The organism is Klebsiella sp. MPUS7 (genome assembly GCF_009905335.1).
GTDB lineage: Bacteria > Pseudomonadota > Gammaproteobacteria > Enterobacterales > Enterobacteriaceae > Klebsiella > Klebsiella grimontii.
On record NZ_CP047604.1, the window covers coordinates 4,590,903 to 4,648,573 of the forward strand.

At 53.7% G+C, this 57,671-nt stretch carries 51 protein-coding genes, 1 tRNA gene and 2 pseudogenes (2 of these 54 cut by a window edge); 31 read left to right on the forward strand and 23 right to left on the reverse strand.

Going from position 1 to position 57,671, the window contains the following annotated elements; translation table 11 throughout:
* From proB to GUC22_RS21450, 3 genes are all read left to right on the forward strand, one after another.
* A protein-coding gene (proB, locus tag GUC22_RS21440; protein ID WP_004099297.1) for a glutamate 5-kinase crosses the window boundary here: on the forward strand, positions 1-355 show its 3' portion. Its footprint begins 749 nt before the window's first position; only the last 355 of its 1,104 coding nucleotides appear in the window; the start codon falls outside the window, past its left edge; the stop codon is at positions 353-355.
* Between the two features lie 10 nt (positions 356-365).
* On the forward strand, positions 366-1,619 hold the full coding sequence (gene proA, locus GUC22_RS21445; RefSeq protein ID WP_160183759.1) for a glutamate-5-semialdehyde dehydrogenase: 1,254 nt from the start codon (positions 366-368) through the stop codon (positions 1,617-1,619).
* A 112-nt stretch (positions 1,620-1,731) separates the two neighbouring features.
* Positions 1,732-1,807: transfer RNA gene (locus GUC22_RS21450), tRNA-Thr, on the forward strand.
* Positions 1,808-2,266: 459 nt separating this feature from the next.
* Here the strand turns inward: GUC22_RS21450 and GUC22_RS21455 are convergent.
* Genes GUC22_RS21455 through GUC22_RS21465 form a run of 4 tightly spaced genes read right to left on the reverse strand, consistent with a single transcriptional unit; the run spans position 2,267 to position 3,492 of the window.
* Positions 2,267-2,470 (reverse strand): hypothetical protein, encoded by a 204-nt coding sequence (locus tag GUC22_RS21455; RefSeq protein WP_023322120.1) that lies wholly within the window; start codon positions 2,468-2,470, stop codon positions 2,267-2,269.
* Complete coding sequence (locus GUC22_RS27325) at positions 2,467-2,643, reverse strand: hypothetical protein (protein ID WP_012967825.1); 177 nt, start codon at positions 2,641-2,643, stop codon at positions 2,467-2,469. Before GUC22_RS27325 ends, GUC22_RS21455 begins: the two co-directional genes overlap by 4 nt.
* Positions 2,640-2,978: a hypothetical protein gene (locus GUC22_RS21460; RefSeq protein ID WP_160183760.1), complete on the reverse strand. Its 339-nt coding sequence runs from the start codon at positions 2,976-2,978 to the stop codon at positions 2,640-2,642. Before GUC22_RS21460 ends, GUC22_RS27325 begins: the two co-directional genes overlap by 4 nt.
* Positions 2,971-3,492 (reverse strand): hypothetical protein, encoded by a 522-nt coding sequence (locus GUC22_RS21465; RefSeq protein WP_160183761.1) that lies wholly within the window; start codon positions 3,490-3,492, stop codon positions 2,971-2,973. Before GUC22_RS21465 ends, GUC22_RS21460 begins: the two co-directional genes overlap by 8 nt.
* 1,289 nt (positions 3,493-4,781) lie before the next feature.
* On the opposite strand from GUC22_RS21465, the gene GUC22_RS21470 reads away from it, so the two are divergent.
* Entirely contained in the window at positions 4,782-5,099 is a 318-nt protein-coding gene (locus GUC22_RS21470) for a hypothetical protein (RefSeq protein ID WP_012542749.1), read from the forward strand.
* A 46-nt stretch (positions 5,100-5,145) separates the two neighbouring features.
* Here the strand turns inward: GUC22_RS21470 and GUC22_RS21475 are convergent, their stop codons facing one another.
* The 4 genes from GUC22_RS21475 to GUC22_RS21490 all read right to left on the reverse strand — a co-directional run bounded on the left by GUC22_RS21475 (position 5,146) and on the right by GUC22_RS21490 (position 9,217).
* Positions 5,146-5,508 (reverse strand): protease inhibitor I42 family protein, encoded by a 363-nt coding sequence (locus GUC22_RS21475; RefSeq protein ID WP_012967828.1) that lies wholly within the window; start codon positions 5,506-5,508, stop codon positions 5,146-5,148.
* 331 nt (positions 5,509-5,839) lie between these two features.
* Positions 5,840-6,463, reverse strand: a complete 624-nt coding sequence (locus tag GUC22_RS21480) for a recombinase family protein (RefSeq protein ID WP_042947327.1) — start codon at positions 6,461-6,463, stop codon at positions 5,840-5,842.
* Between the two features lie 371 nt (positions 6,464-6,834).
* Positions 6,835-7,869: a hypothetical protein gene (locus GUC22_RS21485; RefSeq protein ID WP_117115355.1), complete on the reverse strand. Its 1,035-nt coding sequence runs from the start codon at positions 7,867-7,869 to the stop codon at positions 6,835-6,837.
* Positions 7,870-8,014: 145 nt separating this feature from the next.
* A complete protein-coding gene (locus GUC22_RS21490; protein WP_160183762.1) occupies positions 8,015-9,217 on the reverse strand; it encodes a tyrosine-type recombinase/integrase in 1,203 nt (400 codons plus the stop codon).
* Between the two features lie 800 nt (positions 9,218-10,017).
* On the opposite strand from GUC22_RS21490, the gene GUC22_RS21495 reads away from it, so the two are divergent.
* From GUC22_RS21495 to GUC22_RS21510, 4 genes are all read left to right on the forward strand, one after another.
* Positions 10,018-10,200, forward strand: a complete 183-nt coding sequence (locus tag GUC22_RS21495; protein WP_224375446.1) for a hypothetical protein — start codon at positions 10,018-10,020, stop codon at positions 10,198-10,200.
* A gap of 1,017 nt (positions 10,201-11,217) precedes the next feature.
* Positions 11,218-11,775: a winged helix-turn-helix transcriptional regulator gene (locus GUC22_RS21500; protein ID WP_024359106.1), complete on the forward strand. Its 558-nt coding sequence runs from the start codon at positions 11,218-11,220 to the stop codon at positions 11,773-11,775.
* 97 nt (positions 11,776-11,872) lie between these two features.
* Entirely contained in the window at positions 11,873-13,144 is a 1,272-nt protein-coding gene (fabF, locus tag GUC22_RS21505; RefSeq protein ID WP_049085663.1) for a beta-ketoacyl-ACP synthase II, read from the forward strand.
* Positions 13,145-13,414: 270 nt separating this feature from the next.
* On the forward strand, positions 13,415-14,110 hold the full coding sequence (locus GUC22_RS21510; RefSeq protein WP_049085678.1) for a DJ-1/PfpI family protein: 696 nt from the start codon (positions 13,415-13,417) through the stop codon (positions 14,108-14,110).
* Positions 14,111-14,289: 179 nt separating this feature from the next.
* Here the strand turns inward: GUC22_RS21510 and GUC22_RS21515 are convergent, their stop codons facing one another.
* The gene (locus tag GUC22_RS21515) at positions 14,290-14,658 is read right to left on the reverse strand and encodes a winged helix-turn-helix transcriptional regulator (protein ID WP_004132581.1); all 369 of its coding nucleotides are present in this window, start codon (positions 14,656-14,658) and stop codon (positions 14,290-14,292) included.
* Between the two features lie 99 nt (positions 14,659-14,757).
* Between GUC22_RS21515 and GUC22_RS21520 the strand changes: the two genes are divergently transcribed.
* Positions 14,758-15,504 (forward strand): NADPH-dependent F420 reductase, encoded by a 747-nt coding sequence (locus tag GUC22_RS21520; RefSeq protein WP_024359109.1) that lies wholly within the window; start codon positions 14,758-14,760, stop codon positions 15,502-15,504.
* Positions 15,505-15,957: 453 nt separating this feature from the next.
* Here GUC22_RS21520 and fabF (GUC22_RS21525) read toward each other — a convergent pair whose 3' ends face one another.
* From fabF (GUC22_RS21525) to GUC22_RS21540, 4 genes are all read right to left on the reverse strand, one after another.
* Positions 15,958-17,244: a beta-ketoacyl-ACP synthase II gene (gene fabF / locus GUC22_RS21525; RefSeq protein WP_049099851.1), complete on the reverse strand. Its 1,287-nt coding sequence runs from the start codon at positions 17,242-17,244 to the stop codon at positions 15,958-15,960.
* Between the two features lie 81 nt (positions 17,245-17,325).
* Entirely contained in the window at positions 17,326-20,415 is a 3,090-nt protein-coding gene (locus tag GUC22_RS21530; RefSeq protein WP_160183763.1) for an efflux RND transporter permease subunit, read from the reverse strand.
* A complete protein-coding gene (locus tag GUC22_RS21535; RefSeq protein WP_049085660.1) occupies positions 20,412-21,521 on the reverse strand; it encodes an efflux RND transporter periplasmic adaptor subunit in 1,110 nt (369 codons plus the stop codon). Before GUC22_RS21535 ends, GUC22_RS21530 begins: the two co-directional genes overlap by 4 nt.
* Positions 21,522-21,589: 68 nt before the next feature.
* Positions 21,590-22,210 (reverse strand): TetR/AcrR family transcriptional regulator, encoded by a 621-nt coding sequence (locus GUC22_RS21540; RefSeq protein WP_064411241.1) that lies wholly within the window; start codon positions 22,208-22,210, stop codon positions 21,590-21,592.
* Positions 22,211-22,298: 88 nt separating this feature from the next.
* Here GUC22_RS21540 and GUC22_RS27465 point away from each other — a divergent pair.
* Both GUC22_RS27465 and GUC22_RS21550 read left to right on the forward strand, forming a co-directional pair.
* A pseudogene (locus GUC22_RS27465) lies at positions 22,299-22,571 on the forward strand (TolC family protein); the annotation flags it as partial.
* Between the two features lie 104 nt (positions 22,572-22,675).
* The gene (locus GUC22_RS21550; protein ID WP_148854837.1) at positions 22,676-23,161 is read left to right on the forward strand and encodes an NAD(P)-binding domain-containing protein; all 486 of its coding nucleotides are present in this window, start codon (positions 22,676-22,678) and stop codon (positions 23,159-23,161) included.
* 165 nt (positions 23,162-23,326) lie between these two features.
* On the opposite strand, the gene GUC22_RS21555 is transcribed toward GUC22_RS21550, so the two are convergent.
* The 4 genes from GUC22_RS21555 to GUC22_RS21570 all read right to left on the reverse strand — a co-directional run bounded on the left by GUC22_RS21555 (position 23,327) and on the right by GUC22_RS21570 (position 27,933).
* Positions 23,327-24,616, reverse strand: coding sequence for an anaerobic C4-dicarboxylate transporter family protein (locus GUC22_RS21555; protein ID WP_160183764.1), 1,290 nt, complete (start codon positions 24,614-24,616; stop codon positions 23,327-23,329).
* A gap of 112 nt (positions 24,617-24,728) precedes the next feature.
* Positions 24,729-25,577 carry a fumarylacetoacetate hydrolase family protein gene (locus tag GUC22_RS21560; RefSeq protein WP_160183765.1) on the reverse strand — a complete coding sequence of 283 codons (849 nt, stop codon included), beginning with the start codon at positions 25,575-25,577 and terminating at the stop codon, positions 24,729-24,731.
* A gap of 143 nt (positions 25,578-25,720) precedes the next feature.
* Positions 25,721-26,650, reverse strand: coding sequence for a dihydrodipicolinate synthase family protein (locus GUC22_RS21565; protein ID WP_004129307.1), 930 nt, complete (start codon positions 26,648-26,650; stop codon positions 25,721-25,723).
* Positions 26,651-26,901: 251 nt separating this feature from the next.
* On the reverse strand, positions 26,902-27,933 hold the full coding sequence (locus GUC22_RS21570) for a LacI family DNA-binding transcriptional regulator (RefSeq protein WP_004129304.1): 1,032 nt from the start codon (positions 27,931-27,933) through the stop codon (positions 26,902-26,904).
* Positions 27,934-28,371: 438 nt separating this feature from the next.
* Between GUC22_RS21570 and GUC22_RS21575 the strand changes: the two genes are divergently transcribed.
* Both GUC22_RS21575 and GUC22_RS21580 read left to right on the forward strand, forming a co-directional pair.
* Positions 28,372-29,769, forward strand: coding sequence for an MFS transporter (locus tag GUC22_RS21575; RefSeq protein ID WP_024359118.1), 1,398 nt, complete (start codon positions 28,372-28,374; stop codon positions 29,767-29,769).
* Between the two features lie 123 nt (positions 29,770-29,892).
* Entirely contained in the window at positions 29,893-31,233 is a 1,341-nt protein-coding gene (locus tag GUC22_RS21580) for a carbohydrate porin (RefSeq protein ID WP_024359119.1), read from the forward strand.
* Between the two features lie 101 nt (positions 31,234-31,334).
* Here GUC22_RS21580 and GUC22_RS27470 read toward each other — a convergent pair whose 3' ends face one another.
* The 4 genes and pseudogenes from GUC22_RS27470 to GUC22_RS21595 all read right to left on the reverse strand — a co-directional run bounded on the left by GUC22_RS27470 (position 31,335) and on the right by GUC22_RS21595 (position 33,800).
* Entirely contained in the window at positions 31,335-32,081 is a 747-nt protein-coding gene (locus tag GUC22_RS27470; protein WP_227673677.1) for an SAM-dependent methyltransferase, read from the reverse strand.
* Positions 32,082-32,489: 408 nt separating this feature from the next.
* A pseudogene (locus GUC22_RS27475) lies at positions 32,490-32,969 on the reverse strand (class I SAM-dependent methyltransferase); the annotation flags it as partial.
* Between the two features lie 11 nt (positions 32,970-32,980).
* The gene (locus GUC22_RS21590) at positions 32,981-33,532 is read right to left on the reverse strand and encodes a GNAT family N-acetyltransferase (protein ID WP_004132606.1); all 552 of its coding nucleotides are present in this window, start codon (positions 33,530-33,532) and stop codon (positions 32,981-32,983) included.
* A 10-nt stretch (positions 33,533-33,542) separates the two neighbouring features.
* The gene (locus tag GUC22_RS21595; protein ID WP_004132607.1) at positions 33,543-33,800 is read right to left on the reverse strand and encodes a YjhX family toxin; all 258 of its coding nucleotides are present in this window, start codon (positions 33,798-33,800) and stop codon (positions 33,543-33,545) included.
* A gap of 583 nt (positions 33,801-34,383) precedes the next feature.
* Here GUC22_RS21595 and uxuA point away from each other — a divergent pair.
* From uxuA to foxA, 5 genes are all read left to right on the forward strand, one after another.
* On the forward strand, positions 34,384-35,568 hold the full coding sequence (gene uxuA, locus GUC22_RS21600) for a mannonate dehydratase (protein ID WP_049085652.1): 1,185 nt from the start codon (positions 34,384-34,386) through the stop codon (positions 35,566-35,568).
* Between the two features lie 76 nt (positions 35,569-35,644).
* Complete coding sequence (locus GUC22_RS21605; RefSeq protein WP_160183766.1) at positions 35,645-37,120, forward strand: fructuronate reductase; 1,476 nt, start codon at positions 35,645-35,647, stop codon at positions 37,118-37,120.
* Between the two features lie 136 nt (positions 37,121-37,256).
* A complete protein-coding gene (uxuR, locus tag GUC22_RS21610; RefSeq protein WP_116944170.1) occupies positions 37,257-38,033 on the forward strand; it encodes a Uxu operon transcriptional regulator in 777 nt (258 codons plus the stop codon).
* Between the two features lie 154 nt (positions 38,034-38,187).
* Positions 38,188-39,180 (forward strand): helix-turn-helix transcriptional regulator, encoded by a 993-nt coding sequence (locus GUC22_RS21615; RefSeq protein ID WP_004132613.1) that lies wholly within the window; start codon positions 38,188-38,190, stop codon positions 39,178-39,180.
* Positions 39,181-39,301: 121 nt separating this feature from the next.
* Positions 39,302-41,410 (forward strand): ferrioxamine B receptor FoxA, encoded by a 2,109-nt coding sequence (foxA, locus tag GUC22_RS21620; protein WP_098067474.1) that lies wholly within the window; start codon positions 39,302-39,304, stop codon positions 41,408-41,410.
* 40 nt (positions 41,411-41,450) lie between these two features.
* On the opposite strand, the gene GUC22_RS21625 is transcribed toward foxA, so the two are convergent.
* Complete coding sequence (locus tag GUC22_RS21625) at positions 41,451-41,702, reverse strand: zinc ribbon domain-containing protein (RefSeq protein ID WP_004133790.1); 252 nt, start codon at positions 41,700-41,702, stop codon at positions 41,451-41,453.
* Between the two features lie 252 nt (positions 41,703-41,954).
* Here GUC22_RS21625 and gabD point away from each other — a divergent pair, with 252 nt between their 5' ends.
* The 13 genes from gabD to GUC22_RS21690 all read left to right on the forward strand — a co-directional run bounded on the left by gabD (position 41,955) and on the right by GUC22_RS21690 (position 57,301).
* Complete coding sequence (gene gabD / locus GUC22_RS21630) at positions 41,955-43,403, forward strand: NADP-dependent succinate-semialdehyde dehydrogenase (protein WP_049088527.1); 1,449 nt, start codon at positions 41,955-41,957, stop codon at positions 43,401-43,403.
* 320 nt (positions 43,404-43,723) lie between these two features.
* Positions 43,724-45,127, forward strand: coding sequence for an undecaprenyl-phosphate glucose phosphotransferase (locus GUC22_RS21635; protein WP_004133794.1), 1,404 nt, complete (start codon positions 43,724-43,726; stop codon positions 45,125-45,127).
* Positions 45,117-46,403: an outer membrane beta-barrel protein gene (locus GUC22_RS21640; RefSeq protein WP_004133795.1), complete on the forward strand. Its 1,287-nt coding sequence runs from the start codon at positions 45,117-45,119 to the stop codon at positions 46,401-46,403. The genes GUC22_RS21635 and GUC22_RS21640 overlap by 11 nt, the downstream gene beginning before the upstream one ends.
* The gene (locus GUC22_RS21645) at positions 46,400-46,954 is read left to right on the forward strand and encodes a polysaccharide biosynthesis/export family protein (protein WP_024359125.1); all 555 of its coding nucleotides are present in this window, start codon (positions 46,400-46,402) and stop codon (positions 46,952-46,954) included. The genes GUC22_RS21640 and GUC22_RS21645 overlap by 4 nt, the downstream gene beginning before the upstream one ends.
* 1 nt (position 46,955) lies before the next feature.
* Entirely contained in the window at positions 46,956-49,043 is a 2,088-nt protein-coding gene (locus GUC22_RS21650; protein ID WP_160183767.1) for a GumC family protein, read from the forward strand.
* A gap of 5 nt (positions 49,044-49,048) precedes the next feature.
* Positions 49,049-50,266, forward strand: a complete 1,218-nt coding sequence (locus GUC22_RS21655) for a capsular biosynthesis protein (protein WP_024359126.1) — start codon at positions 49,049-49,051, stop codon at positions 50,264-50,266.
* On the forward strand, positions 50,257-51,639 hold the full coding sequence (locus tag GUC22_RS21660; protein WP_004133807.1) for a hypothetical protein: 1,383 nt from the start codon (positions 50,257-50,259) through the stop codon (positions 51,637-51,639). Before GUC22_RS21655 ends, GUC22_RS21660 begins: the two co-directional genes overlap by 10 nt.
* Complete coding sequence (locus tag GUC22_RS21665; RefSeq protein WP_004133808.1) at positions 51,632-52,657, forward strand: glycosyltransferase family 2 protein; 1,026 nt, start codon at positions 51,632-51,634, stop codon at positions 52,655-52,657. Before GUC22_RS21660 ends, GUC22_RS21665 begins: the two co-directional genes overlap by 8 nt.
* Entirely contained in the window at positions 52,638-53,852 is a 1,215-nt protein-coding gene (locus GUC22_RS21670) for a glycosyltransferase family 4 protein (RefSeq protein ID WP_024359127.1), read from the forward strand. Before GUC22_RS21665 ends, GUC22_RS21670 begins: the two co-directional genes overlap by 20 nt.
* A complete protein-coding gene (locus tag GUC22_RS21675) occupies positions 53,849-54,964 on the forward strand; it encodes a glycosyltransferase family 4 protein (RefSeq protein WP_024359128.1) in 1,116 nt (371 codons plus the stop codon). Before GUC22_RS21670 ends, GUC22_RS21675 begins: the two co-directional genes overlap by 4 nt.
* Entirely contained in the window at positions 54,961-55,371 is a 411-nt protein-coding gene (locus GUC22_RS21680; RefSeq protein ID WP_004133811.1) for a hypothetical protein, read from the forward strand. Before GUC22_RS21675 ends, GUC22_RS21680 begins: the two co-directional genes overlap by 4 nt.
* A gap of 2 nt (positions 55,372-55,373) precedes the next feature.
* Positions 55,374-56,792 carry a DUF4832 domain-containing protein gene (locus GUC22_RS21685; RefSeq protein WP_024359129.1) on the forward strand — a complete coding sequence of 473 codons (1,419 nt, stop codon included), beginning with the start codon at positions 55,374-55,376 and terminating at the stop codon, positions 56,790-56,792.
* Between the two features lie 2 nt (positions 56,793-56,794).
* A complete protein-coding gene (locus GUC22_RS21690) occupies positions 56,795-57,301 on the forward strand; it encodes a serine acetyltransferase (RefSeq protein ID WP_004133814.1) in 507 nt (168 codons plus the stop codon).
* Positions 57,302-57,377: 76 nt separating this feature from the next.
* Here GUC22_RS21690 and crl read toward each other — a convergent pair whose 3' ends face one another.
* Positions 57,378-57,671, reverse strand: partial view of a sigma factor-binding protein Crl gene (gene crl, locus GUC22_RS21695; protein WP_004133815.1) — the 3' portion only. The gene runs 105 nt beyond the window's last position; 294 of the gene's 399 nt are visible here — the last part of the coding sequence; its start codon lies off the right edge, out of view; the stop codon is at positions 57,378-57,380.

Here is a 57,671-nt window from a genome sequence, read left to right on the forward strand (position 1 = left end):
CGTTGGCACCCGCTTCCACGCCCAGGAGTCGCCGTTGGAAAACCGTAAGCGCTGGATTTTCGGCGCGCCGCCGGCGGGCGAAATTACCGTGGACGCCGGCGCGACCCAGGCGATTCTCGAACGCGGCAGCTCCCTGCTGCCGAAAGGGATTAAAACCATCACCGGCAACTTCTCGCGCGGCGAAGTGATCCGCATTCGCAGCCTTGAAGGCCGCGATATCGCCCACGGCGTCAGCCGCTATAACAGCGATGCGCTGCGCCGCATCGCCGGGCAGCACTCGCAGCAGATCGATGCCATTCTGGGCTATGAATACGGCCCGGTCGCCGTCCACCGTGACGACATGATTATCCGTTAAGGAGCTGAAAATGCTGGAACAAATGGGCATTGCTGCCAAAGCGGCCTCGTATAAACTCGCGCAGCTTTCCAGCCGCGAAAAGAACCAGGTGCTGGAAAAGATTGCCGACTATCTTGAAGCGCAGACCGACGCGATCCTGCGCGCGAACGCTGAAGATCTGGCGGAAGCGCGCGCCAACGGTTTAAGCGAGGCGCTGCTCGATCGCCTGGCGCTCAACCCGGCGCGCCTGAGCGGGATTGCTAACGATGTTCGTCAGGTCTGCAGCCTGGCTGACCCGGTCGGTCAGGTGATCGACGGCGGCCTGCTCGACAGCGGCCTGCGCATTGAGCGACGCCGCGTGCCGCTGGGCGTAGTGGGCGTGATTTACGAAGCCCGTCCGAACGTGACCGTCGACGTCGCCTCTTTGTGCCTGAAAACCGGCAACGCGGCGATTCTGCGCGGCGGCAAAGAGACCTGGCGCACCAACGCCGCCACGGTGAAAGTGATTCAGCAGGCGCTGCAGGAGTGCGGCTTACCGGCGGCCACCGTGCAGGCGATTGAGAGTCCGGATCGCGCGCTGGTCGGCGAGATGCTGAAGATGGATAAGTATATCGACATGCTGATCCCGCGCGGCGGCGCAGGTTTGCACAAGCTGTGCCGCGAGCAGTCGACGATCCCGGTGATCACCGGCGGTATCGGCGTTTGCCATATCTATATTGACCACTCCGCCGACGTTGCCGAAGCGCTGAAGGTTATCGTTAACGCCAAAGTGCAGCGCCCGAGCGCCTGTAACTCGGTCGAAACGCTGCTGGTGCATCAGGATATCGCCGAACGCTTCCTGCCCGCGCTGAGCAAGCAGATGGCGGAAAGCGGCGTCAGCCTGCACGCCGATGCGGCCTCCCTGCCCGCGCTGCAAAACGGCCCGGCCAGCGTAGAGCCGGTGAAAGCGGAGCAGTATGACAATGAGTATCTGTCGCTGGATCTGAACGTGAAGGTGGTGGCCGACCAGGATGAAGCGGTAGCGCATATTCGCGAGCACGGCACCCAGCATTCCGACGCCATCCTGACGCGCACCCTGGGCAACGCGAACCGCTTTATCAACGAGGTGGACTCCTCGGCGGTGTACGTCAACGCCTCTACCCGCTTTACCGACGGCGGCCAGTTCGGCCTCGGCGCGGAAGTGGCGGTCAGCACCCAGAAGCTGCACGCGCGCGGCCCGATGGGCCTGGAAGCCCTGGCGACCTATAAGTGGATTGGTTTCGGCGACGATACCATTCGTGCTTAATGCTAATTGGGTGATGCAAAAGTAGCCGTTTGATTCGCAAGGGCATTGACGCATCACTCACTTAGTTTTAACCTTCTATCCCGTGCTTACGCTCGTCAGCACGTCTTGCAGGGCCGATATAGCTCAGTTGGTAGAGCAGCGCATTCGTAATGCGAAGGTCGTAGGTTCGACTCCTATTATCGGCACCATCACGTAAAAATCCTTATAAATCAATAAGTTAGACTTAAAAATCTGTCTTTTATTCATCTATAAGAATCGGTAAATCATCCCTCATAACTGCCGTTATGGTTGATATGGCAATTGGGAATGTTAACTGTAACGGCCTGTAGTTGTACAGCTCGAACAGGTACAAGCTCAACTCGAAGCCTATGACGTTGCCAGCGTCTCTAATCAATCCCAACACTTTTAACCGTTCCACACTTAGCGCGGTGTCCCGTAACAGCCTGTCGTGATGACACGCCACGGATAAACGAGCAAATGATGGGAATCCTAACCAGTCCGGGAAAGGGGCTGGCTCTCTCGTGGTGTTCACCGTGCCATAAACGAACGGTACTCGATAAGAGAACGGTTAACTGAAAGATGCGCATAAGGCGCTTGTTATGGTGTCCCATCACGGCGCTAAATGGCTGCTATTGTCTTTAAATCACTCATGCCGATTCAATCAGGTGAGCCAATGCCAGCAATCTCACGCGCTGCTCTGATAATCCGCCCAATTTGTAATGTCCCGCAAGTTCATAACCTACTCTGTCCAGCTTCTGTAGCATTGGGACAGGAATATTCAGGGCGAGATTTTGAGTTAACGGAATTGCATCCCCTTGAGACTTCAGAGGATTACACGGATAAAGCGTCATTCAAGCCTCCTGAGCATCTCACCGATTGCCAGTGTTAAACGCTGGTCTTCTGATACCACACCTTGACCAATCTGTTCAGAAAGCTTTTCCAGCTTTGTGATAAGCGATGGATGCAGCGTCATCAGAAGATTACAACTTACTTTCTGACCATATTCATTGAAGAGTTGATTCATTTACAGCCCTCCATCGACTGAGCAACTTCAGCCGCTTCTGAGGCTGCTGTTATGGCTTTGTTTCGTTTTGTCTGTGCTTCGAGGATTCGTACAGTTGCATCACGCTGCAAGCGGGTGACCTTTGAAGAAGCCGCTTTCATAATCCCGTCACAGAACGCTTTATGCTGGTTACTCATAGCGCTGGTGGCCTTAACGTAATCAGCGGGATTGATACCTATAGCTTCACAGAAAGGCTGTACAGCGTCGATGGCAGTCACTGTATGACGTTGCATTAACTGAGCCTGTAAAGTGGCAATCTGAGCCTTGTAAGCGGCTTCAGTGACTTTGTTAGTCATTACCCACCTCATCGGCGACAATCACAGACAGATAGGATTCAAGCGATTTAATTCCCGATAACGCTTCTTCAGCCTGTTTCACCAATACGTTGTGAGCATGGATAGCCTTATTTACCTTATTCGCTTTCTCAGTGATTCCTGCATCAACAAATTTCTCAGCGGCTTTCTTACATGCCTTTTCAATCTCAGCAAGCGGGTTATGTTTTGGTGATTGCTGTAAGGGAACAAACTTGATAAATCCAGCGCCCATCTCATACACAACATAACCCTCATTCATCATGCTCTGAATAATAGTCTGTACCATCGCTGGGTGTGTAACCTGTCGGATTCGGAACCCGTAATCTTCGACTGGCTGAGACATTAGCTGCTTAGTCTTGACAGCAATAAGAGTATCTTTGTTCAGTCTGTCTGCGTTGTAAATATCCTTTGCATCTTCGATATTTTCCAGTGCAGCTTTAATTTTGGGGATGAAATGTGATTCGATTTCAATTCGTTTCTGTGTAGGACTATTCATTATTAACGCTCTCGTGAAATTCAGATACAAAAATACACCACACAGGCCGTCTTTTACGTAACCCGTGTAGTGTCATCTGGAATGTGTAAGGGGTTGGCTAACCTGTCCCCGAGGAAGGGATGCCACAGGAAAGCCATTAATTTGTTAGGAAATCAATCCAATACATAAATGTTAACATGTTGTTAAATTATGTCAAGGGGTTTCAGTTTTCTGACAAATAGCCTTAATGATTTCATACCGTCTGGTTTTAGTCATCATGCGAGGCGGGGTGTAATCGGTGGGGGATGTAATTCCTGTTAATTCGGAAAGACCCTTATATTGCATGTAGAACCGATGTGCCTTTTCAGCTACGACAGTAAAGTATTTCTTTCTTTTTTTCATTCATATTAATACCCCTAAAACAGGAAAGGCCACCCCCAGGATAAAACCTGAGAAAGTGACCGTCCAGCTATTCTCATCTATCTAAGACCCTGTTGACCGATTTTGATAAATGAGCATTACTGTATTATTATCATACGAAACTGTGTTTTTGTCCAGTGGTATTTCGTTATTGCAGTAATTGATGAATGGTTATTATTGGCGGGAGGGATGGGATTGCAGAAATACATATTTAGCACTTTTTGCTATTGACGGATTTTTTACGATTGATATAATGCATTAAGACCTTTACAGATTGCCTTTAAAGTTTTCTGATTATCACTAATTGAATACTACAATAAGAAAATGGCTTACGCCAAAAGCCATTAAAATCTTATTATCTCTTCAAAGATACTTAATCAATACCTTTAAAGATTACTGTTAAGATGTGGAATCACCAATCAAGGAAATTATCCTTTCAACTTTCGCATGGCTTCGCGTTGTCATGCTTCTTGCTTTCGCCTTGTAATCTATTCAGATAGCCTATCAGAATCCCTCAGCGAGTGCTAAACCAGCTCAGATTGCAATTGCATCAAACCATCATCTTTGATAGAATAATCAGTCTATTAGGAGATGAATGTGAAACATCGGAAACGATGTGGTAATTCTGCTGTAACGGCTCATTTAGTTGAGTTTGTAACAGATTCCAGTAAGCCCACCCGATTAGCAAATCATCAAATAACAGACCGATGAACGGTGAAGGATTCACACCCCAAATGTGACCAACCTACAGCTATCACTTATTATCGGTTCCAATCGCTGCCTACACCCTGAAACAGCAGCACATAACGCTTACACAGCAAGGGTTTTTCTTTCACTGGTGATTTCTGCTAGTGGAGTTGATTAACTTTTGAACATGGACAAACAGTGTTATGAGCGTTCTACCTTTCGATTTACCTGATAAGGCTATTCAGCCAACTAATCAATTCATCTTTCTGACTGGTACAGAAGACTTCACCACCCGTAAAACTGCTGCTGCAAAGATTGCCAGAGCACGCGGTCAGCGTTTCTTTGTTCACATGTGCAAGAGACATGGTGCCAGTGAACATTATTCAAGCTGCATGGCTTGTGTTGAATGCCAGAAACAATGGTACAGGGATAACGGTAAGCATAAGCCGGATCCAGACATCAAACCTTTTAGCTCTGCCTATACAATTGCAGCGGTATTTTTCAAAGGTATTAGGCTGTGAGTAGATGAAACATCCCTCCCTGCGAAAACAAAGAGGGAGGGCAAGACTACTTAATCACAACTTTAACTTCTTTTTCCTGCCAGCTTGATTTGTTAAATGACTGACCGTAAATGAGTTTTAGTGTGCTTTCCCCTTTCTTTTCACCAATGAAGTGAAGCACTTCTTCACCACCGCACCCTACGGCACCTTTCGGACAGTCTTTTGACTGCTCATATCCTCCAGAAACGAAAATCAATCCGTCAGGAAGGTCTTTAATCATCCAGCCGTAACCCGTAGTCGGATTGGACTCAAGGGATAGTTTGACATCTTTACCGACTTCACCTGTTACAGTAGTGGTTTCATTTGCAGCATTGGCTGTTATAGCAGCAGACATCATAACTCCGAAAACAACAGCTTTAACTTTGTTCATGTTACTCTTCCTTTTCACATATAAATCGACCAAAAAACCAGTGATACAACAATATCTGTTTTTCCATCTGCATGAATGAATCATGGCAGACTATGAATCCATCTCGAATGGCATTAATCTTATTTTTCCCCAAATTGGGTAAGGTCGTTTGATAGTCCAATATTCATACATGATGGAACATATCTGTGAAGGTCTGGGAAGAAACGATGAGTAGATGAATACCTGCTTAGAAGGCGAACCTGAGAAAGTAGCGGTTAACAAGCAATTTCTCAACATATCTACAATGAAATCAACAAGAAATCCCCGCTAAGATGCAGGGCGCGACTCCAAATTAAGCTAATTCTTTGAGACTCTTACTCACCTTTGCAACAGTCGCACGTGAACAGTTCACCGTGTCCATGATGTCACTGTACGACATACCAGCCTGCAACAGCTTGGCTATCTTCTCATTCCGCTGAGTGTCTTCTGGACGCCCCTTGAACTTGCCTTCAGCTTTGGCTTTAACAATCCCCTGAGCTTGTCTTCTCTTACGGTCGGTGTAATCCTTACGTGCAATAGCTGCCAGCATGTCAAGCATCATACCATTCAAAGCCTCCAGCATACGGTTAGTGAACTCATCACCCGATTGAATCAACTGGTGGCTGGTGGGCAAGTCCAGCGCTACAACCTTCACACCTTTCTCGTTGATGAGTGAACGCAACTTGTTCCAATCTTCACCACTAAGGCGAGACAGACGGTCTACTTGTTCCACAAGCATCACATCGCCTTTCTGTGCAATCTCAAGCAGTCTGAACAGTTCAGGACGTTGAAGAGATGCACCTGATTCATTCTCGGTGAAGTACGTGGCAATTGTCATACCGTTGGATTGAGCGAATTCATCAAGCTGCTGTTTAGCTCGTGAGGCGTCTTGCTCTTTCGTCGAAGCTCTGAGGTAAGCATAAACACGTGTAGTCATAATAGTGAACCCTTGGGAGTCTGTTTAAAGTGGTTCAATTATAACAGTCTGGTTTGAGTGGTTCAATAAATAATTTTTGGGGTGAGCTGGTTCAGTAAATCGGTGCCTCTTGAGGTATACCTAAACCAGACTGGAAACAGTGTGTAAATTACCAGTAAGTTCACTGTAATCATCAAAGAACAGAAAAATGGCTTGAGGTCAGGGCTGGCAAGCCATCGAAGAAGAAAACATGGGGTGTGAGAAAACTGTTAATCACTGTTAAGTAAATGAATAATCACTCAAATTGGTCAGTAATTTCGGGCTTTTAATGCATAACTATGCAATAGTTGGAAATGAAAAAGAAAGGCCGTCTAGTCTGACGGCAACCTTAATCATCCGGCTGTTGTCCCTGAAATTACAGCCCTGTTTTTGATATTGTTAATTATATTCTTGTTTTTCTTTGAGTTATTCATATAAACATTTTTGTTGATAATTTTCAGTGTCGATGAAAGCTCATTGATAAGCAAATCCATTTCTTTGTGTCTGCTGATATTCGTGGTAACGCCATAATCAAGTTCTTGGTTGTACGACTGACGGATGTCCTTAATAAGGGATAAGGCATTTGATATGGTTTCCATGAGGATTTTATTTCGCTCTTCCTGATACTCTACGACATAGCCAGCAATCTCTAACTCTTCATCACTGAATAGGCTGGAAAGCTCGTCTTTGATACTGTTCAGTGAGCGGCTGTCTGAAACATTATTGAAGCCATTAACTAATTTTATGACCTCAAATACTCTATTCCTCCAGAAGTCAGTCTCTTTCTGTACACTCTCTCGCTGCTCTTCTAGATTTTTTATCGAGGATTCAATCTCATGCCTTCTATTTTCCCCCTGCTCTTCTAGTTTTTTTATTGCGGATTCAATTTCGTATTTTCTCTTTTCCAATTGTTTGAGATTTTCTTCAATTGTTTTGGTGTCGAGAACTTCTCTTTTCTGTTTTTCTTGCTCCTGAATGACCTTTGTATGCTCCTTTTCCTCAGCAAGCTCTTGGGCTTTATTTGCCTCAACTTTCTTTTCGGCTATAGCAATATCATCATCATATTTATCTATAATTTTTTGTTTCAGGTCTTCTCGTTGTTTTTTATCTGCGCGTTTATGGGCTGCGGAAAGCCATTGTTTCAAATAGGGTGATATAATAGCTAGAAAAACGCCCAGTATTAAAGGTGCAACAAGAAAATGAACATAAAACCAATCCTGAGATATAATGTCGGTTATTCGCTCTTCTACTGTTTTCTTGCTCATAAACAACTTTGCGATGTTCTGCCAGTTGAACCCTATCCATGATAGTAATATATAACCCCATAACGGGTTGGATAGCCTCTCTTTGAGAGCCAGAGTTACCGACTCCTTCAAACCATCATCCATTGTTCAGTCTCCATATATGATTATATGTTTGGTAAATGATATTCCACTGCAAAAGCAACGTAAAATTCTTTCGTCAAATTGACTGTGAACGTTTGAGGCTGGGACATCAAGCCGCCAATACAAGGATAGACGGCTGAAGGTCAAGTTACAGGTCAAAATTGACCTTTTCCACGTACTGAGCAAGCTCTTTAAGTGAAGCCCCTTGACTGTAAGTCTTGAAAGACTCTGTGCTCCCCCTCTCGTGACCTACAAGAAGCGCTATCCGGTCTTCAGGCACTTTGAGACGGTCAAGTTCAGTGATGAACATACCACGCAATGAGTGAAAGACCCTCCTCTCTGTTTCCTTCTCGCCTAAAGCCTTTCTCTTTGCTCTGGTGAATTGCTGTGTATGCCATGTAGAGCGCTTACCATCAGCCCTGTCTGTTAACGCTGCATGTCTGAAAAGAAACTTATCCGTATGGTTTTGAATCAGCGTGTCAATAAGTCCGTTAATTGAAGGATGAATGGGAACCAATCGGGCAGCATTCTTTGTTTTGCCTTTTGAGATGCGTAAACACCTTACGTTTTCCTCTGTCACAATATCATCAGTGGTGAGGCTACAAATTTCATTCAATCTCATCCCTGAATAAAGGCCGATTAAGGTTACCTGTTTCATCTCATCATTGAGTAACTCAAAGACCTTGCTTAACTCAGAAATAAGGAAAGGCTCATAGCTATCATGTGAACTTTTGGCCTCTAACCTATGCCCTCTGAAAGGATTATCTTTAGGCGCATCGTGGTAGCGATTCTTTGCAAAATCGAATAGTTGAGCCAGTGCGCTTATATAGTTTTGTAGCGTTTGAGTAGCTTTCTCTTTTTTCAGTTGGTCAAGCCATCCGGTTACTACCGTTCGGTTAATATCCTGAAGCTGTGAATCACGTTGCTTAATGTGAGAAAGAATTAACTCAACGGCTTTAGTTATCTTTGAAAGCGTTGTTAGTTTGCGTTTATCGCTATATTGCAGCAAATAAAGGTCACGTATTTGTATCAGTGTAGGACAGCGCTCGATATAAGCCCCGTAATTCACTGGTGATTCCTTTGCAAAGTTGCTGATACCACGTAGTTCATTGATTATCTGCTCAACCTTTGAGCCGTTTTGTTTTGGCTTGAGCTGTTCCCTTAGCTTGATGAACTCTACCGCTACAGCATCCCTGAAAAGCCTTGCTTGCCTGATATCTTTGGTGGCTGTGGATTTCATGTAGTAGCGCTTACCGTTGAAGTAAGGCTTCATGTAGGACGGTATAACGATTCGCACCATGTAAACCCCGCAATGGTCGAGAATCAGATATCTGTCACGCTTGTAAGTCATGTAAACCCCTGATATTTTGTCGGGGCAGTTTCAGGGTTGATATATACCTTTTGTTGCTGGTGAAAAGTCTAATTAACTAAGTTTAATCAATCAGTTAGCTAGGCTTTGTAGATGATTCATTAGAGTCTGCGAAGGTCGTAGGTTCGACTCCTATTATCGGCACTCACACAACAAAATCCATTAAAAACAATAACTTAAAGAGTATTTCTCTCTCAAGTTACGATCTTCTTTTAAGGGATTCTATGACCAACAGTTGCCGCTATGGTTAACAGTGGCTACTCAGGGATGTTAGCACGTAGCGGCCTGTAGCTGTAAAGCTCGAACAGGCACAAAGCGTGAACAGTCCACACGAACCGCTATCAACTCGAAGCTGATGACGCTGCCAACGTCTTTAAACCATCCCAAAACAGATTGATCGCACGCATTTAAGCCCGATGTGCGGCCTTGTGCCGCCTAAACAGGTGAATAGTGGTAAATGCCCCGGTAGCTACAGATCCGGCTCTGCCAGCGCTTCGCTCACGCTCCGAAAGGTACACCAGTACCCTGATAAGGTGTGATCCTTCTGACGACCTATAGTGGAACAAGCTGGCGAGTTAAGAAGAGAAAATGTAAAAATAACTTTGGAAGACTTTTTCAATACATTCAAGCGCTTTTCAATCAAACTCTCTCGTAATGGAGAATTTGATGATCAAGAAACTGAGTTCAAAGAGTAAGGAATCATCATGAGCATTTACTTTAATGAGCACGGTAGCGCTATTGGATACCACGTAGAAGGACGTTAGACAATCAAAGGAGATTATTTGCAAGTCGAACAGGGCACGAACATTCCGGGCGGCTTGTACAAAATTAACGATAATAAAGTGAAATACCCATTCGACTACAAAGAGGTTGAGGGAGTAATCGATACTGAGAAACTCACCTTCACCGTGAATGGTCAAGCGTATGCAATGAAGAAAATGAAAACAAATCCGTGGGATGTATAGCTTTAAGGGGGCAGGCCAAACCGCTGGCTCATATGAGTTGATAAGCAAAATTAATTTCGTCAGGAATGTGTTGGGAAGACTTACAATTCAAAGAGATGAGTAATCTTAAAAGCCCTGACCATTGCAGCCAGGGCTTTTAAGGTACTACAGACTTCAGATTTAACATTAATGGACTTAATAAAATGATACAGCTATTTATACTGCTTTCAAATGTACCCGTTCACTACAGATAATATTGGGCATTAATACTAAAAAACCTCCCTCTATATATCTCGTTATACACTGCCTGCGCTTTCAAGAGCTAAGCGTGGCTACTTAAACAAGCACATCACCCATCGCGACATATACTCTTTGATGCGTTGCCCTTTACTGATACGGTTGCCATCAAAAAACGAAACCGCCAGCATAAACTAAAAAAACAAGGCCTTACATCGTCGCGCTAACACTACCATTTTGCGAATCAGCACAATCACTACGAGGCCTGAAAGCGAACTACATCCCAAACTACAAACTTCGTGGCCTGTAAAGCAAAATGGCTTAACCCAGAACTTCTTTTCATTTAGCAACTTACTAACCACTTTCATTGTGCTGCTGAGTACTAATTTACTTATTTGAGATTTGCGGTCAATACTGTTTTTTAAAACATGTTTTTATTAACAGCGATAGTGACTGTGCTGCATCCCGCTATTCATTGTATCGATGCTCCTGGCACAGGGCTGCCGTTTCAGCCCTCACCACCGGTTTACTCAGGCTTGCACCTATCTGCCGCGATGCAGCATTTGTATATGGAATGCAGTAACTCGACTTAATCAATATTCATCCGGTACTTTTCAATGCACTTGCCCGGTACACCGCCGCTTTCCGCTAAGCCGTATCGCCACCCTGTATTGGTATATCGCGGTCTACCTTAACTACTGCGCCATGAACCTGCTAAGAGAACATTTTTAAGTGACTTGCATTTTGATAGTTACTATGTCAATTTGCTTCTGAAAGCCACCAATTCATTCAGGTCTGTCCATGAAAAATGAACCGCTTTTTCACGCTCCCTGCCCCATCGCCCGTAGTCTTGGCCGCATCGGTGACAGTTGGAGCATAATGATCCTGCGCGACGCCTTTGCGGGCTTTACCCGCTTTGACGAGTTCCAGAAAAGCAGTAACGTCGCGCCCAATATTCTTTCGCGCCGCCTGAAGTCACTGGTAGACGATGGACTACTGGAGAAGATTTGCTACAGCAGCACACCGCCTCGTTACGAATACCACCTCACGCAAAGCGGTCGCGATTTTCGCATGGTGCTGCTGGCGTTGGCGGAATGGGGTAACCGCAACTTCGCACCCGAAGGCCGTCAGATGCAATTGGTGGAAAGTGAAACCCTGCGGCACGTTGAGCCGATCCTGGTCGATAAAGCGACCGGTGAAGAGATTATCCCGGATAAATACACCATGGTGCCGGGACCCGCAGCCTCGCCGATGATGAAATACCGTCACGAATATTTGCAGCGCAAACGCGAAGGTTATAGTGGGCAAAAATTCCAACCCGAGTCTTATAGAGATGCCAGCGACGAATCCGGCCAGTAAAAAAAGAGCCTTCATCATGATCGTTTTTTGATGGCCGTGCTGCTGGTTCTATTGATGGAAATACCGCCGGAACACTAATATTACAGGAGAGTTGATTATGGGCGTTTCAGTTAAACGCATTGTCATAACCGGGATGGGGATTGTCAGCCCTCTGGGGTGCGGCGTACAGCATGTCTGGCAATCTCTGCTGGCAGGGAAGTCAGGTATTACAAAGCTTAGCGAGCAGTTGGTCGCGGATATTCCCTGCAAAGTGGCTGGACTGGTTCCGTCCATCGAACACGATGCGTTGCACGGCTTCGATCCACTAGCGATCATCCCGGCCAAAGAGCGCAAAAAAATGGATCGCTTTATCGAGTTTGCGCTGGTTGCCGCGCATGAGGCGCTAACGCAGGCCAGGTGGTCGCCTGAATCAGCGACAGAACAAGAACGCACCGCAACGGTCATTGCCACCGGGATCGGCGGGTTCGGCGAGATCGCCAATGCGGTACATACGACGGATGAGCGCGGGCCGCGTCGCCTGTCTCCGTTCACCATCCCCTCTTTTCTTGCCAACCTGGCCGCCGGGCATGTGTCTATCGCCCACGGTTTCCGTGGCCCCATAGGCGCGCCGGTAACCGCCTGCGCGGCAGGCGCGCAGGCCATTGGCGATGCTGCACGGATGATCCACAGCGGCGAGGCAGATATCGCCCTCTGCGGTGGTGCAGAAGCGGCAATTCATCGTGTTAGTCTTGCCGGGTTTGCTGCAGCAAAGGCGCTTTCCAGCTCCTCCAACGACCATCCGGAAGCCGCTTCCCGCCCCTTTGACCGCGACCGCGATGGTTTTGTAATGGGAGAAGGTGCCGGGCTTATCGTGATTGAGTCGCTGGAGCACGCGCTAGCGCGAGGCGCCACGCCGCTGGCCGAGCTTGTCGGCTACGGCACCAGCGCTGATGCTTATCACTTGACCGCTGGCCCGGAAGATGGTGATGGCGCACGCCGGGCCATGGAAATGGCCATTCGTCAGGCGGGGATCTCAGCAGAAGAGATTGACCATATCAACGCTCACGCCACTTCGACTCAGGTTGGAGACAAAGGTGAACTTGCGGCGATTAAAAAACTGTTTGGCGCACATCCCGTCGCCATTACCTCGACGAAATCAGCAACCGGCCATCTATTAGGCGCAGCTGGCGGGATTGAGGCTATTTTCACCATTCAGGCGTTGCGCGACCAGATGGTGCCGCCGACGCTGAACCTGCATCACCCCGATGAAAACGCGGAAGGTCTGAACCTGGTGGCGCTGGTGGCCCGCCCACAGAAGATGCGTTATGCGCTTTCGAACGGTTTTGGTTTTGGCGGTGTCAACGCCAGCCTGCTGCTGAAACGCTGGTAATAATAGTTCAGCTCCCCCTCTGGAAAGGTCGGTGGGGGACTTCCACCAGAGCAAAATATTCAGTCACTGATTTCCAACTAATACTCAGAAATGTATCCTTGAGAAAACATAAAGAAGTTCGCCTGACCAACTGGCGACAGGTAGCTAAGATCATTTGATGAGTTACACTACGATCCCCTCGTCAAAACAGACAGGCATTCGTCCTGTCGAGACATGCTTCAGTGCATTGACAAACCTATTGAAACAATCATTTTTAGAGAAAGGACTTTTATGAGTCATTCCACAGATATATCAATCGGTCTGCTCCTGTTCCCTGCTCTTACTCAGCTTGATTTGACTGGTCCATATGAAGTCTTTACACGGGCTCCAGATACAAAGGTTCATCTCATCTGGAAAAACCTGGACCTTGTGGTTTCAGATCGCGGTATGGCGATTCAACCAACCACCACATTCAATGCGTGTCCCGCACTGGATGTAATTTGTGTCCCCGGAGGGCCTGGCCAGATAAACCTGATGGAGGATGAAGAAGTCCTTTCGTTTATCCGGGCTCAAAGTAAACAAGCAAAGCTGATAACCTCTGTTTGCACCGGAGCGCTTGTGCTGGGCGCCGCAGGGCTTCTGGATGGATATAAAGCGACGACGCACTGGGCTTCACTGGGGCAGTTGGAGTTGTTGGGCGCAGAGCCGGTAAATGAGCGCGTAGTACGTGACCGCAACCGTATCACGGGCGCAGGAGTGACTTCAGGTATCGATTTTGCCCTCAATGTCGTATCAGAAATATTCGGATCTGATATTGCACAAAATATTCAGTTGCATATGGAATATGACCCAGCCCCTCCCTTTAACTGTGGCTCGCCCCGCTCCGCATCTGAAGAACAACTAAAAAAAGCCCAGCAACAAGTTGCGCCATTTATTGAAAAGAGACTGCAAGCTACGTTGAAAGCAGCAGCCAAACTTCATAAATAAGGGAGTAGCGAAAGGCGTTTCCCTTTTCATTTTCAACGTCTGCTTCTGGCACTAAGCTGACCATCTGACCGAGCTTGAGGTCCGCTAAGAGCAGACAGCGAACGTCGGTTATGACGAAACAAGTCTCGAAGATCATTTCGGAAAATATAAACAATTCGGGATATACCGGCCTGATTATCTCAACCAGGCTCAAGGCCAAGCGTTTCCCGACGCAGCAGGGCCCATTCAATCAATGCCGCCATAGATGGGCCCAGTGCTGTTCCCAATTCCGTGAGGGAGTATTCAACACGAGGCGGAACTTCAGGATAAAGCGTCCGCAATATAATCCCATCTTTTTCCAGCTGCTTAAGCTGCTGTATAAGCATCTTTTGATTTACCCCCTCGATCCTACGTTCAAGCTCAGAAAAGCGCAGTGGAACTTTAGCGGCGAAAAGCTGGCATAAAATGATTGTTTTCCATTTACCTTCAATAATCTTCAGGGCTTCGCTGGTAACCTGCGCCCATACGAGCCGTTGTTCAGGTATATCACAACGCCAGTCTCTTTCCATACTTACCTCCAGTAAGCTACCCACTATTTTGTGTGTTCTTGTCGTTACCACAGTAAGGGATTAGTGTACCCCCTATTGCAAACGACTTCAGGAGTGAAGATGAGAATCGGCGTAATTGGTACAGGCAATATTGGCGGTACGCTTGCACGTAAGTTAAGCGAAGCTGGGCATGAGGTAAAAGTGGCAAATTCACGCGGTTTAGACGCGGTAAGGGAATTTGCCAGTGAAATTAACGCAGTGCCGGCGGACATATATGGTGCAGTGACTGACGTAGATGCCGTTATTCTGTCCATTCCATTCCCGGCGGTGAGTAGCCTGCCTGATGGGTTTTTCTCGGGTTTACCTCCACATGTCCCTGTCATTGATACGAGCAACTATTATCCAGGTCTGCGCGATCCGCAGATTGCTGCGCTGGATGAAGATCGGACGGAAAGCGAATGGGTTCAGGAGCAGATTGGGCATCCCGTTATCAAAGCCTTCAACAATATACTCGCCGACTCTCTGGCAGAACTGGGGCTGCCTGAGGGGAGCCGCGGTCGCCTGGCGGTCGCAGTAGCAGGAGATCATCCAGCCGCAGTACAGATCACGATGTCCCTGGTTAACGATACCGGCTTTGACCCCGTATTTTCCGGGTCTATCGCTGAATCATGGCGTCAGCAGCCGTGCACGCCATCCTATTGTTGTGACTGGGAGGCTGCCACCATGCTTCGCGCTTTCCCCCTGGCGAAAAAGGGAGAAGGACGGGCCCGTCTGCCTTTACTTTATGCCAGCTTCGGTAAGCTGGGTGAGGCGCCAACACATGAAGATATCATAGATAATAATCGAGCCATCAACTGGCCTGTATAACGTGGCTGCCGATGATAACGAAAGCAGTGCCTGCCTGAGCGGCGGCAAAATGCACATTCTTTAGAAGAATCGATGGTCAGAAGCTGGCTTAGCAATCCATTGCAAATCATTGTTGAAAAAGGTGAACCACGCTTTAAGATCGCCACTCGCCCTAAGAATGCCTGTTATACAGCAAATAAGACATTATTTGACTTTAGGGTTAACCGATATTTTTCCATAAAAAAAACCACTGCCAGTGGCGACAGTGGTTAATAGTACAGCTTTTATTATATTATGCAGAAATTAGCGTTGGGCACTGAGGCCAATATCTTTATTCAGGCGTTGATCTGTAGACGATACGGACAACAAAAAAATAAAGCTGAATTATGATGATAAGAACCAAATGGCCAAAATAAAAACGACTCCCCCGGGCTCTTATCAATAAACGCTTCATGATTAAGTCGTGGCACGCCATCACGTCGTTTCCCAGCGACGAAACAGAAGACTCGCATTGACGCCACCGAAACCAAAACCGTTCGATAATGCATAAGTTATAGCAGCAGGACGGGCCTTTAACGCGACAAGATCCAGGCCCTGCCCCGCCTCATCCGGATGATGCAGATTCAACGTCGGCGGTATAACCTGATCGCGTAAGGCAAGCACGGTAAATATGGCCTCAACACCCCCTGCGGCCCCCAGCAGATGGCCGGTGGCAGACTTTGTCGAACTAATAGCGACACCCAATCCCCCACCGAACACAGACCTGATGGCCGCCAGCTCGCCCTTGTCTCCAATCTGCGTAGAGGTGGCATGGGCGTTGATGTGCTGGATCTCATCGGCCTTCACCTCCGCCTGAGCCAAAGCCAGTTCAATTGCCCGACGTGCGCCGCTACCGTCTTCCGGCCCGGCGGTAAGATGCCATGCATCGGCGCTGGTGCCATATCCCACCAGTTCAGCCAGAGGGGTCGCGCCGCGCGCAAGCGCGTGCTCAAGAGATTCAATCACTAATAACCCGGCACCTTCCGCCATAACAAACCCGTCCCGATCGCGATCGAAGGGTCTTGACGCTTCAGCCGGGTTTTCCGAAAACCCGGTGGAGAGCGCACGCGCCGCGGCAAAGCACCCCAGGGTAACGCGATCGATTGCGGCCTCCGTCCCCCCACAAATAGCGATATCAGCTTCGCCGCCTCTGATAAGCCTGGCCGCATCGCCAATCGCCTGCACGCCAGCCGCACATGCTGTGATCGGCGCGCCAAGCGGCCCCCTGAAACCATGTCGGATCGAGATATGGCCTGCAGCCATATTGGCGAGAAAAGAGGGCGCAGTGAACGGCGATAGTCGCCGTGGGCCGCGCGTATCGGTAGTCCTTACCGCATCAGCAATCGCGCCAAACCCTCCCACACCGGATGCGATAATGGTTGCTGTGCGTTGCTGCGAGTCATCATCCACCGGGCGCCAGCCTGCCTGCGTCAGCGCTTCCTCGGCCGCCATGAGCGCAAACTCAATGAAACGGTCCATTTTCTTTCGCTCTTTTGTCGGTATAAACCGCTCCGGGTCATAGCCGGCTTCAGGATCTTCGACAACAGAAGGTACCAGGCCTGCGACAGCGACACCGGTTCCGTCACTGACGTCTGGCGAAAGACGCCTTATCCCCGATTGGCCCTTAAGAAGCCTGCGCCAGGCTATCTCTGTATCGCATCCCAGAGGGCCGATCATGCCGCATCCGGTTACGACTATTCGCTTTCGCCTTTCGAGAGCCATCGTTAAATCCTCATCATTCGGGTCGATATTTTCAGGGCCGCCGGAACGTCGTCTGGCGACCCTTTCTTTAGTGCATCACGGTCAAACTGCAGCCTGCGGTTCCGCAGGTTTCTGCGTATCAGGACGTATTTTGAACCAGATGGCATACATGGCGGGCAGGAACACCAGCGTGATAATGGTGCCGCCAAACGTCCCGCCAATCAGCGTGTAGGCCAGCGTCCCCCAGAACACCGAGTGCGTCAGCGGGATAAACGCCAGTATGGCCGCCATCGCCGTCAGCAATACTGGTCTAGCCCGCTGCACCGTTGCCTCCACCACCGCATGGAAGGGTGCCAGCCCCTCCTGCTCGTTGTGATGGATCTGGCCTATCAGGATCAGGGTGTTGCGCATCAGAATGCCGGACAGCGCAATCAGCCCGACGAGGGTATTGATGCCAAAAGGCTGGTTGAAGAGCAGCAGCGTTGGCACCACCCCAATCAGCCCCAGCGGCGCGGTGAGGAAGACCATCACCATCGCCGCCATCGACCGCACCTGCAGGATGATAATTAACAGCGTCATGGCAATCATGATAGGGAACAGCGGCACCATCGCTTTGGTGGCTTTCCCGGACTCTTCGATCGAACCCGCCTGATCGATGCGGTATCCGTCCGGCAGCGTATCGATGACCGGCTGCAGCGCCTTCGTGATGGCGGTAGAAACATCCGGCGGCTGCAGATTTTCGGCTATATCACCCCTGACAGTTATGGTCGGAATACGATCGCGACGGCGCATAACCGGCTCTTCCATTTGCACCTCAACCTCGCCAATCTGAGACAGCGGAATGCGCTGCCCGGCAGCCCCCACCAGGGTAAAGCCGGCAATTTTTGCCGGGTCAAGCCGGATATCCCCCGCCGCGCGTCCCATGACCTGTACCGAACGGATATCTTCCCGTACCGAGGTGATCGGAATCCCTGAAAGCAGGAACTGAAGCTGCTGCGCGGCCGCATTCGAGGTCAGCCCCACCGCCTGCAGGCGATCCTGATTGAGCGTGAAGTGCAGCGCCGGTACTCGCGGCCCCCAGTCGGTGTTGACGGTTCTCATCATTGGACTGGCCTGCATCACTTTTTCGACCTTATCTGCGATTTCGCGCAGCGTGGTAGGGTCAGGCCCCATGACGCGATAAGCCACCGGATAGGGTGAATAGGGTCCAAACACCAGCTGGGTCACGCGCACGCGCGCCTCGGGCGTCAGTCCACCGGCCACCGCTTCACGCAGTCTGAACTTAAGCGCCTCGCGGGCTTCCGGGTTGTCCGTCAGCACGACTATTTTCGCAAATGACGGGTCAGGCAGCTCGGGGGCCATGGCCAGAAAGAAACGCGGCGCCCCCTGCCCGATGTAGGAGGTGACGATTTTTGCCTCTTTCTGCTTTCTCAGCCAGGCTTCGATTTTCGCCGCGGTGGCATTGGTCTGCTCGATAGCGGTGCCGTAGGGCATCTGCACTTCAACCAGCACCTCAGGACGGTCGGAGGTGGGGAAAAATTGTTTTTTCACCAGCCCCATGCCGAGTATCGCGACCGTAAAGACGGCAATCACGGTACCCGCTACGATCCACTTGCGCGCGATAACCCAGGCCAGCAACCGGCGAAAACGGTTGTAATGACGGGTGTTGTAAATCGCTGCGTGTCCCCCCTCTACCTTTTTGATATCGGGCAGCATCTTCACGCCCAGATAAGGCGTAAACACCACCGCGACAATCCAGGAGGCAATAAGGGCGATACCGACGATCCAGAACATGTTGCTGGTATATTCGCCGGCGGTGGACTGGGCAAAACCGTTAGGCATGAAACCAACGGCGGTGACCAGCGTACCGGCGAGCATCGGGGCGGCGGTGTGGCTCCAGGCATAGGCGGAGGCTTTGATGCGGTCGTAGCCCTCTTCCATTTTCACCACCATCATTTCGATGGCGATGATGGCATCATCGACCAGCAGCCCGAGCGCCAGGATCAGCGAGCCCAGGGTGATACGGTCAAAGTTTTTACCGGAAGCTTCCATCACCACGAAGACAATCGCCAGCGTTAACGGTACGGCAGCGGCGACCACTACGCCCACGCGCCACCCCATGCTGACGAAACAGACCACCATCACCACCAGCAGCGCGACAAAGAACTTGATCATAAACTCGTCAACGGCGGAGCTGATGTTGACCGACTGGTCGGTGACCTTGGTCAGGGTCATGCCGAGCGGCATACCCGCATTAATTTTGGCCGTTTCCGCATCCAGCGCCTTACCCAGATCCAGCCCGTTCCAGCCGTCCCGCATCACGATGCCCAGCAGCAGCGCCGTTTCCCCCTGGTTGCGGATCTGGAAGGTTGCCGGATCTTCGTAGCCCCGCTCAACGGTCGCCACGTCCGATAGCTGCAGGGTCCGGCCCTGGACAACAATGGGGGTTTCGCGGATTTTCTCCAGTTTGTCAAAAGCGCCATCCAGGCGAATAAAGACCTGCGGTCCTTTAGTGTCAATCGATCCAGCGGGCGTCAGGACGTTCTGGCTGTTAAGGGCGGAGAAAATATCCTGAGGGGAAACGCCCAGCGTGGCCAGCCGGTCATGCGAGAACGAAACAAAGATGCGTTCGGCCTGTTCGCCGATAATATTGACCTTCTTCACCCCCGGCACGTGCAGAAGACGCTGACGCAGCGATTCCGCATCGCGAACCAGCAGCCGCTGTGGCTCTCCTTTCGCCTTCAGCGCAAAGAGCGCGAAGGTGACGTCGGAAAATTCGTCATTGAACATCGGTCCGATAACGCCTGCCGGCAGGTTTTTGGCCTCATCGCCGAGCTTCTTGCGCGCCTGATAGAACTCTTCCTGCACCTGTGAAGGCGGCGTGCTGTCCTGCAGTGACAGCATGGTATAAGCCAGACCGGGTCGGGTGTAGGTTTCACTACGGTCATACCACTTGAGCTCCTGCATCCGCTTTTCAAGCGGTTCAGCAACCTGATCCTGCATCTCCTGCGCGGTAGCGCCCGGCCAGGCAGAAATAATCGTCATCTGCTTGACGGTAAACGGCGGGTCTTCCGCGCGTCCCAGTTCGAAAAACGACAGAACCCCGGCCACGGTAATCAGGATAATGAGGAACAGCGTGATGGAACGCTCGCGAACGGCCAGCGCTGAAAGATTGAATTTGCCGTCGCTCATGGCCGACTCCCGGCGACGCTGGCATCGTTCTGTACAGCCATGCGTACGGCCTCACCGTCATGCAGCAGATGCGCCCCGAGCGCGACCACCTTCTCGCCAGGCTGGAGATTACCGGATACCTGCGCCGCATCATCACTCAATCCCAGCACCTGAACGGACCGCCACGACACTTTGGCTGGCTGACCTGAAATCTGCCAGACGCCCGGCCCTTTGCCCGGATCGTAGAGGGAGGCTAATGGCACCTGCATCACCTGGTTCGGTAATTTACCGTCTGCAATGTGCAGCGTCACGGTGGATCCCAGCGGCGCATTCGCCAGCGCCCCTTCAAGCACATATCTCGCCTCGAAGGTGCGGGTGACCGGATCGGCCGCATCGGAAAGGAGACGCAGTTTCGCCGGGACCGTCTGTTTACCGGTGCCGTACAACATGGCCTCGGCCTCGCTTGCGGGAGCCGGACGTAACGTTTCGGGTAACTGCACGCTGGCCTCACGCTGGCCCGCTCTGGCCAGACGAACCACCGGCTGACCGGCGCTAACCACCTGACCGGGTTCAGCCAGAGTCTCCATAACCACGCCGTCGGCGTCGGCCAGCAGCACCGTGTAGCCCGTGGCGTTTTGCGCCACATTCGCCTGGGCCTGAGCCGCATTGAGTTCAGCTTTGGCCGTATCGGCGGCCGCCTTAATCTGGTCGTAGGCCGATGCCGACACCGCCCCTGCCGCGACCAGACCGCGGTAACGCGCCTCATCCGCCGCAGCTTGTTTTGCGCGGGCCCGTGCGGCCGCGACAGCCTGTTGCTGAGCCTGCGCCTGCAGGCCGAGGTCCACGGGATCCAGACGCATCAACGGCTGGCCGCGCTTGACGTTCTGACCGGTATCGACCAGACGTTCAAGAATTTTGCCCTGCACTCTGAAACCGAGATCGCTTTGAACGCGGGCGACAACAACGCCGGTAAACGCGCGGGAGGCATCCATCGCACTCACTACGGTCGCAGACCTGACCAGAGGAGGCTGAGTGCGGGGATCGTCTGTGCCGGAAACGTCACCGCAGGCCGCGAGGGCAAACGGCAGCAGGCAAACGGCAAGAGGGGCTGATTTGAGCCTGAGCATGGAGTTCCTTAATCATTTTGACAGGACAGTTGAACCATACTCTTTCATGTGACCAATTAAGTCAATGGTCACTTTCGAATTGCTAAACTTCTGAGTATTAATGAGGATAGCAATACGGCCGCAGTGGGTGCGGTATCGAGGTTAAATTGCAGCTGTAACGGGCAAATATAAGGCTGCATGACCAGACTGATGGCATCAGCGGTCTCACCCAGCGGGGTTTTTCGTTCAAACTCCCCTGCCTGCCGACCTTCCTGAATGATGTGCTGTATTAGCTGTCGCAGCTGCTGCTGATAGACGGCGGCGGAAGGCCAGCGCTCCCGGGAGGCAACGGCAGCAATGTCATAAAGCTTGCGATCGTGGAAGAACAGATCGTTACCGGCTTCGATCAGCGCGTTCAATAACCGCCTCAGCTTTTCGGAGGCGGTAGGCGCATCGGCAATCGCATCATTGACGACCTCAGAGATTTTCGCCAGCCTGTTAGCACAAATGACTTCTCCAATCGCCTGTTTTGAATCGAAAAATTTGTATATATAGGCTTTTGAAAAACCAATCGTTTTCGCCAGGTCTGACACGGTGGTCTTCTCGTAGCCGAAATACCCGAAGTGCTCCGTAGCGGCTTCAACAATCCGATCGCGGACGCAATGGTCCGACGGTCCCCGTGAGGAGTGTGCATTTGTGTATTTTGTCATTTTTCCAGCTTAGCCCAGAAGGCCCCGATTGACAACTTGTGACCATTTGGTAATTTAGTCACAAATCAAAGTTGACTCAAGGCACATCATGTTTCTCCTGCGTACTCTTGTCCTGGCCGTCACGGCTGGCTTACTGGCGGGCTGTGCCGTCGGGCCGGATTATCATCGTCCCGATGCACCGCTTTTGAAGCAATATCACTCTCAGCCTGCCGTCCAGCAAAGAAGCGCCTCGCGGATCGCCAGTTTTGATGTGTGGTGGGAAGGGTTTAACGACCCAATGTTGAGTTCATTGGTGTCTGACGCACTCGCGCAGAATCTGGATCTTGCTCAGGCAACCGCGCGGATGGCCCAGGCCCGCGCAGATCGCCTCTATGGGGATGCCGGCCGACCTGCTTCGCCGGAGACCGGATATTATCGTGGCGGAGCGTCATCTCGCCGCCTCTCATGCACGTAACCGGGGGACGAATGAAAAGAATAGGCGTTCTGGGCGTGGATGCGTTAAGCGAAAAACTGATCGCAGGATTCTTTCAGGCGGAAACGGGCGCCCAGGTGTTTCTGTCCCCGGCAAACAGCGAACGGGCTCAAAGGCTGGCAAGAAAATTTCCCTGCTGGACCCTGGACAATCACCAGGCGGTCATTGATGAAGCGGATGTCATTATTATTAGCGTTAACCCTGATACTTTAAATGAACTCGCGCGCGGTGTGCGGTTACGCGATTCACACACCCTGATTTCGCTTGTACCAGGTATTCAGTCCCGAACCCTACGTGAGATATTCCAGCCTGCAAACTGCGTCAGATTACGCCTGGCATATAGTGATGGAATAAATCAATCCGCAGTCATCCTCACCGCAGCGGATGAAGAAATACAGCGCCTGTTTGCCTCGTTAGGGCCGCTCTTAGTAGCGGACGACGAATCGGATTTTGCTTCAACAACCGGAGGCCCTGTCTGAGCGGTGATTTCTATTTGATTTTACAACAATTCTGACCAGCACGGGAATGATAACTCCCTGAAAACGGCTCATCTGCCCCCTCGAATAAACGTGACAATTTTCGCCATGTTTTAGAGATAATCACCGGCCTGCTCCCCAACCTATCGCAGGCCGGATTGGCGTGATTCACCGAATTATAAGAGCCAGCCCCGCGGCGAAGAGAATAGAAAGCAGCACCGATGCCAGGCCAGGCAGCAGAAAAGGATGATCGATAATATGTCGCCCCAGTTTGGTGGAGCCGGTATCGTCCAGCTCTACCGCTGCCAGTAACGTCGGGTAATTTGGCAAAATAAAAAGAGAAGCCGTAGCCGGAAAGCAGGCGACCAAAATAGCGGGAGCAACGCCCATGCTCAGCGCGGCAGGGAATAAAATTTTTGTTGAAGCCGCCTGCGAATACAAGAAACATGATGCCGCCATAATGATGAGCGCCAACATAATGGGCGAATCCAATAAATGTGACGAGACCGCGCTTTGCAGCCACTGTTGATTACTGTCCATAAAGGTGGAACCCAGCCAGGCGACGCCAAGGATACAGATGCAGGAGGTCATCCCGGTTTTAAACACCGAGCCGGACGGGACCTTGTGGACGTTAACCCGGCAGCACACCACAATCAGCAGCGCAACGCCCATCATCACCCCTACCCGCGCCTGCCCGCTGCTCATGACCGGATGGGCAATCAGCCCTAATTTTGGACTGGTGACAATCGCATAGGCCAGAACCGCAACCAGCCCAACGATAAAGATCAGCACCGAACGACCGGCATAGGGCGGGATAGCCCGCTCAGTCCGTGCCTTAACCTGAACCGGATTGTCACAGAGCCGATCCTGCTGGCGGATTCTGTCCCAGAACAGGTAAAAAAAGGAGGTGACCAGCAGCGCAAGAAAGGTGGACGGTATTGATACCGCAATGAGCTCAATATAGCTCCAGCCGTCATGCCCTTTCTCCAGTATCCCCGAGAAAAAAATCACCGCCGCGGAAATGGGCGACGCCACAATACCCAGCAAAGACGCGCTGACGGAGAGAGCAAGCGCGCGGGTGGGTTTTATATTGTTCTCTTTCGCCACGCCGACAATAACCGGCATACAGGCAAAGGAGACCTGCCCGGTGCTGGCCATCATGGTTAATAGCCAGGTGGAAAGCGGCGCGGTGATGACTAACAATCGCGGATAGCGGCGCAGCAGGCGCTCGGTGAGGTCAACAAGATATTCAATACCGCCGGCCTCCTGCATGGCGGCAATCGCCACGATCACCACCATGATAAACACGATAACCAGCATCGGCATATCGCCCGGCGTCGCGCCGAGCGCGCTGAGGACAATCACGCCGGCGCCGCCGGCAAACCCCACGCCGATCCCCCCAACCCGCATGCCGATGTACAGAAACAGCAGCACCACCAGAAACTGGACCAATATCATATATTGCCTCCACGGCTCCCTGTCCGGCATTAACCCTTCGCAAGATGACATGGCCGCCGCGCAAACTCGCGCTCACCATATCTTTGGATGTAACCTGCCGGTGAACGACAATTTATCGCGATACAGCGGCATCGCTGCACACGGTGTGAATCAGGCATCCGATCTGCTCAATCTCAACTTCCACCTTGTCCCCGGGCTGCATAAAGAGCGACGGCGTACGTTTTTTTCCGATACCGCCGGGGGTGCCGGTCAGGATAACGTCTCCCGGAGAGAGCGCGCTGAAGGTGCTGATATACGCAATGAGTTCGGCGATTGAATACAACATGCTGCCCGTATTATCCTGCTGCACCGTCTGGCCATTGAGCCGGGTGGTAATATTCAGATTTTGCGGGTCGGGGATATCATCCGCCGTCACCAGCCAGGGGCCGAAGCCGCCCGTTGCTGGCCAGTTTTTCCCGCCGGTAAAGCAGGTATGCTGCCAGTCGCGCACCGAGCCATCCATATAGCAGCTGTAGCCGGCAACATACTGCAGCGCCTCCTGCTCAGGGATATTGCGCCCTCCACGGCCGATCACCAGCGCCATTTCGCCTTCATAGTCAAACTCATTGCTACGTTCCGGCTTGAGGAGCGGCGCCAGATGCCCGGTCTGCGAATCCGCAAAGCGGATGAATAGCACAGGATTCGCGGGCTTCTCGTTACCGGCAACGTTTTTATCGCGATAATTCACGCCAGCGCAGATGATTTTTTTCGGTTCAGTAATGACCGGCAGGAAAGCGATCTCGTTGAAGGAATAATGCGTTTTCTTCGCGGACGGCGGTAGAGTATCAAGCAGATGAAGGTGCGGCAGAAATTCAAGCAGACTGCCATATTGAGGGAACAGCGCCTGCAGATCGATGACGCCATCGGCGGTCGCCAGACCATATTTATTTTTATCATTAACGCGAAAGCTTAATAGTTTCATAAATCACCTTGGGAAGAGACAGAGGTGAAAGCCCCGACGTGATGATGAAGAGAATGAAATGATACCGGGGCGAAGTAACCGATTATCCGCAATACAGTAAGGCCGATTTCTGCATTGCGGATTCACAACTGATTCAGAATGAATTAACGGACGCGGCCCAGCTCGGCGGCGCGCATGGCGTCGTGGATCTCTTTTTCAGCCCCATTCTCGAGCGGCAGCAGCGGAGAGCGAACGGTGGCATGTTCAAGGATCCCTCGCGCAACCAACGCATGTTTAAGGGCCACGGTACCTTCCATGTGAGAACCGCGGTGGTAGACGCTTTTGGTCACCGGCAGCAGTCGATCGTGCAGCTGACGCGCTTTAACGTAATCGCCCGCTTTACCCGCCTTAATCATTTCAATTAACGGCTCAGGCGCGATATTACCGTAGCCGACCAGGAAACCATCCACATCAAACGCGGTATGCAGCAGATACTCATCGTGGCAGCTTAAGATTTGCAGATCCGGACGCTCGCGACGAATCACCGGAATTTCAGTATCCCAGCGGCGCATATTACGTACGCCATTTTTCATGGCAAATACGCCCGGCTGCGCGGAGATATCCAGCAGGGTTTTCAGGTTGTAGGTGGCTTTAGTGACATCCGGATACTGGAAAAGAATCAGCGGCAGGCCGCTTTCTTCATACACCACGCGGTAGCGATCCTGGGGGGCGCCATCCTGATAGCCAAAACGCAGCCAACCGTGAGAAGGATAGAGCAAACCTGCGGATGCCCCGGCGGCAACGGCGCGCTTCGCCTCCAGCGCAGCCACTTCGGTCCCTTCCCCGGTGATACCGGCAATGATAGGAAGCTTATCATCCACCGACTTCACAAATGCGCGGATCACATTCGCCTGCTCTTCCTGGGTCAGAAAAGTCCCTTCCCCCGCGTGTCCCAGAACCACCAGACCTTTCACGCCGTCGATGCTGCCGAGCCAGTTACCGAGACGCTGAATGGCATCATAGTCTACGCGTCCATCGCGAGTGAATGGTGTAACCGGAGCCGGAGTTAAACCTCTCAGATCGATGTTAATCATAAATATCCCCTTGATGAGTAAGCATTTGTTTGCAGTTAAGCGATGATTTGAAACGAAAGTGAAATCGTTTCTGCAATCGTTTTCACGTAATTGACATTGAACCTCAAAAATAAAACCGTCAACGCCGTGTTGGTTAAAAATGCAACGCAGATCACAAACTAAACAGCAATCTGCATCCGGGATGAGATCCGTTATACAAAATTCAACCCTCCCCGCTTTCTCCAGGAAAGCCGGGGAGGATCGCAGGCGGATTATTTACGTGGAGACGAGGTAGACTTACGGGGAATAAGAGAAGGCGTGGTAATCCGCATATTATTATTTATCTCTGGATTCAATAACATATCAACCGCATTGCTGGCGATATGCTCCAGCGGCGTTCTGACCGAAGTCAGCGCCACGGGCAGTCTGCTCACCAGCGGAATATCGTTGTATCCCACCAGCGAGAGATCTTCGCCAATCACCAGGCCCTGCTGGTGCGCGGCCGCCAGGACGCCAATCGCCAGTTCGTCATTGACGGCAAACAGCGCGCTTGGGCGGTGAGGCTGGCTGAGAATTTTCATTCCCTGCTGCTCTCCCGAGGCGATGTTAAAATCTGAATGGCAGCACCAGTCCGCTTCGATCCTGAGCCCGGCTTCCTGCATTGCCCGCTCAAAGCCCTTACGCCGGTTGCGCGCGTTGGAGGCAAAATCAGGGCCGCCAATCAGGCCAATATCGCGGTGACCTAAATCGATCAGGTGCCGGGTAGCCAGATAGCCGCCAAGCTCATCGTCGCCTACCGATGAGGGGCTAAAACCGTCGGTACGCAGCGCCAGTACGTGGGGAACATCCCGTTCACGCAGGGCTTGCGGCAACGGATCGTCCAGCCGGCAGGTGGACATGATCAGCCCATCCACGCGGCGATCCAGCAGCGACTCAACGGCGTTTTTCTCCTGCTCCTTGCTATCCCCGCAGGTCGCTACAATCGCGAAATACCCTCGTCTGGCCGCGGCCCGGGCTATCTCTTCGAAAAGCATGGCGGTGACGGCATCGGTTAGCCTGGGAACCAGGACGCCAAGCGTCCCGGTATCGCCGCGCCGCAGGCTGGAAGCAACATAGTCCCGACGGTAGCCCAGCTCTCGGGCAACCTGGCGAATTTTATCTGCCGAGGCGCTGCGCGAGGTGGGTAATCTTTCATCGAGTACCCGTGAAACGGTCGAGACGCTAACGCCCGCGGCGCGAGCAACATCCCGCATTGTCGCCAGCTTTTTTTCCGGCAAATCGTTCAGTTCACTTTCTTGATCCATCTGCTGCTCCAACTCATCAATGCGGGTAAAAATCCGTGTTGCCCGTTCAACGGATACCATCGTGCAAACCGTGGGGTTAAAGGATCTTACGTCAAACCTCGCCCGGACAAAAGGAATGGTGCTTCACTTTGCCTGGGTGCGCCCGGCAGGTCGTTCATTGACCCTTTTTATTCACTTTGCCCTGCGTTCACCGCTTCGTTTTTTTACCGGTTAGTTTTTTCAGATTGTGAACTGCTCGACAATTATACAACAGGCGCAATTGACTTAGCGGTGAATCCAGCAAAGGATTAACTGAAAGTGAAATCGATTGCAGTAACGTTACCACAAACGAATTCAGAGAGCATTATATGCAGCACGTCTTTGGATAAGGGTCCGTTGCCCTGTTGTTATTCAGAACCTTACGTGTATGCCCCAGACAACGTTTAACAGGGTAATACTATGTCAACTCAGGCCATTGCTTCAGATTACGCCGTTGCCAGCGGAACGGCGTCAACACCGGACGCGCTGCTGGCAAGACTGGAACGTCTGCCCATCACCCGGCGGCTGAAGGCGATCCGCGTTATCGTCGGCTTATCGACGTTTTTCGATGCCTATACCATTATTGCTATCGCTTTTGCGCTTCCCCTGCTCACCCAGGAGTGGGGCCTTACGCCGACGTTTGTCGGTCTTATTATTGCGGCCAGCTACGTGGGCCAGCTGTGCGGCGCGCTGTTTTTTGGTTCGCTGGCGGAAAAAATAGGCCGTATCGGCGTATTACGTATCACCATCATCATGTTCGTTCTGATGGATGCGGCGTGCCTTTTTGCCTGGAACGGCTGGTCAATTCTGATTATTCGCTTTTTACAGGGGGTGGGTATCGGTGCGGAGGTTCCCGTTGCCAGCGCCTATATCAACGAATTTGTCGGAGCAAAGAAGCGCGGGCGTTTCTTTTTGTTGTATGAGGTGATTTTCCCTATCGGCATGATGTTTGCGGGCCTGGTCGGGTATTTTCTTGTGCCTATCTATGGATGGAAGGTCATGTTTTTAATTGGCTTAGTTCCCTCAGCGCTGACCGTTCCACTGCGCTGGCTGATGCCTGAATCACCGCGCTGGTTGGCTGCAAAAGGTCGGCTGAAGGAAGCGGACAACGTCGTATCGACGCTAGAATCTGAGGTGATCAGGCGTGGGATGACGTTGCCCGAACCTGAAATAAAAGCCCCCGCGGTGCAAAAAGCGGCTCCGGAAGGGGTTAAGGCCCTCTTCGGCGGTATTTATAAATCCCGCACCTTTATGCTGTGGGGGCTGTGGCTGACGGTTTACAGCGTCAACAACGGAATGATCACCTGGTTCCCAACCCTTTACAAAACCTGGTTTAACCTCTCCCTCGATACCAGCCTGGCCTACGGCTGGATCACCTCCTCCTGCGGCGTCGTCGCTTCGGTGATCTGCGCCTTGCTGATCGACCGCGTCGGGCGCAAGCGCTGGTACACATGGGCCTTTTTACTGGCCGTCGTTCCGCTGATTGCGCTTTCTGTTCTGGGCGCAAAATCCGCCGTTGAAATTCTGATTCTGGGAAGCATGACCTACGCCATTCTTCAGACCATCGCCTTCTCGCTTTATCTCTATGCGGCTGAGCTTTATCCCACCCGGCTACGCGCCATTGGCACCGCGTACTCCAGCGCATGGCTACGCGCGGGGTCATCCATTGGCCCATTAATGGTCGGGTTTATCGTCAGCGGCTTCGGGATCCGTTTTGTGTTTGTCACTTTCGCGGTCATCGCGCTGATTGGCGGCTTGATTACGTGGATTTTTGCCATTGAAACCAAAGGGAAATCGTTAGAAGAGCTGTCGCCATAGACGGCCTGTGGCTCCGGGATTCGCGGAGCCACCTCTGACAGGAGGTCGGCGTAGTCGGCTGATTCAGCTGCGCCCTATCGGGAACACTTCATAGACCTGGCTCATCAACGGGCGGTGAAAAACATGAACACACTCATTAAAAGCGGCATGATGCTGCTGGCATTTCTCTATCCTTTACTGGCTCTGGCCAACGATACGCTTTTTTCTCCAACAGCAAAAAATATGACCGGAGAGTGGGGAGGCGTGAGGACGGATCTGCGTCAGCATGGCTATGATTTTACGCTGGAATATAGCGCGATGACGGCCACGAATATTTCCGGCGGTTACGATCGCGATAAAACCCTGCGCTACAGCGACCAGTATATTCTCGGCGTAGATATGGACCTGGAAAAGATTTTAGGTATTCGCGACGGTGAATTTAAAGCGTCGGTGAATAATCGTAACGGGCGAGATCTGACTCAGGATCGGCTACAGGATCCGCGCGCGCCGGTAATAGGCTCCGGTGTCCAGAGTAACTACGGGCGGGGGCAAACATGGCACGCGACGCAGTTTTGGTTCAAAAAAAGCGGGTGGGAGAAGAAGCTGGATATCAAGGTGGGACTGATGCCGCCAGGAGAGGATTTTGATAATAACGGCTGCTTTTTTCAAAACCTGTCGCTGTGCGGTTCTTTAGCCGGACACGGCAGCGGCGTCTGGTATAACACCCCTATAGGCCAGTGGGGTGGCCGCGTCAAATACAGCCCTACCCCAGCGCTATACGTCCAGGCCGGGGCGTTTCAGTACAATCCTAACTACGCCACCCGCCACGGAAGCTTCGAGCTCGATGGAACCGGGCATCTGGGGTACATGTACCTTTTTGAGCTGGGATACTCACCCACCCTCGGCGCGGCAAAACTCCCCGGCATCTGGAAACTCGGGGGCTGGTATAACACGGCGGAGGCCAACGATGTGCTGGATGATGACAATGGCGACCCCTATGTCCTCACGCACCAGGCCGCCCGGCGACACGACGGCCGCTACGGAGGTTATCTCTATATCAGCCAGCAAATTACCCACTCGAGCAGCCATCGACAAAATGGCCTTAGCCTTTTCGCGCATATGGCAATGAATGATAAAGATACAGCGACAATGGACTATCAGATGCAGGCAGGCGCCATTTATAAAGGTCCTTTCGCCAGTCGTCCGCAGGACTTTATCAGCTTCGGCGTCAGTAAAATGCACGCCAACGACAGAGTCGCCCGTCGGGCGCAGCTCCTGAACCAGATGCGGGGGATCGAGGATTACGATAATCCCCTGTATGTCCCGGTTCGCAAAGCCGAGTACGCCGCAGAGCTGCATTATAGCTTCCGCGTTACGCCCTGGCTGACCGTGCGCCCTAACCTGCAGCTGCTGGCCCACCCGGGAGGAAGCGAGGAGATTAAAAACGCGTGGGTGATCGGCAATCAGGTGACCGTGAAATTCTGATAACACGGGCTCCGCCGTCAGGCCTGACCCAAGGTGCCCTTTCCTGCGGTTCTGAATCCCCCTGCCCCGGCATAGCCTTGCGGCTATGCCGGGTATTTCAACTACCGCTTGATTAACGCAAACACGCCCCAGCCAAAATACTCACGCGTCCAGGTGACATGGCGTTTTGGCGCCATCGTCAGCTCCGCCCTGACTTCTGACGCAAAGTCATCATCGGGGTTTTCCTCTAACCAACGGCGCAGGGTGAGCCATTTCGCCGCTTCGTAGCGGTCCCAACCTTCCTGGTCCGCCAGCACCATTTCGACGAGGTCATAGCCAAGCGCATCGTAAGAGGAGACCAGGTCGGGAAGCGTCAGAAAGTCGGCGAGCGAAGAGGCGCCACAGGCCTGTGCTATCTCTTCCGTTGCCGGAATCTTGCGCCAGTACGGTTCGCCAATCAGCAGCATACCGCCGGGTTTGAGGCTTTTGCTCAGCAGCGCGATAGTTCCGGCGACGCCGCCACCGATCCAGGTCGCACCAACGCAGGCGGCGATGTCGCATTTTTCCTCGGCGACGTACCCGGCGGCATCCTGATGAATAAAGGTTACGCTGTCGGCAACGCCGAGCTCTTCTGCCCGCTGCTGGGCCTGCTGGCTGAACAGCGCGCTCATATCAACGCCGATACCGTGAATGCCGTGGTCGCGCGCCCAGGTACAGAGCATCTCCCCGGAACCGCTGCCGAGGTCGAGTAGGCGGGTTCCGGCCTTCATCCGCAGCACGCGGCCAAGGGCGGCATATTTTTCCGGCGTAAACGGGTTATGGATGCGGTGAGCGCTTTCACTAATGGTGAAAATACGTGGGATATCCAATGGTTGAATTCCTTTTATGGGTGTTGCACAAAGAGAATCGGGAACGTTTTTTTCGGCCAGCAGCGCGTACAGCTTGCCGGCAAAGGTTTCGCTGACCGGCCATTCCGCCTCATACGGGCGGGTAATGGTGGTCAAACCCGCCGTACGCAGCAGGTCGAGATAGCCGTCATCGCGCCATGCGGTCATCTGGCTGCCGAAGCGCGTCACCTTGCCGCTCTCTTCAATCGCCATGAACAGCGTAGAGCTGGTTTGCGCCGCCGGATCCCAGGCGTGCTCGGTCAAAAGCAGGTGCGGAACATCCAGAAACAGCCCCTGCGGACAGCGCTGCCAGCCGGGCTCGGCCATTCCCTGACGTTTAACTTCGGCATAGGTATGAACCTCGATGAGCAGCTTTCCCCACGGAACCAGCCACTGCGCGCAGCGGTTGACCAGCGAACGGGCCTCAGCCGCGCTGAACACATTCAGTTCACCGAAGGTCATCATGATGAAATCAAACGGTGTTTCCGGCGCGTAGTCGCGAACGTCCTGCTGGTGATAGGCAATATCAAGCCCGGCCGCCTGAGCCTGCTGGCGGGCCCAGGCGATCGACGCCGGTGAAAAATCCACGCCCGTACAGCAGAAGCCGCGCTCGGCCAGCAGGCGGGTGTAAAAGCCCGGCCCGCAGCCGAGGTCGAGAATGCGGGCGCCGGCGGGTAGCTGTCCGGCAATCCACGCCACCTGTTGTTCGATAACCGCCTGCCTGCGGCTGGCCCAGTCGTGCTCCTGCGACAGATGGTTCTCTAGCATACGCTGGCTAAACGCCGGGTCATCCCAGGGGATTTTGCGCTCCCGGGATGACAACACGATATGCCTGGAACCTGTAATAATCGTGCCAATAGTCATCATCATTTCCTTATTGATTACTCGCGCCAGTGCTCGGGTTTCATTAACGCCCGGGCGCACTGTATTTGACCCGTTCGTCCCAGCGGCTGAGATGAAAGCGGCTGCAGCATCCAGCAGGCTTTGAGCGCCTCGGGAATGGGATAAGGCGCCGGATAGCCTTTATCTCCCGCGCATGGCTCAAACCCATGCCTGGGGTAGTAAGTGGCGTGGCCCAGAACAAATACCGTCTGGCTTCCCATGGCTTTCAACTGCTCAATGCCGTGCCGGATAAGCCCTCCGCCAACGCCCGCGCCCTGGTATTCCGGCACCACCGCAAGGGGAGCAAGGATGTGCATCATCGGCGAGTCCGGCTCCCCTTTGAACGTCGCCCGGGTGAATAAAATATGCCCAACCGCCTTTCCGTTATGCCTGGCCAGCAGCGATAACGTCGGGCAGGCGCTCTCATCGTTGAGCAAATCGGCCACCAGCCTGGCCTCTTTGCTGTAGCCGAAAGCCCGGGTTTCGACATGGAGAATGTCATTGGTATCGCCTTCAGAGGCGACATGAAAAGTGAAGCTGTGGTTTGTCATCAGAGGCTCCTTAGCGATTATCCAGCTGTGCGCGGACATTATTCAGCCCGGTGGTATTGATGCGATAGGGCTGTCCGTTGACGGACTTAATCAGCTTTTTGGTTTTGAGTTTTTTGAAAACGGCGAGCGTGCAGTCGCTGAGCAGGAGCCCTTCGCGGCTGTAGCATTCAACAGAAGTGACGCGGCCTGATGCATCGCGAACGTGCGCGATCCGGCCACCTTTAGCGAGAACGTGTAAGGTACGTTGTTCCTGACGGGATAGATTCATACTGAAGAAACCTGTTCATCATCATGCGTAAAAACGAGCCAACACCCGCAGGTGTTCGCGTAAGGTTTAAGCGCAGCGATAACCAGTCCGGCCTGAAAAGGTCGGGAAACTGATTATCTAATGATGACATTCTCCAGCATCAAAGCCTCGGTGAGAGTTAAAAAGGTATTTACCAGCGAAATGATAACACGCAGTTTTTATATGGAAATCTTTATAGTCAAAAAGTGTGATCTGCGGCGAGTCCGCACGCTTTCTGATACTTATGGTCGACATGTTGATGCCATTGGTTAACCATTTATCAAGACGTGACGCACGGAACCTTATACCCTTCTGAGCGTCAGCAGAATCTACAGGCGCTACTCAACGGGGCTGAAATGAAGTCGGGCCTTTCACTTATGCCATTAGCGAATCTCCATCACATTTTGGTTTACCAATTTACCTTTCATGGTTGACTTGTTCGACCAATTGGAGGAATTTATACGCCATATCGTCTGGTTTCTCCTCCGTTACGATGGTTGACCGGAACCGACGCTCCCATCAAAGCAGCGGCCTGAAGCAGGTCAACAACGTGAAGAGGTTAAGCATGGAACAGACATGGCGCTGGTATGGCCCTAACGATCCGGTCACTTTAGCTGACGTCCGTCAGGCGGGCGCGACCGGAGTGGTTACCGCCCTGCACCATATCCCGAACGGCGAAGTGTGGACGGTTGACGAGATCCTCAAGCGTAAAGCCATCGTGGAAGAAGCCGGCCTGGTATGGTCGGTGGTCGAAAGCGTACCGATTCACGAAGAGATCAAAACCCATACCGGCAACTACGCGCAGTGGATCGCTAACTATCAGCAGAGCCTGCGCAATCTGGCCCAGTGCGGTATTCGCACCGTGTGCTACAACTTTATGCCGGTCCTCGACTGGACCCGTACCGACCTTGAGTACGTCCTGCCGGATGGCTCCAAAGCCCTGCGCTTCGATCAGATTGAATTCGCCGCCTTTGAGCTGCATATCCTCAAGCGTCCGGGCGCGGAAGCGGACTACACCGCCGAAGAGGTCGCCCAGGCGAATCAGCGTTTCGCCGCCATGAGCGATGAAGATAAAGCGCGCCTGACCCGCAACATTATCGCCGGTCTGCCGGGCGCGGAAGAGGGTTATACCCTCGACCAGTTCCGCCAGCATCTGGCTACCTACAAAGATATCGATAAAGCCGCCCTGCGCGAGAATTTCGCTGTCTTCCTGAAAGCGATTATTCCCGTCGCCGAAGAGGCTGGCGTGCGTATGGCGGTGCACCCGGACGATCCGCCGCGCCCGATTCTCGGCCTGCCGCGCATCGTCTCGACCATTGAAGATATGCAGTGGATGGTCGACACGGTAAACAGCATGGCGAACGGCTTTACCATGTGCACCGGCTCCTACGGGGTCCGCGCCGACAACGATCTGGTTGATATGATTAAACAGTTTGGGCCGCGCATTTACTTCACCCACCTGCGATCTACGCTGCGTGAAGAGAACCCGAAAACCTTCCACGAAGCCGCGCATCTGCACGGCGACGTGGACATGTACGAAGTGGTGAAAGCGATTGTCGAAGAAGAGCACCGCCGTAAAGCGGAAGGCAAAGAGGATCTTATCCCGATGCGTCCTGACCACGGCCACCAGATGCTCGACGACCTGAAAAAGAAAACCAACCCCGGCTATTCCGCGATTGGCCGCCTGAAAGGGCTGGCTGAGGTCCGCGGCGTCGAGCTGGCGATTCAGCGCGCTTTTTTTAGCCGCTAATTCCTGACTGGCGGGGCCGACAGCGCCCCGCCTTTATCCCTTCGGTCGCCCGTTGCGGCCCACCCTGGAGTTTGCTATGACTGCCACCCTTGCCGACAGCAACCTGCCGGTTACACGCCCTGCGTGGGATCGTTCTCGCCTGGAATCCCGCATCGTTCACCTGGGCTGCGGCGCGTTTCACCGCGCGCATCAGGCGCTTTACACCCATCATCTGCTGGAAACCAGCGATAGCGACTGGGGCATCTGCGAAGTCAACCTGATGCCGGGCAACGACCGCGTCCTGATTGAGAATCTGAAAAATCAGCAGCTGCTTTATACCGTGGCGGAGAAGGGCGCTGACAGCACCGAGCTGAAAATCATCGGTTCAATGAAAGAGGCGCTGCATCCGGAAATCGACGGCTGCGAGGGCATACTGCGCGCCATGACGCGCCCGCACACGGCCATCGTCTCTCTGACGGTAACGGAAAAAGGCTACTGCACCGATGCGGCCAGCGGTCAGCTCGATCTGAATAATCCGCTGATTCAACACGACCTCGCTAACCCGGCGACGCCGAAATCCGCCATAGGCTATATCGTCGAAGCGCTGCGCCTGCGCCGCGAAGAGGGGCTAAACGCCTTTACGGTGATGTCCTGCGATAACGTTCGCGAGAATGGCCACGTGGCGAAAGTGGCGGTGCTTGGCCTGGCCCAGGTGCGCGACCCGCAGCTGGCGGCGTGGATTGAAGCCCATGCTACCTTCCCGTGCACCATGGTTGATCGCATCGTGCCCGCGGCGACGCCCGAAACCCTGCAGGAGATTGCCGACCAGCTTGGCGTCTACGATCCGTGCGCCATCGCCTGCGAACCGTTCCGCCAGTGGGTGATTGAAGATAGCTTCGTCAACGGCCGCCCGGCGTGGGACAAAGTCGGCGCGCAGTTTGTTGAAGACGTGGTGCCGTTTGAAATGATGAAGCTGCGAATGCTCAACGGCAGCCACTCTTTCCTCGCGTATCTGGGCTATCTCGGCGGCTATGAAACCATCGCCGATACCATGACCAACCCGGCCTACCGCAAAGCGGCTTTGGCCCTGATGATGCAGGAGCAGGCGCCGACGCTGTCGATGCCGGAAGGTACCGATCTACAGGCTTACGCCACGCTGCTGATCGCCCGATTCAGCAACCCGTCCCTGCGTCATCGCACCTGGCAGATCGCCATGGACGGTAGCCAGAAGCTGCCGCAGCGTCTGCTGGATCCCATCCGTCTGCATTTGCAAAATGGCAGCGACTGGCGTCACTTGGCGCTCGGCGTGGCGGGCTGGATGCGCTACACCCAGGGGATCGATGAACAGGGGCAACCGATTGATGTCGTCGACCCGCTACAGGCGGAATTCCAACAGATCAACCAGCGTTATCAGGAAGCGGAACGCGTCCCGGCGCTGCTGGCCATAAGCGGAATTTTTGCCCACGATCTGCCGGACAATAGCGAATTTGTCAATGCGGTAACCCAGGCGTACCAACAGCTGTGCAAACGCGGCGCCCGCGAGTCCGTTGCGGCAGTCAGGGCCAGCCTGTAATCACCCTCCTGTTACGGGTCAACTGAAGCATAATTTGGTTGACCCGTTTTGAGTATCCCCAGCCGAGAGAGATGCTAACCCTCCAGCCAAATGCTATAGTCAGCCACCGGGCTATCGCATCTCACAACATAACATCATGAAATCACAAATTTCTCAGCACAGACCCTATCAGGAAGTCGGCGCGTTGATCCGCGACCTGATCGTCAAGACGCCCTATCGCCCCGGCGATCGCTTACCGCCGGAGCGCGAGATCGCCGAGATGCTGGACGTCACCCGTACCGTGGTTCGTGAAGCGCTGATCATGCTGGAAATTAAAGGGCTGGTCGAAGTGCGCCGCGGCGCCGGGATCTACGTGCTCGATAACGCCGCCGGAGAAAGCGCGGCGGAGAGCGCGGACATGAACCACTGCAATGACGCCGGTCCGTTTGAACTGCTGCAGGCCCGCCAGCTGCTGGAAAGCAATATCGCCGAGTTTGCCGCCCTGCAGGCGACCCGGGAAGATATCATCAAAATGCGCCAGGCCTTACAGCTTGAAGAGCGCGAGCTGGCCAGCAGCGCGCCGGGCGGCTCCGAAAGCGGCGATATGCAGTTTCACCTCGCCATCGCCGAAGCGACCCATAACAGTATGCTGGTAGAGCTGTTCCGCCAGTCATGGCAGTGGCGGGAGAATAATCCCATGTGGATCCAGCTGCACCGCCATCTCGGCGATACCCACTACCGCCAGGAGTGGCTGGTGGATCATAAACGGATCCTCGCCGCCTTAATCAAAAAAGACGCCCGGGCGGCCAAGCTCGCTATGTGGCAGCATCTGGAAAACGTTAAACGGCGCCTGCTGGAGTTCTCCAACGTCGACGATATTTACTTCGACGGCTACCTGTTTGACTCCTGGCCGCTGGACAACGCGGACGCCTGACCCCTTCTGCAAACGCGCGGACATCGCCCGTCCGCGCGCCCCTTGCCGCTGCGCCGCAATCATTGATAATGATTCTCATTTTATTGTCGCTCTGCCCGCGCAATGGTAAAGTTACCCTATCTGATGACGCCCCCTTTCCGGTGCCGATAACCGCATGAACAAGACAACGACGCACGACGAACCCGCCCGCCAGGCGCCGAGAAAAACTTTCTCTGTCAGCGAGTTTATGGCGTTTGGTGAACGATACGGTATCGACTACCGCTTCCCGCTGCTGCGGCAAACGCCGGCCCCCTCGCACGCCAGCCCGGTACTGCGGGGAGAAGTGGAAGAGATGACGCTGCCCTGCGGTATGTGCGTCACCCATTCTGATGTTCAGGTGTTGCAGCCCTATGAGACCACCTCCCGCCACAGCAGCCCGCTCTATATGCTGGTGGTGCTGGAAGGCTGTGTCGCCCTGACCCTCAACGGGGAGCAGCACCTCGTCCGTTCCGGGATGGCGTTCACTTCGCGTCTTAGCGAACAACAGACGATGCGCGCCCGCCACGATGCCGACAGCCGGCTACGTACGCTCTCCCTCGGACTCTACCCGGACGGCGCGTGGCGCGACGGCCTGCTCGATTCATTGATGCGCGAATGGGAAAGATGCCAGACGCCAACGCTTATCTGGCAGATACCGGGGTTTCTGCTGAGCGGGCTGCAGTACGCACAGCAGAGTTCGCCTGGCCGCGTTTCCCGCCAGCTGATGCTGGAGGGGCTGATTCTTCAGCTGTTCGGTCACGGGCTGAGCGTATGCCAGGACGAAAGCGCGAAGCACGTCGCCCCGGCGGGCGGCGAGCGGCAGCGGCTGGAGAGGGTTCGCCGCCTGCTGGAGCAGTCGCCGGAAAATGACTATAGCCTCAATGAGCTGGCCCAGCGGGCGGCGATGAGCTCCAGCAGCTTGCGCAGCAAGTTTCGCCAGACATACGGCTGCTCGGTCTTCGACTACCTGCGCGACTGCCGCCTGGCGCGGGCAAGAGGCTATCTGCTTGAAGGATATAGCGTACAGCAAGCGGCCTGGATGTCGGGCTATCAGCACGCCACCAACTTCTCTACGGCTTTTCGTCGGCGCTACGGCATCTCGCCCTGCGATGTGCAAAAGGTGGGCTAATCCATTTTTCCCTTTTTTGCGAAAAATAGTTAGCGGCTTTGGCAGCGCGCATACGTATCCTGGCATTGCGCATAGCTATAGAGAGCATCAAAAAGGTAATAATTCTTATTAACAATTAGAAATGCCTTTGGAGATGTTCATGTTTGCGAAAACTCGCCTGGCGCTGCTGGTGGGATGGGTGACCGGCGGCGTCGCTTTCCCCCTGCTGGCCCAGGAAACAACTAAAAACGAAACCATCGTGGTCACTTCGCAGATGCAGAGCGGCGCGACCAAAATTGCCACGCCGGATATTGAGACGCCGCAGTCGGTGTCCATTATCACCCGCGAGCAGTTTGAAGAACAGGGCGCGATCAGCGTCCGCCAGGCCGTGAGCTATACCCCCGGGGTTTACAGCAACCAGATTGGCGCCTCCAACCGCTTTGACTATATCGTCCTGCGCGGCTTCTCCGACGGCAGCCTGGATAACGTCTATCTCGACGGCCTGAAAATGATGGGCGATACCAACTCGCACAGCTCGCTGGTGGTCGATCCGTGGTTCCTCGAAAATATCGAAGTGGTGCGCGGCCCGGCCTCGGTGCTGTACGGCCGCTCTTCGCCCGGCGGCATCGTCGCCCTCACCTCGCGTAAACCCTCATTCGATCCCGGCGGTGAAATCAAGCTGTTTGCCGGGAATAACAACCAGCGCGGGGCGGCGTTCGACGTCACCGGGGCGCTGGACGATAACGATCGCGTGGCGGCGCGCTTAAGCGGCATGACCCGCTATGCGGACTCGCAGTTTGATACCTTAAAAGAGCAGCGCTACGCGATCATGCCCAGCCTGACCTGGCGCATCACCGACCAGACGCGACTTGATTTAATGGCCTATCTACATCGCGATCCGGAGGGCGGCAGCCACTCGGGCCTCCCCTATGAAGGCACCGTGGTGCCGCACAATGGCAAGAAAATCGCGAATACCTTCTTCGAAGGCGAAGATGATTACGACAAGTACGATCGCCGCGAAAATATGGTCGGCTACAACTTCGAGCATATGTTTGATAACGGCTGGTCGGTGCGGCAGAAGCTGCGCTACCTGCATACCAAAGTTGAACTGAATCAGGTGTATGCCGCGGGCTGGCTGAACGAAAGCGAGCTGAACCGCGGCTATTCCGGCTCGGACGAAAAGATGAACGCCATCACCCTTGATAACCAGCTCGACGGCAGCGTCGATACCTGGGCCGTCAACCATCGCCTGCTGATGGGGATCGACTATCAGGACCGCAGCAACGACACTACCGGCTACTATGGCGCATTTCCGGCTATCGACGCCTTTAATCCGGTCTACGGCGCGAAGCCGGATTACATCACCATGTACAGCCGCGAGAAGCACAAGCTGCGCCAGACCGGCTACTATCTGCAGGATCAGATGTCCTGGGAGCGCTGGCGCTTCACCCTCGGCGGGCGCTACGACCAGGTCAGCGTGTCGAATATCGATAAGCTCAATCAAACGCGCAGCGATCTGGATAAGAACAACTTCAGCACCCGCGCCGCGCTGCTGTATCTGTTCGACAACGGGTTTGCCCCGTACATCAGCTACTCTACCGCCTTTACGCCCACCAGCTTCGCCGATGAAAACGGCAACGTGCTCGATCCGATGAAAGGCAAGCAGTGGGAGGCCGGGCTGAAGTATGAGCCGGAAGGAATGAACAGCCAGTTCAGCGCCTCGGTATTCCGCATCAATCAGACCAATATCGCCACCAAAGAAGAACCGACCGATCCGTATCGTTCGATCGGCGAAATTGAGTCGAAAGGGGTGGAGCTGGAGGCGATCAGCCAGCTAACGGACAGCTTCCGCCTGCAGGCCGCCTATACCTATACCGACATTCGCTATAAGAAAAGCAGCCCGGAAGAGCAAGGCAAGCGCGCCGTCTACGCGCCACGCAATCAGGCCAGCGCCTGGCTGAGCTACGATGTGAAAAGCGGCCCGCTGGATGGCCTGACGCTCGGTTCCGGCGTGCGCTACGTCAACGGCATTACCAGCGATCGCCTGAATACGCACACTCTGCCGTCCTATACGCTGGTGGATATGGCGATTGGCTATGACCTGTCGAAGGTGGGAATTAAAGGCCTCAGCGCCCAGCTGAACGTCAATAACCTGACCGACAAGAGCTACATTGCCGCCTGTAACTCGCTCTCCTACTGCTACTTTGGCGCGGAGCGCAGCATCGTCGGCAGCGTCTCCTGGAAGTTCTGATAACGTTAAAAAGCCCGGAGTTTTGGCTCCGGGCCGCCGGTTAATCTTCCGCTTTATGGGCCCACGCGGGCATGGCCGTTAAATAACGCATCGCCCGCTTGCGTGATTCCACGGGCCCGACCTTCTGCCAGGAATCGAGGTACTCGGCCAGGCCGGAAACGGCATCCTCCCAGGACTTAAGCTTCCCCTCGCTATCGCAGCACCAGGCGCAATAATCGTCGCTTGCGCTTTTCGCACCTTCGGCGGACATCGGCATTCCACAGGCCTGACAAAACCTTTCTTGCTGTGACATAGAGCGCTCCTTTCTTGCCAGTTGAGCATAAAAAATACCGCATTTTTTGCACAATAACGTACCGCCAGTTCAAATAACCGTAAATTAAAGGTGGTTATTGCGGCCGAAAAACGCCCGGCGCCCGGTTTCCTCAACGCGTTCGACTACACTAAACAGGGACAAATGTTTGACGCCGCTGGGTCTGCCGGGAGTATCAGTCCCCGCCGAGCCGGACGCATTCACTGCTAAAACAGATTAAGACAGGACGCAATCATGCAACTTAACGACCCTACCCTTTTTCGCCAGCAGGCAATGATTAATGGACGCTGGCGCGACGCCAGCGGCAAAGAGACTCTCGCGGTGACCAACCCCGCCAACGGCCAGCCGCTGGGCAACGTACCCAAAATGGGCGCCGGGGAAACCCGTGAAGCTATCGATGCCGCCGCCCGCGCGCTGCCCGCATGGCGCGCCCTTACCGCCAAAGAACGCTCCAGTATCCTGCGCCGCTGGTTTGAGCTGATGATGGAACATCAGGACGATTTGGCGCGCCTGATGACGCTGGAACAGGGGAAACCGCTGGCGGAAGCAAAAGGCGAAATTAGCTACGCCGCCTCCTTTATCGAGTGGTTTGCCGAAGAGGGCAAACGCATCTACGGCGACACCATTCCCGGCCATCAGGCCGATAAGCGGCTGCTGGTGATTAAGCAACCGATAGGCGTGACCGCCGCGATCACCCCGTGGAATTTCCCCTCGGCGATGATCACCCGCAAGGCGGGCCCGGCGCTGGCCGCAGGCTGCACGATGGTGCTCAAGCCCGCCAGCCAGACGCCGTTTTCCGCGCTGGCGCTGGCGGAGCTCGCCAACCGCGCCGGGATCCCCGAAGGGGTATTTAACGTCGTTACCGGTTCGGCCAGCGAGGTCGGCGGTGAGCTCACCGGCAACCCGTTAGTGCGCAAACTCTCCTTTACCGGCTCGACGGAAATTGGCCGCCAGCTGATGGAGCAGTGCGCGAAAGATATCAAGAAAGTCTCGCTGGAGCTGGGCGGCAATGCGCCGTTTATCGTTTTTGACGACGCCGATCTCGATAAAGCCGTCGAAGGCGCGTTGGCCTCCAAGTTTCGCAACGCCGGACAGACCTGCGTCTGCGCCAATCGCCTGTACGTCCAGGATAGCGTTTACGATCGCTTCGCCGAAAAGCTTCAGCAGGCGGTCAGTAAGCTGCAAATTGGCGATGGCCTGCAGCCGAACGTCACTATCGGGCCGCTGATTGACGAGAAAGCGATCGCTAAAGTGCAGGAGCATATCGCCGATGCGCTGGGCAAAGGCGCGCGGGTAGTAACCGGCGGGAAAGTCCATGAGCTGGGCGGTAATTTCTTTCAGCCAACGATTCTGGTGGACGTCCCCGGCGATGCGAAAGTGGCGAAAGAAGAGACCTTTGGCCCCCTCGCCCCGCTATTCCGCTTTAAAGATGAGGCAGATGTTATCGCTCAGGCCAACGACACCGAGTTCGGCCTCGCGGCCTATTTCTACGCCCGCGATCTGGGCCGCGTTTTTCGCGTCGGCGAGGCGCTGGAGTACGGCATTATCGGGATTAACACCGGCCTTATCTCCACCGAGGTCGCCCCCTTCGGCGGGGTTAAATCTTCCGGCCTGGGTCGGGAAGGGTCGAAGTATGGGATAGAGGATTACCTGGAAATCAAATACATGTGTATTGGGATTTAGCCGATGAACGCGCCAGCCCCCGCTGGCGCGGATGATTTCACCCGCGATCGCGGATCGGCCGGAACATGAAGCCCGCACGGCCGCCAGTTTGCCCACCGAGCCTCTGTTACTCTTAAATCCGGATCATCATTCATTATGCTTAATGGCAATGATAAAAAGTTATCGATTATCAGTCATGGACAGGTTCGACATAAGATTAATCGTAGGCTACAATAATCAACGCCAATCTAAAGCTTAATTTTTCAATAGATTCATAGAGATAAATTCAGCTTTAAAGAAGGACAGGACATCATTTTATTGACTATAAAACGAGCAAAAAGATGACGGATAGTACCATTAAGATTTACAATGCCCGCTATAGCAAGCTGATGAAGCTAATGGATTTTTTTGCCGTCAACCTGTTTATTTTCGCTTATTTAAAATACTTTTTCGTCGAACCCTCAACGGCCTCTCTGTTCCTGGGAATAATATATTCACTTATTTTTATCCGGGCTAATGAACACTTTCAGTTATATTCCGGTCAGTTCAAGGGACAATATTTAAAAAAATTAACCAAGCTGTTCTTCAGCGTCTGTATTAGCGGACTGTTGTCATTTTTATTATTCGTAAGCGCCGAACTATTGCTGAACAATCACGCCAGCACAAACGCGGTGCGGTTGGCTGAAATAATTGTGCTGTGTTCGATGGCCATATTTATTAGCATGTTTCTTATTCGCGTTATCTCCAGCCGCTATTTTTTCAAATCCAGACTCAAGGTGGCTATTTTAGGCATAACGCCGGCCGGACTGGCCATCGAGCAGGCGCTGTTTAAGGAGTATACCCACGACGGGATAGACATTACCTTCTTTGAGGACCGCGCCGTTCAGCGCGACAGTCGCCTGCTCAGCATTGAGAAAAAAGGCAACTCAAGAGACCTGCTGGCGCTGGCGAAAGCCGGAGAAATCGATGAAGTCTATATTGCCCTGCCGATGGTCGCCCAGCAGCGTATCCGCCAGTTCCTGAACGAATTTTCCGACACCACCGTGGACGTATTCCTGGTGCCGGACCTCTTTTCCTACAGCTCACATATTTCTCAGCTGCGGATGTTCGGCAATATTCAGACCATCAGCATTTTTACGTCGCCATTTGAAGGCGAAGGCGCGGTGCTCAAGCGTATCGAAGATATCGTGCTTGGCGCTTTTTTTACCCTGGTCAGCCTGCCGGTGATGCTGGCGGTAGCGATCGGCATTAAGCTGACTTCGCCGGGCCCTGTTCTGTTTAAACAAAACCGTTACGGCCTGAACGGTAAACAGATCCCCGTCTGGAAGTTCAGAACCATGCGCGTAATGGAGAACAGCGCGGTAGTGACCCAGGCGACGCGTAACGATCCGCGCATTACCCGCTTTGGCGCTTTTTTACGCAAAACCTCGCTCGATGAACTGCCGCAGTTTTTTAACGTGCTGCAGGGAACCATGTCGATAGTGGGTCCACGCCCTCACGCAGTGGCCCACAATGAGCAATATCGTCTGTTGGTGGAAAATTACATGATCCGCCATAAAGTGAAGCCCGGCATTACCGGCCTGGCGCAAATTCACGGCTTTCGCGGCGAAACCGACACGATTGATAAAATGGAAAAACGTATTCAGTACGATCTGGAATATATTCAGTCGTGGTCGCTGCTGCTGGATATCAAAATCGTTTTTTTAACGTTTTTCCGCGGATTTGTGGGGAAAAATGCGTTCTGAACTCACTTTCCTCGCGGGTCTACTGGCGGTTCCTTACGCATGGGCGGACCTGCAGGCTAAACCACATACCGGTGTGGCTGGCATCGATTTCGAGAGCCAGGTGGGTTATGACGTCGGTTACAATGACAACGTGACCTGGCAACGCTACGGCGGCAATGAAATCGGCTCCGCTTATCAAGGCGTGAAGCCGATTTTCAAAGCCATCGGCGAGCGCTACGAAGACCGCTATTTACTGATGTACTCCGGCGATTACCGCCGCTACGCCAGCGATAGCGCAGATAACCGCGACAACCATTTTTTTATGTTTAACGGCAAGTGGCGCTTCGGCAGCATGCACGGGCTGTCGTTGGATCTCGATGAAACGTTCGGTCATGAAGAGCGCGGCCGCGATACCACCGAGGGGTTTCTCCCCGAGCAGTTTACAGAGTTTGGCATTAATCAGCCTATCGCCACGCGCTTCTTTAACAGCGAACTGCGCTATAGCTACGGCGCCCCGGAAGGGCGCGGCAAAGCAGAAGTCGCGCTCATGCACAAGCAGCTGCGCTTTCGCAATCTCGACAGCATCGAGGACGCCAGCGCCGACTTTCATTACTACATGCACGATCAGGAGTGGCATGAAAACAGCCTGGTCGCCGAGCTGTTTGATCAAAAAGCCAAAACGCTGCGCTATCGCTATAGTTTTATCACTAACCAGCGTCGCTATGAGCTCAACCCGTTAAAAGACAGTAATGAATACTATCTATTGGTCGGCATGAAAAACCGCCTTTCCGGCAAGACCGAGATCCACGGCAACGTTGCCTGGCTGTATAAAGATTTCATCCATAACCCCGACTCACAGGGATTCAACGGCCTGAACTGGGATATTAACGCCGACTGGAAACCGCTCGAACAGATAAAGCTCAACTTACACAGTTCGCAGCGTATTAAAGATCCCACCGACTCCGGCGGCTATATTCTGGTATCAAATTTCGGTGTGGGGTATGAGCACCACTGGCTGGTCGACAGATTCTCCACTCTGGTTGATTACTCTTATATTACAGAGGATTACAAGCACCAGACCAACGGACGCAAAGATCAATCAAATCTCGTGTCGCTCACCTTCAACTACGACTACCGTCCATCCGTTAATTTTCAGCTGAAGCTGCAATGGAACACGATGCATTCTAATAAAGAAAAAGATGCCTTTTATATTGGCCCGGACTATGACCATGAGGTCGAGCGCACGCTGGGCTATAACGACTCGGCCATTATTTTTATGACGCAGGTACAAATATGATCCTTACCTATGGAAAACGGGCGATTATTCCTCTTCTGGCGCTATGGCTGGCGGGCTGTTCGGCTCCCCAGCAGACGATCCGAACGCCGCCGGACGCCGTTTATCATCTGGATCAGGGCGATGAGATCAATATCGCGGTTTCCGGCGAGCAGGATCTCACTATGCGCGTAAAAATCGATAATAGCGGCAGCGTTGATTATCCTTATATAGGCTCGCTGATGCTGAAAGGAAAAACGCCGGAACAGGTCGGCAACGAAATTGCCGATAAGCTGCGCGGTAGCTATCTACAGGCGCCAATGGTGACCGTGAGCATTGCCGAATACCGGAAGATTTATCTGTTAGGCGAAGTCAAAAAACCGGACGGCTACGCATGGGAACCCGGCTTAACGGCGGAAAAAGCCATTGCGCTGGCCGGCGGGTTTACCGATCGCGCCGATCGCCACGACATCCGCATTCGCCAGTTTCGCGGCGGTAAACTGCTGGAAAACGTCGCCGCCGACTCCGCCGTACAGGCTGGGGATACCATTATCATTGGCATGAGTTTCTTCTGATATGGCAATTTCATTGGTTGAAAATGGAAAGAAGAAAGAAGGCTTTATCGACTTCACGCCTTATTTCAACAAAATTAAGCACAAGCTCATCTGGTGCCTGGTGGTGGTCGTGGTGGCGGCAGCGGCGTCATGGATCCTGACGCGCTTTATGTCATCCAGCTATACCGCAACCGCGACGGTGCTGTTTAAAGCGCAGCCGCAGGACGTCACTCCCCTGCCGCGGCTGGAAAACTACGATTCCACCCGCAGCGATTACTATGAAACCAAATATGCGCTGATGGGCTCACGCGTGGTGCTTGAGGCTGCAGTGAAGGCGATGAAGTTGGAACAAGACCCCGAGTTTAACGGCGGGGATAATCTTGATCTGGCCACGCGCGTCAATAACGCGGTTCGCGCACTGCAAAAAAACCTGACCATCTCCGGCGTGCGCACCACGCAGCTGGTTTCGGTTTCCATGGAAGCGAAATCGCCGCAAAAAGCCGCCGATATCGCCAACGGCGTGGCGCAGGCGTTTATCGATTACAGCCTGGCGCAGAAGCAAAAAACCTTGCTTCAGGCGCAGGGCTGGAACGAAAAAATGATGGACGATCTGCGCGCTAAGCTCGATCGCCAGAAAGCCGATATCGATGATTTTCTTAAACAGAACGGCCTGCTGACCTTCCGCAGCATGGATGGCTACGAGACCGAGCGGCTGGGCATCGTGATTAACCATCTTGCCGACGCCACCCAGCGCCGTCTGAAAGCGCAAACGGTATGGGATAAAGTGCGCCGTCAGCAGGGGAAACCGCCGGAAGCGATCATCTCGCTGCCGGAAATTTCCGGCCATCCGCAGATTCAGGATTTGCGCATCGCGCTAATCCAGACCCGGCGTAACCTGTCGGAAGCGGCGAAACACTACGGTCCTAAGCATCCGAAATATCTTCAGGCCCAGGCCCAGCTACAGGTCGTCAACGGGCAGATAGGCCAGGTGTTGGGCGAACTGCTTAACGGCTTACGCCAGCAGTATCAGATTACGCTGGACGATGAGCAGCACTACCAGAAGATGCTCGACGACCAGAAAGCCGATTTCCAGGCGCTGGGGGCCAAGCGCGACAAATACAACACCATGATGACCGCGCTGAACAAAACCGAGGAGCTGTATAAATCGCTGTATCAGCGGGCGAATGAGCAGAAGCTTTCCGAAACTTTTTCGGTTCCTGACGAAGCGATCTACGATGCCGCCGTGCCGCCAAATCAGCCCTCTAAACCGCAGCGCGGTCTGCTTATCGTGATGGCGACCCTGATGGCGCTGGCGCTGTATATCATGTACCTGATTGTCAGCACCGCGCTCGACAAAACGGTGAACAGCATCAGCGAACTCAAAGCCAAAACGGGCCTTGATGCCAGCGGGGAGTTTCCGCTGCTGCCTCAGGCGAACAGCGCGCAGCTGACGTTCCAGAATCTGCTGTACGCCGATATGATCCACAGCCTGCGCCTGGCGCTGCTCGGCCAGACTGAGTCACGCGGTACGATACTGGTGACCTCGGCGCAGACCCATGCCGGCAGCAGCCTGATAGCTGAACTGTTGGCGTGGTCGGCCAGTAAGTCAGGCAAAACCTTGCTCATCGACCTGGATTATCTGGCCAACGCAGGGCTCTCCGCGCGCTATCCGCAGCATAAAACAGGGTTCAGCGCGCGTCTGGAAGACCGCTGCGCCACGCCGCAGGCGGTCGTTTCTCTGGCCGACAATCTTGATTTTATGCCGCGCGGCGAACTGAACGACTCGACGCTGCTGCTGTTAACCTCGCAACGGCTCCCGGCCCTGCTGACCACGCTGCGGCAGACCTACGATTCGCTCATTCTTAATGCGCCATCGCTCGGCCTCGCTCAGGACGGCCTGCTGCTGGCCCCGCACGTCGATATCTCCCTGCTGGTGGTGAAAGCCAGCGAGCAAGCGTCCCGCGTCCGCGACGCGCAAAGCCGTCTGCACGCCGCTACGCCAACGCCTGTCGCCATCATGCTTAACCAGGTGAAAGAAGAGAACCTGGAGACTCAGGAAGGCAAACGCCTGCCGGAGCGCGGCATGGGTGAACTGATCTCACCGAAGTAGCGATCATGAATTTAATTAAGAGTATTTCATCCATCGCCAGCTCCTCGGTCCTCTCGCAGGCGATCGGCGCATTTTCCGTGTGGCTGATTTCCCATCGCTACGGCATGGCGGAAGTCGGGCACTACGCGATGATCTACAGCAACGTGCTGATTGGCGCGCAGGTTTGCACTTTTGCGTCGCAGCTGCTGATCCCGCGCCAGGAGGAGCATGAACTGGGGCAGAACGTGGTGTTTTGCCTGCTGCAAAGCCTGCTCCTGGCGCTGCCGTGGGCGGTCATCACCGGACTGATATTCCATCTCAATATCGCGTTTCTCTATCTGCTGACCTTCGGCTATGCGCTGGTTTTGATCGCCGAGAACCTCTCGCTGCGCGGCGGCAACTATCCGTTTCTCACCTTTCAGCGCATCGCCGTGTCGCTGGTGGTGGCGATAGCCCTGCTGACGATGCCGAACGCCACCCTGTTCTATATTGCCTGGATGGTGGGCATTTTGCTGCTGCTCAGCCTGTGCCTGCTGCGTTTATTTCACTTCAGCACCCTGACGCCGGCGCATTTTTCTCCGCGCGCCAACGGCCTTTTCGCGCGCCAGCACTGGCAGCATCTCAGCCGCGTCGGCAGCGCGGAAGTGCTGGCGATGGCCAGCAACAATCTGCCGACGATGCTGATTAACGTCTGGTTTTCACCGCTGGTCGCGGGTTATTTCTCGGTGGTGAGCCGCTTCTGCTTATCGCCGGTGATGATTGTCGGTAACGCGGTGCGCAATTCCATCTTTTCAAAATGGTCGATGGATTTTCGCAACAACACCTTTAACTATGCGGAATACAAAAAAATTCGCCTGCTGCTGTTGGCCGCGGCGCTGATCTGTATCCTTGGGATCTGGATTTTCTATCCGCTGGTTATGCGCCTGGGCTTCAGCCAGGAGTGGCTCAATTCGATCCCGACCTCACGCTATATGCTGCCTTATCTGTTCGCCGCCCTGGCCGTCAGTCCGCTGACCGTTATCGAGCTTATCTTTGGTTCTAAACGCTATTTTTTACGCATTCAGATAGAGCAGTTGCTGATCATTATCGTCGCTTTTATCGCGCTGCCTGAATTGGGCCAGAGCTATGAAATTGCCCTGCTGACCTTCTCTGTTCTTACCAGCATTCGCTATCTGTTCATTCTGTTGAAAATGAATAAGCGGGCGCTGCAGCTCTCCCGGCAGGAGCAGAAAATATGCAGCTAAACACCGGTCGCTATCTGGAAGCATTCGCGCTGACGACCATCGTCTTCTGCGGCACGGTGCAGTATTTCACCGGCGTTGTCGCCGTACTATGGCTTCCGTTTTTCATGGTGCTGGTAATGGTGGTTCTGCTGATGATGCAAAGCCGGCAGCAGCCTCTCGCGCTCAGCGCCCGCGAGAAGGTGGTGCTGGCGCTGTATCTGACTTTTATTATCCTTAGCCTCTGCGCCACCGTTTTACAATCCGGCATCGTCACCGCCATCGTCGGTTTTAAAAACGAACTGGCCCTGTCGCTGGTGATGTTTTGCATGCTGCTTGGTATGTTTCGCGAGTCGCAGCTGCATCGCCTGACTCAGCTTTTTTACTGGCTGTTCTACGTCCAGTTCCCGCTGGCTATCTATCAGGTGCTGGTAGTGGTGCCAAAACGCGTCGCCCTGCGCGGTGAGGATGAAAAGTGGGATTCGGTAGTCGGCACGTTTGGCGGCGACCCGATGGGCGGCGGCAATACCGCGGCCATGGGGATGTTCTGCCTGCTGATTATGCTGCTGAAGGTGTCCGAATTTAAGCACGGTATCTGTTCATTCAAATCGATGGCGGCGCATATCGTGCTGGCCTTTTTCCTCTGCGTGGTAGGCGAGGTAAAATTCGTGATTCTGCTGTCGCCGTTCTTACTGGCGCTGCTGTGGATCATGCCCGCTTACGTCAGCGGCATCAGCAAAGTCACCCTGCGCTCGTTGATGATAATCGCCGCCGGAATGGTGGTGTTAATTTTTGCCGCTATCACCATTCTCGCCTCCAACTACTCGTCGGCCTTTGGCGGGGATCCGACCAAAAGCGCGCTCTCGGTATTTATCGATTCCCTCGGTTATATTTTTGATACTAACTACATTATGGAAAGCGGCGAGCTTGGCCGGTTTACCACTATTTTCTTCTGGCTTAAGCATAACGAACTTTTTGGCCCCGGCGGAATGCTATTTGGCTACGGTCTGAACGCGACCAACAGCGGCAGTACCGTCTCCCCAGGCTATATTGGCGCCTGGTATCATCTGATACTCGATTCCACCGCGCTAAGCATGATGCTGTGGGAAGTCGGTATTATCGGCGTGATCTTATTTATCGCCATGATTGCTTCTATTCTTATCGGCATGCGGCCCAAAGAGACCTTTTCCCGCTACGATCTAAAGCGTGAAGATTTACAGCTGCTCAGCTCCGCGCCTGCATTTTACGTCTTTGCCATCGGCTGTTTACTCAGCCTTCCCTACAGTCAGATCCTGATGATCATTCCCATGCTACAGTTTTTATTATGGCTGGCCCTCGGGGCGCTCATTGTCATTCATCGTTCCGTCCGTCTGAACTCCGGTACCCAATATGAATAAAACGCCATCAATTACCGTCAGCATTAAAACCCTCAACGAAGCGCAGGGGATTGAAAAAACGATCGACAGCGTCCGCAAGCAATTGCAGCCTTACCCCCATCAAATTATCGTCGCCGATAGCCTCTCCACCGACAACACCCGGGAGCTGGCCATCGCCAAAGACGCGATGGTGGTCTGCCTTGATAATGCGAAAGATCGCTGCTGCGGCGTGGGCCACCAGCTGGGCTGGTTATTCAGCGAAGGGGACTATCTGCTGCTGCTGGACGGCGATATGGAGCTGGAGCCGGGTTTTCTCGACACCGCCGTCGCCTTTCTCGAAGAACATCCCGAATACGCTGGCGTGGCGGGCAGCGTCGAGATGGATGATGCCGCTAACTATGAATTTAAATCGCGCAAGCAGCGCCTGCATCTTATTTATCCGCAGGGTGATACCGACCATCTTGGCGGCGGCGGACTCTATCGCCGCTCGGCAATCGAGAAAATTGGCTATCTGACTAACCTTAATCTCCACGGCTATGAAGAAGCCGAATTGGGGATCCGCTTGCAGGCCGCGGGCTATAAACTCCACCGCCTCGCTGCGCCCTATTTTAGCCATGCTTCCTATACCATGCCGACGTTTAGAATGTTGACCTATCGCTGGAAGAACGGTTTTTTATGGGCGCCCGGTGAGCTATTACGCAACTGCTGGGGGAAAAACCATTTTCCTGCCGCGCTTAAGATTGTTCGCAACGAACTGATATTCACGCTGTATATCCTGGTATTGATTATTTGCCTGCTGTCGTTAAATCCCGGTTTGATTATTATCGCCCTGCTTCCGCTGCTGGCGTTTATCGCCCTGAAGGCGATTAAAAATAAGTCGCTGCGGGACGGCGTACAGAGCGTTATCAACTTATCGTTATTTTCCGCAGGTATGGTGCGAGGCCTCATGAACTCCGTTCGCGATCCGATGAAACAACCCGCCGTGACCGTCTCCAACCCAAAACATATCCAGACAGAACATGAAAATATTATTCGTTAACAAATTCTTTTTTATTAAGGGCGGAGCGGAAACCGTATTTTTCCAGGAGCGAGACGCTATGCTGCAAGCGGGCTATCAGGTTGTCGACTTCAGCATGCAGCATGCAGAAAATAAACCCTCGCCCTGGGAAAGCTTCTTCGTACACAACGTGGACTACCATCAAAACCACGGGCTGACGGGCAAGCTCAAAGCGGGTATCGACTTTATCTACAACGCGGAGGCCTGCAGCAAGCTCAATACGCTGCTGCTGGCGCAGCGCCCGGATATTGTGCACTTTCATAATATTTACCATCAGCTGACGCCGGCGCTGATCGGCGTCGCCAAACGCTTTGGCTGCAAAACCGTGCTGACCGCGCACGATTATAAAATCGTCTGCCCATCGTACACCATGCTGCGCGATGGCCACGTTTGCGATGACTGTCTTACTGGTTCGGTGAGCAACGCCTTCCGCCATCGTTGCCAGCAGGGCGACACCTTTAAAAGCCTGCTGCTGTCGCTTGAGGCCTACTGGCAAAAGTTCGCGCAAAATTACGCCATGCTCGATTGCATCATCGCTCCCAGCGAATTTATGCGTCAGACGCTGCTGCGTAAATTACCCCGGTCACGGATCGAGACGATCGTCAACGGTATTGATGCCAGCGCCACGATCCCGGGCGATACGGCGGGCGATTATTTCCTCTATATCGGCCGCTTGAGCCGTGAGAAAGGCGTCGCTACCCTGGCGCTGGCGCAGCAAAAAATGCGCCAAATGATGCCGCTAAAAATCGTCGGCGACGGCCCTCTCGGCAACGACCTACGCGCCCGCTTTAGCGGTCCGGAATTTCTCGGCTATATGCGCCACGGAGAAGCGCTCAACGCGTTGATTCGCGGCGCGCGGGCGGTGATCGTCCCTTCCGAATATTATGAAAACTGCTCGATGTCGGTACTGGAGGCGATGGCGTTCGGTCGCCCCGTCGTCGGCGGCAATATCGGCGGCATTCCGGAGCAAATCCGCGATGGCATTGATGGCTATCTGGTGGAACCCGGGGATGCCGACGCGCTGGCGCGCATCATGGATGGCCTGGCCGCCAATCCGCAGCAGGCGCGGGAAATGGGCATCAACGCGCGCCAGCGTTTAGAAGAGAAATACGATCTCGCCCGGCATATGCAGGTTCTGCAGGAACTCTATCAGCAGCTTGTGGGGGAAGCGAAATGAAGCTCAAAGTGACGGTGCTTGGCACCCGCGGTATTCCGAATGTCCAGGGCGGCGTTGAGACCCATTGCCAGAATCTCTATCCGGAAATCTATCAACAGAATCACCCCGATATCTGCGTCATTGCCCGCTCACCGTACGTTGACTACCGCCGCAGCGAATATAAAGGCGTGCGGTTAAAAAGCCTGTGGGCGCCTAAAAGCCGCAAGTTCGAAGCCATTATTCACTCAACGCTGGCAGCCTTCAGCACCCTGTTTGACGGCTCAAATGTGGTTCACGTTCATGCGGTCGGCCCTGGCCTGGTGGTCCCTCTGCTGCGCCTGCTCGGCAAGCGCGTCGTTTTTACCCACCACGGCCCGGACTACGATCGCCAGAAGTGGGGCAAAATGGCGAAAGAGATGCTGCGTCTTGGTGAGAAATGGGCGGTGAAATATGCCAATGAAGTTATTGTTATCTCGGAAGTGATTAATACGCTGATTAAAACCAAACACGGCCGTACCAACGCTAACGTGATCTATAACGGCGTGCGCCAACCGCCGCTTCCCGCCGAAGAGACGCGACAGGCCACGCTGAATCAGTATTCGCTGAAAGCCGGGCAATACATTGTCGCCGTCGCCCGTTTTGTCGAAGAAAAAGGGCTGCACGATCTGCTTGCCGCCTACAAAGCCTCGAACTGTTCGCTGCCGCTGGTGCTGATTGGCGATGCCGATCATCCGGATGAGTATAGCGAGCGGCTGAAGAAACAGGCGGCCGCTACCCCGGGAGCGATCATGACCGGTTTTATTAGCGGCGATCCGCTGCATACCTTGTTCTCACAGGCCGGGCTTTTTGTTCTTCCGTCTTACCACGAAGGGCTGCCCATTGCTCTGCTGGAGGCCATGTCCTGGTCCTTACCGGTTATCGTCAGCGATATCCCCGCCAACCTGGAGATTGGCCTGCCTGCGGAGGTTTATTTTCCGACGGGCAATGTCGCCGCGCTAGCGCAAAAGCTCCAGTCCTGGCGCGGCGAGGAGACCGTGGATTACAGCCAGTTAATGCCCAAATACCGCTGGCCGGACATTGCAGCGAAAACGGCTCAGGTCTACCAGCGATTAACGAACAAGAGTCAACCGTGACAAAATCAACATCCGACCTGGTCATTGAGCGCTTTTATTCCGCGCTTGATGCGGAAACAGAAAGTTCATTAACGCCGGAGCAGAAACGCGGTATCGAACAGGCGCTGGTGAGATCGAGCCTGGCGTCGCGCCATCGTATCGACTTTCGCCATAGCTTTCCGTTTCTGCATCGTCGATATTTTGTAGTCTTTTTATGCGGTCGCGATCTGCGCAAAATCCCGCGGGAAAGTACGCTGCTCGGGCGTCTATTTTCCACCCTGGCGATTACGTTTGCCGTGCTGTTCGCCATTCTTGCCGTGCTGCTGGCGCTCTATATGCTGAAATCCGCGCTGGGAATCGATGTGTTTAAGAACTTTCACGTCGGTATCTGGACATGGTTTGTGAACCTCCACGATAAAGTGAATTAACGATGAGCTCTTTTTCGCCGCGCCGCGCCGCGCTCTGTTTGGCGCTCCTGCTGGCCGGAATCATTCCGTCTGCGGCGGTACTGGCTGAACGCACGGTTATCACCCCGCCGGCCTTCACCGGTCTGTTAACGAACCCAGGGATCGGCGTGGCCAGTTTCCACGATGGTTATGGCCAGAAGCCCTCTCTGCAAGAGTATCCGGACACCGGGTTTGAATACGATCGCTTTTACTGGAGCGATCTGGAGCCTGAAGAAGGCGTCTATAATTTTGCGCCGATCGATCATGCCTTCAGCGTCGCCGCTCAGCATCAGCCAGCGATGAACGTCGGATTGCGTATTATGGCGCTCGATGAACCGCAATCGGGCTCGAAAATCCCCGCCTGGCTTATCAAAAAAGGCATTCAGGGACAATGGGTCGAAAATGGCAAAACCTTTGTCCCGGATCTCAGCGATCCGACTTTTATCACCTATGCGCAAAAGCTGCTTAACGCCCTCGGCGCGCGTTATGACGGTAATCCGGAGCTGGCGTTTGTCGATATCGGCATGGTGGGTTCGTGGGGTGAATGGCATAACTCCAATTTCCCTGACGTCGCGCCGTTGATGGAAAAGTACACTCCGCAACAGCTCAATCGCTACGTTGATATGCATTTCAGCAGTTTCCCTAAAACGCCCAAAATCATGTTGATCAGCGGCGGCGACTCGCTGGCCTGGGCCAGCCAAAAAGGCGCCGGATGGCGCGCGGACTGCTGGGGAGACTGGCATAACTTTTCCCCGGAGTGGAGCCATATGCGCGATGACTATCCTCAACGCCTGGCCGCCGCGCAGGCGGCGTGGGGCGGGTTTAATGACGGCTGGCAGCACGCCCCCGTGAGCCTCGAGATTTGCGGCTATATGGCGGAATGGGAAAGCGTGCAGCATTACACTCGCGAAGAGGTCCAGGCAAGCTTCGACTGGGCATTAGCGCAGCACGCCAGTACCCTGAATCTGAAATCGCGACCGGTGCCGGCAGCGTATCGCGATATCGTTGATAATGCGTTATTGCGCATCGGCTATCGCTACCGGGTGAGCCAGCTGGAATTTGATACGCCCGTACGTAGCGGCATGCCGCTTACGCTGAATGTCACCTGGCGTAACGACGGCGTCGCCCCGGCCTATCTCCCCTGGCTTGTACAATGGCGGATAGTCAATGCGGCGGGCGATACCGTTACGCAAATCAAAACGGCGGATGACGTTCGCCAGTGGCTGCCCGGAGCTCATCAAAGCCGCGCTACGCTAGCGCTGCCTGCCGGGCTGCCTGACGGTCAATACCGCCTGCAGGCGGCCCTGGCCAATCATCAGGGGCAACCGCGTATTCAACTCGCTAACGAAGGTCAAACCGGTGACGGATGGTATTCACTGGCTTCGTTTAACCTTAAGGAATAATCATGTTTGAGGCTATCAGACAGGTCGGCCAGGAGATCAAATCCTGCGGCGGCATAAAAGCGAAAATCGCGGTTCTGCTCTATCGTCTGGCGACGCTCTATCGCAGCCGTAATCCTCTGTGGAAGATCTGCGGGATCCCCTTCGTTATTCTCAATATCGTGATTAACGAGTGTTTATTTTGCATTGAGCTGCCGTGGCGAGCGCGCATTGGCTATGGGCTGAAGCTGTATCATCCGCACTGCATTGTGATTAACCGGGGAACGATCATCGGGCAAAATTGCACTTTGCGCCAGGGCGTCACTATTGGCAGCGTGACCGATAGTCAGGGCCGGGAAAGCGCTAGCCCGCGAATTGGCGATAACGTGGAATTTGGCGCCCACGCCGTGGTGATTGGCGCGGTCACGCTAGGCGACAATGTCAAAGTCGGCGCGGGCACGGTGGTAACCAAAGATCTGGCCGCCGGCATGATTGCCGTCGGTCAGCCATACCGGGTATTAAACGGCGATTAGCGTAGGTTTGCCTGGGGACAAAACCCACGCTGATAGAAACGCGGGTTTTAACGCGGGATAGCAAAATGACCGGAACTTAGGCCCTCAGCTTAACCGGTTCGCTGAAATCATCGGCGGGCTCCAGCTTAAGGCTGAAGGTCGCCAGTAACGCTTCGGCTCGTTGGTGAAAATCGCGTAGCGTCTTTTCGAGCTTTTCCGTGACTTCAGGATCGTCAATCGCGACCGGACGCCAGTCGCCTTCTTTATCGAACAATCCAAACTGATAGCTATAGGTGAAGCGCGAAGCCTGCGCTTCCATCTCCATCCACCATCCCCAGAACTCGCGTTTTTCAGGCGCTGGTTTTACGTTGACGCAAACTGCCAGGCAATC

Bases quoted from the DNA above. Each gene is read 5' to 3' on its own strand.
- GUC22_RS21520 (WP_024359109.1), top strand. From the start codon at position 14,758: ATGAGAATCGGCGTAATTGGTACAGGCAATATTGGCGGTACGCTTGCA.
- GUC22_RS21690 (WP_004133814.1), top strand. From the start codon at position 56,795: ATGTTTGAGGCTATCAGACAGGTCGGCCAGGAGATCAAATCCTGCGGC.
- GUC22_RS21675 (WP_024359128.1), top strand. From the start codon at position 53,849: ATGAAGCTCAAAGTGACGGTGCTTGGCACCCGCGGTATTCCGAATGTC.
- GUC22_RS21530 (WP_160183763.1), bottom strand. From the start codon at position 20,415: ATGAGCGACGGCAAATTCAATCTTTCAGCGCTGGCCGTTCGCGAGCGT.
- GUC22_RS21655 (WP_024359126.1), top strand. From the start codon at position 49,049: ATGAATTTAATTAAGAGTATTTCATCCATCGCCAGCTCCTCGGTCCTC.
- foxA (WP_098067474.1), top strand. From the start codon at position 39,302: ATGCCTTTGGAGATGTTCATGTTTGCGAAAACTCGCCTGGCGCTGCTG.
- fabF (WP_049099851.1), bottom strand. From the start codon at position 17,244: ATGGCTCTCGAAAGGCGAAAGCGAATAGTCGTAACCGGATGCGGCATG.
- GUC22_RS21560 (WP_160183765.1), bottom strand. From the start codon at position 25,577: ATGAAACTATTAAGCTTTCGCGTTAATGATAAAAATAAATATGGTCTG.
- GUC22_RS21510 (WP_049085678.1), top strand. From the start codon at position 13,415: ATGAGTCATTCCACAGATATATCAATCGGTCTGCTCCTGTTCCCTGCT.
- GUC22_RS21650 (WP_160183767.1), top strand. From the start codon at position 46,956: ATGGCAATTTCATTGGTTGAAAATGGAAAGAAGAAAGAAGGCTTTATC.
- GUC22_RS21665 (WP_004133808.1), top strand. From the start codon at position 51,632: ATGAATAAAACGCCATCAATTACCGTCAGCATTAAAACCCTCAACGAA.
- GUC22_RS21570 (WP_004129304.1), bottom strand. From the start codon at position 27,933: ATGGATCAAGAAAGTGAACTGAACGATTTGCCGGAAAAAAAGCTGGCG.
- GUC22_RS21660 (WP_004133807.1), top strand. From the start codon at position 50,257: ATGCAGCTAAACACCGGTCGCTATCTGGAAGCATTCGCGCTGACGACC.
- gabD (WP_049088527.1), top strand. From the start codon at position 41,955: ATGCAACTTAACGACCCTACCCTTTTTCGCCAGCAGGCAATGATTAAT.
- GUC22_RS21595 (WP_004132607.1), bottom strand. From the start codon at position 33,800: ATGAATCTATCCCGTCAGGAACAACGTACCTTACACGTTCTCGCTAAA.
- GUC22_RS21605 (WP_160183766.1), top strand. From the start codon at position 35,645: ATGACTGCCACCCTTGCCGACAGCAACCTGCCGGTTACACGCCCTGCG.
- fabF (WP_049085663.1), top strand. From the start codon at position 11,873: ATGGGCGTTTCAGTTAAACGCATTGTCATAACCGGGATGGGGATTGTC.
- GUC22_RS21590 (WP_004132606.1), bottom strand. From the start codon at position 33,532: ATGACAAACCACAGCTTCACTTTTCATGTCGCCTCTGAAGGCGATACC.
- GUC22_RS27325 (WP_012967825.1), bottom strand. From the start codon at position 2,643: ATGAATCAACTCTTCAATGAATATGGTCAGAAAGTAAGTTGTAATCTT.
- GUC22_RS21500 (WP_024359106.1), top strand. From the start codon at position 11,218: ATGAAAAATGAACCGCTTTTTCACGCTCCCTGCCCCATCGCCCGTAGT.
- GUC22_RS21480 (WP_042947327.1), bottom strand. From the start codon at position 6,463: ATGACTACACGTGTTTATGCTTACCTCAGAGCTTCGACGAAAGAGCAA.
- GUC22_RS21555 (WP_160183764.1), bottom strand. From the start codon at position 24,616: ATGATATTGGTCCAGTTTCTGGTGGTGCTGCTGTTTCTGTACATCGGC.
- proA (WP_160183759.1), top strand. From the start codon at position 366: ATGCTGGAACAAATGGGCATTGCTGCCAAAGCGGCCTCGTATAAACTC.
- GUC22_RS21670 (WP_024359127.1), top strand. From the start codon at position 52,638: ATGAAAATATTATTCGTTAACAAATTCTTTTTTATTAAGGGCGGAGCG.
- uxuR (WP_116944170.1), top strand. From the start codon at position 37,257: ATGAAATCACAAATTTCTCAGCACAGACCCTATCAGGAAGTCGGCGCG.
- GUC22_RS21540 (WP_064411241.1), bottom strand. From the start codon at position 22,210: ATGACAAAATACACAAATGCACACTCCTCACGGGGACCGTCGGACCAT.
- GUC22_RS21645 (WP_024359125.1), top strand. From the start codon at position 46,400: ATGATCCTTACCTATGGAAAACGGGCGATTATTCCTCTTCTGGCGCTA.
- GUC22_RS21515 (WP_004132581.1), bottom strand. From the start codon at position 14,658: ATGGAAAGAGACTGGCGTTGTGATATACCTGAACAACGGCTCGTATGG.
- GUC22_RS21580 (WP_024359119.1), top strand. From the start codon at position 29,893: ATGAACACACTCATTAAAAGCGGCATGATGCTGCTGGCATTTCTCTAT.
- uxuA (WP_049085652.1), top strand. From the start codon at position 34,384: ATGGAACAGACATGGCGCTGGTATGGCCCTAACGATCCGGTCACTTTA.
- GUC22_RS21635 (WP_004133794.1), top strand. From the start codon at position 43,724: ATGACGGATAGTACCATTAAGATTTACAATGCCCGCTATAGCAAGCTG.
- GUC22_RS21490 (WP_160183762.1), bottom strand. From the start codon at position 9,217: ATGACTTACAAGCGTGACAGATATCTGATTCTCGACCATTGCGGGGTT.
- GUC22_RS21475 (WP_012967828.1), bottom strand. From the start codon at position 5,508: ATGAACAAAGTTAAAGCTGTTGTTTTCGGAGTTATGATGTCTGCTGCT.
- GUC22_RS21485 (WP_117115355.1), bottom strand. From the start codon at position 7,869: ATGGATGATGGTTTGAAGGAGTCGGTAACTCTGGCTCTCAAAGAGAGG.
- GUC22_RS21470 (WP_012542749.1), top strand. From the start codon at position 4,782: ATGAGCGTTCTACCTTTCGATTTACCTGATAAGGCTATTCAGCCAACT.
- GUC22_RS21615 (WP_004132613.1), top strand. From the start codon at position 38,188: ATGAACAAGACAACGACGCACGACGAACCCGCCCGCCAGGCGCCGAGA.
- GUC22_RS21535 (WP_049085660.1), bottom strand. From the start codon at position 21,521: ATGCTCAGGCTCAAATCAGCCCCTCTTGCCGTTTGCCTGCTGCCGTTT.
- GUC22_RS21685 (WP_024359129.1), top strand. From the start codon at position 55,374: ATGAGCTCTTTTTCGCCGCGCCGCGCCGCGCTCTGTTTGGCGCTCCTG.
- GUC22_RS21460 (WP_160183760.1), bottom strand. From the start codon at position 2,978: ATGACTAACAAAGTCACTGAAGCCGCTTACAAGGCTCAGATTGCCACT.
- GUC22_RS21465 (WP_160183761.1), bottom strand. From the start codon at position 3,492: ATGAATAGTCCTACACAGAAACGAATTGAAATCGAATCACATTTCATC.
- GUC22_RS21640 (WP_004133795.1), top strand. From the start codon at position 45,117: ATGCGTTCTGAACTCACTTTCCTCGCGGGTCTACTGGCGGTTCCTTAC.
- GUC22_RS21455 (WP_023322120.1), bottom strand. From the start codon at position 2,470: ATGACGCTTTATCCGTGTAATCCTCTGAAGTCTCAAGGGGATGCAATT.
- GUC22_RS21575 (WP_024359118.1), top strand. From the start codon at position 28,372: ATGTCAACTCAGGCCATTGCTTCAGATTACGCCGTTGCCAGCGGAACG.
- GUC22_RS21565 (WP_004129307.1), bottom strand. From the start codon at position 26,650: ATGATTAACATCGATCTGAGAGGTTTAACTCCGGCTCCGGTTACACCA.
- GUC22_RS21550 (WP_148854837.1), top strand. From the start codon at position 22,676: ATGAAAAGAATAGGCGTTCTGGGCGTGGATGCGTTAAGCGAAAAACTG.
- GUC22_RS21625 (WP_004133790.1), bottom strand. From the start codon at position 41,702: ATGTCACAGCAAGAAAGGTTTTGTCAGGCCTGTGGAATGCCGATGTCC.